Consider the following 52050-nt stretch of genomic DNA (forward strand, 5'->3'; position numbering starts at 1 on the left):
TGGTCGAAGTATTCACCCAGGCCACATAGCCATTTGCAATACGCTTCGACATAGTCGGGGTCCATACCGTAGATTTTCGCGATATAGCGGGCATTTTCCAGGGCAGAGAGTTTTTTTGCCACGCCGCCGGAGAACCCCATCGGGAACGAGATTCGACAGGATTTGCGGATTACGCCCTCGTCGGGTTTTTCCAGCCCGGCCATCATGTTGATCAGCGTGGTCTTGCCGGTGCCATTTGGGGCCAGAATGCCGACGGATCGGCCAAGCTCGATCCGGAACGAGACCCGGTCCAGGATCACCTTGCGGCGCGTCCCGGTCCAGAAGGACTTGCTGACATTCTCGAACTCAAGCATCCAAGACCTGCTGTTCTTGCATTTGTTGCACCGATCCGACCGGTGAGGGAACGGAGAATTTACCGGTCCATATTGGCTACATTATGTCGAAATATGAAACAAATGATCAATGCGCGTGGAAGCGACCATTTGGTACTGTGACTAATGCATCGGTTGGACCGCAGCAACGCGTTGACTATCTTTCACTTCGACCGTCAACCAGTTTGATACAGGAAATCTTGCGATCTGATGAACTCTTTGCAGAAAGAGATTGAAGCCTGCCGCATCTGCGCAGACAGATTTAGGGCCACGCAAACCGCGCATGAACCGCGCCCAGTGGTCTGGTTTCAGAACGGCACACCGCTGCTGATTGCGGGGCAGGCGCCAGGCGCGCGGGTTCATGCCTCGGGCCGTCCGTTCACTGATCCGTCCGGCGACCGCTTGCGAGACTGGCTGGGGATAGATGCGGAGATGTTTTATGACCGCGCTCGCGTGTCGATCGTGCCGATGGCGTTCTGCTTTCCGGGTTACAACGAACGCAAAGCCGACCTGCCGCCTCCGCCGGTCTGCGGTCGAACGTGGCACAACAGAGTGATGGACGAGCTGGGGCAGGTGCCGCTGACTATTCTAGTCGGTGGGCACGCGCACAAGTACCACCTTGGTGCACGCGGTTCGGTTACGGATACGGTGCGGGGCTGGCAAGACCATGCGCCGCAGGTCTTTCCCTTGCCTCATCCGTCCTGGCGGAATACGGCATGGTTGAAGAATAACCCGTGGTTCGAAACCGAACTGCTGCCGGTTCTGCGCGCGCGGGTGCAAGAGGTTCTGAATGACTGACACGACCGCCCTTGATACCGCCCACGCCGCTATGGAGGCCAATCCGCAGGACGACGCAGCGCGGTTGCGCTTCTTCGAAAGGCTCGCCGACGGCGAACTGTTCCTGTTGCTGGCCGAAGAGGCACAGGATGAAAACATTACGCCCGAGCTGTTCGATGTCGCCGATGGCCGGTTCGTATTGGCCTTCGATCGCGAAGACCGACTGGCCCGGTTCGCAGAACGCCCCGTGTCCTACGTGGCGCTTTCGGGGCGGGTTCTGTCCGGGATGCTGGCGGGGCAGGGGATCGGTCTTGGACTGAACCTCGAGGTCGCGCCGTCCTCGATGCTGATCCCGGCTGAGGCGCTGGGCTGGCTGGCTACAACGCTGGAACATGCGCCGGAAGAGGTGCACCAACGTCTGGCCGAGTTTCAACCTCCGGCCGGCTTGCCGGATGTATTGCTGAAGGCGCTGGACGCGAAGCTGGCGACAGCCACTGGCTTGGCCGAAGCCGCATTTCTGGTTGGCACCAAATCAGAAGATGGAGGCGCAGGGCATCTGCTGGGCTTTGTCGGCGCGGTTGAAGGCGCTGAATCTGCGCTGGCCAAAGCGGCATCCGAGGCTCTGACCTTCTCCGGTATCGAAGCCGGGGCGATGGATGTCGGGTTCTTCGGCCCGCATGACCCCGTGGCGGCAGCATTGGCACGTGTTGGTTTGAAATTCGACCTGCCGCAGCCCGAACAAAGGATGGTTCAACAGATCACACCAGGCAGCGACCCGGACAAGCCACCAATTCTGAAATAGGAAAACCCCGCAACCCGTTGGATCGCGGGGCTGTGCGTTGTTATTCCGCTGCGGCTTCGAGTTTATCCTGCGTGCGGGTTTCAAAATCGCTGGCGTCATGGCGCTCGTGCAGCTGGGTGTGCGGCTCACCAAACGCGCGGTTGACCATACGGCCCCGCTGAACCGCGGGGCGCGCATCGACAGCCTTGGCCCAACGCATCACGTTTTTATAGGACGCCACATCCAGGAAGTCGGCCGCGCTGTACAGGCGGCCCAGAACCAGCTGGCCGTACCAGGGCCAGATCGCCATGTCAGCGATGGTATAGTCTTCACCCGCGATATAGGTGTTCTCGGCCAGTTGACGGTCCAGAACGTCCAGTTGGCGCTTGGCTTCCATGGCAAAACGGTTGATCGGGTATTCCCATTTCTCGGGTGCGTAGGCGTAGAAATGGCCGAAGCCCCCGCCCAGATAAGGCGCACTGCCCATCTGCCAGAAGACCCAGTTCATAACTTCGGTCCGTTCGGGGCCCGATTTCGGCAAGAAAGCGTCGAACTTCTCCGCCAGATGAAACAGGATCGAAGCGCTTTCAAAGACACGCATAGGTTCATCGCCAGACCGGTCCCACAGCGCGGGGATTTTCGAGTTCGGGTTCGCCTCGACAAAGCCCGAGCTGAACTGGTCGCCCTCGCCGATATTGATCAGCCACGCGTTGTATTCGGCACCTTCATGACCCAGTGCCAGCAATTCCTCCAGCATGACGGTCACTTTGACACCATTGGGGGTCGCCAGCGAATACAGCTGCAGCGGATGGCGCCCGACCGGCAGGTCCTTGTCATGGGTGGCACCAGCGATGGGGCGGTTGATGTTGGCAAACTGGCCGCCGCTTTCGCTGTCCCAGGTCCAGACTTTGGGGGGCGTGTATGGGGATTGCTCGGTCATCTGTCGTCTTTCTCAGCAAAGTTCGAGTGAATTGTCCGTCCGCCACAACAGCTAATGTTGCAAAGCCCCGAGTCCAACCCCGGATGTCAAAGAGGTTTTGTAACAATCGGGGTCGAACCTCTCACGTTTTTTCATCCGACCTCACAGCGGCGCGAGCAGGACTGCCCATCGGAGCGAAAATACCTATTCTCTCTGCAACGCCAAACCCAAAGGACAAAAGGATTGACCCTATGAAACGCTTTGCCCTGACTTTCGCGACTGCTCTGACCCTTGCCGTTCCGGCTTTTGCCGGGGATCAATATGTGGACGGCACCGGGTTTGCCGTGTCGGGTTATGACGTAGTCGCCTATCGCGGCCTGGATCAGGTGCCAGTTGGCCAGTCCCAGCCCGAAGCGGTACGCGGTAATGCGGATATCACGGCAGAGTACAACGGCGTGACCTGGGCGTTTTCGTCCGAAGAGAATCGCGACAAGTTCCTTGAAAACCCGGCTTATTACGCACCGCAGTACGATGGCCACTGCGCCTATGGTGTCTCTAAAGGCGGAAAGGTTCCGGCGAACCCGAACCTATGGCGGATTGTTGACGACAAGCTGTACCTGAACATCACGGATGTTGTTGTTGGGTTCTGGGAAGAGGATGTCCCTGGGAACATCAATCTTGCTGAAGGAAACTGGCCGGGGATCGAAGCCGATGGCGCATCAACAAGTGTTATTCCGAAATTCACCTCGGAAGGGCCGGTTGCGAACTAAACCACCGCTCGTCAAAGATGAACCCGGTCTTCACCAGGCCGGGTTTTTTCTATTCAGCTGGCTAGCCAAAAGTCATCCCGCATTTGCTGATCCGCATCGAACTTTATGCGTACGCTTTTCGCTCCGGGGAATTTTCGCGCTGTGATCGTTTCCGGAACCACGACCTCACCCGCACCGGAATCATTGGACTGAAAGCTCAGCACCTCGGTTTCCATTCGCCGGGCCGCAGCCAGGAACGAGGTCGGCAGCGCCACACGGTTCGACCCTTCCTGCACCGGGGTCGGAACGAAATAGGTCAGATGACGGCCATAGAAACCGACCGCATCGGGGACATGGTCCGCTTCGGCGATGCCGTGTGGGTCTGGGTTTGGTTCAGCACCGTCCGGGCTGTGCGCCAAAGCGGTGTTCAGCAATATGCGGCAGGCGTCTATGTCGGTGCTTTCAAGTTCGATCACGCGTTTGCGCAGCTTCGGCCGCCGGGGCGCGCCGGTGGTTTTCCCTTTGGTGGTCAGTCCTTCGCGGCGCAAAAAGTCATACGCCTCTTTGGCACGCGCAAAATGGGTGCAGTCGCCGTTTCTATGATCTGGATGAGCACGAAATGCGATGTGGCGCCAGGCATCCCGGATATCGTTGGACTCTGCTGTCTGGTCCAATCCCAGAGCCGCCAATGCGTCAGCGCGCGCATTTATCTTCTCAACTGGCTCCATACCCAAGTAACTCTTTAAACAAACACAACAACCTCAGTTTGAAGAAGTGCAGGGCTTTGTCAAATTTTGCGAATATTTATCGCGGCTCAGGGGACAGTCTGTCCAAGAGCAGATTATTGTTCTTGCATGAGCTGCGGCTGCCAAAAGTGCCGCAACCCCACGAAAAAAGCCCGGAGCCTGAGCGGGATCCGGGCGAAGATGATTAACAGGAAGGTTCAGGCGACGTTCTGCAGTTCGGCCCGCGGTGTAATACCCAGCGCAAAGCACACGTCACGTGTCAGCTCCGGCCGGTTCAGCGTGTAGAAATGCAGCTTGTCCACGCCGCCATCGATCAGGTCGGAACACAGCTCAGTACACAGAGCGGTGGCCAGCAGATCTTCACGATCATCGCGAACTGCCTTTTCAAAGGCGTGTTCGATCCAGTCGGGAATATGTGTTCCACACCGGCGGGCAAAGTTGCGGGCACCTTTCCAGTTCTCGATCGGCAGGATGCCGGGCACGATGGGCTTGTCGATGCCAGCCTTTTCGCAAGCGTCGCGGAACCGGAAAAACGTCTCGGCTTCGAAGAAGAACTGAGTCAGCGCTTCGTCCGCACCGGCGTCCAGCTTGGCCTTGAGCCAGTCAACATCCGCCGCAAAATCACGCGCTTCTGGGTGCTTGTCGGGATATGCCCCAACGCGAATGCTGAACATCTCGGTTTCCGACAGCGCTTCGATCAGTTCAACCGAATTGGCGAATCCTTCTGGGTGTGGCTGGAAGCGATCCTGGCCCTTGGGGGGATCGCCTCGAAGGGCAACAATACTCTGCACTCCGGCTCGTGCGAAGGTATCGGCGATTTCAAGTGTCTCTTGGCGTGACGCGTCAACGCATGTCAGATGTGCGGCTACCTGCAGGCCAGATGACTTGTGCAGCGTTGCCACCGCCTCGCGCGTCAACTCTCGCGTTGTGCCCCCTGCGCCATAGGTGACTGAGACAAAACGCGGCTCCAAAGGTGCCAGAGTCTGAACCGTGTCCCAAAGACGGAACGACGCCTCAAGCGATTGCGGAGGGAAGAACTCGAATGAGATTTCAGGTTTCGTCATAATTGCCTCACACGTCCAAACTGAGACACTTGTGCCAGTTTCTGCATTGTGAGACAAACTCATATTACTCAAGAACAACATGAGCCTTATTGCAATGCACATTGAATTTCGCCACCTGCGTACGATCAAAGCCATTCATGAATGCGGTGGCCTGGCCCGTGCAGCAGACCAGTTGAATATTACGCAATCGGCTTTGAGTCATCAAATCAAGGGGTTGGAGGATCAGGCCGGGGTCGAGCTGTTTCAGCGCCGGTCCAAGCCGATGAAGCTGTCGGCGGCAGGTTTGCGCCTGTTGCGGTTGGCAGAACAGATTCTGCCGCAGGTCGAAGCGACGCAACAGGAGTTTTCGTCGCTGCGTGATGGCCGCACCGGGCGAATGCATATCGCTATCGAATGCCACGCCTGTTTTGAATGGCTGTTTCCGGTGCTTGAGTCCTTCCGTAAGTCCTGGGGCGATGTAGATGTCGATATCCGTCCGGGACTTGCTTTTGACGCATTGCCCGCTTTGCAGAAGGAAGAGGTCGATCTGGTCGTCTCATCCGACCCCGAGGATCTGCCGGGTGTCGAGTTCATCGAACTGTTCGACTATGACGCGGTTTTTGTTGCGGCCTCAACGCACCCATTGGCGCAGAAGGATTTCATCGAGGCCGAGGATTTCCGGGGCCAGACCCTGATCACTTATCCGGTCGAACGCACACGCCTGGATATCTTTAGCCAGTTGCTGATCCCCGCACGCGTCGAACCTGCCGCGATCCGGCAGGTCGAACTGACCGCGGTGATCCTGTTGCTGGTGGCGTCGAACAGGGGTGTTTCAGTGCTGCCCGACTGGGTCGTGCGTGAGGTGAAGTACAATTCCGACTACGTCACCCGTCCACTGACTAAAGACGGGATCACCCGCAGGCTTTACGCTGCGGTGCGCACCGAAGATCTTGAAAAACCCTATGTACAAAAGCTAATCGAACTGGCTGAAACCGAGGCGCGCAAACTGCAGAAGCAATAGGTGCGAAACGCGGATCTGCTATGCGCATCATTCCTCTTGGCAAGGGCGCGTTGCCCCAGTATACGCGCGGTTTGACCGAACAGGAGCCGTTGGACAATGGTAGGCAGTGCAAACCTCAACATCATGATCAAGGCCGCGCGCAAGGCGGGGCGTTCGTTGGTCAAGGATTTTCGCGAAGTCGAGAACCTTCAGGTGTCGATGAAAGGCGCGGGTGACTTTGTCTCCAAGGCTGATATTGCAGCCGAGGAAATCCTGAAAGAGGAACTGCTGGGCGCGCGCCCGACCTATGGCTGGCTAGCCGAAGAGGGCGGTTCCATCGCTGGCGAAGACCCGACCCGCCGCTGGATCGTTGACCCGCTGGACGGCACTACCAACTTTCTGCACGGCCTGCCGCACTGGGCGATCTCAATCGCACTGGAGCACAAGGGTAAGATTGTCGCCGGTGTGATCTATGACGCCGCCAAGGACGAGATGTTCTTTGCCGAAAAAGGCGAAGGCGCATGGATGAACGACACCCGTATCCGTGTTTCGGGCCGGCATCGCATGATCGAGTCGATCTTCTCGACCGGTCTGCCTTTCGGCGGTCGTTCGGACCTGCCTGCAACACTGCAGGACCTGGCTCGTCTGATGCCTGCCTGCGCCGGTGTGCGCCGCTGGGGGTCTGCGGCGCTGGACATGGCCTATGTGGCTGCTGGCCGTTACGAAGGATTCTGGGAACGTCGTCTCAACGCCTGGGATCTGGCCGCGGGGATCATCATCGTGAAAGAAGCCGGTGGTTTCGTGCAAGCCCTGAAGCCCGAAGGCAGCGTGCTTGAGGATGGTGAGGTGATCTGTTCGAACGAACCGATCTTTGACCAGTTCTCCAAGATGATCCGGGGTTGATACACCGACATACCAGTTGATCAAGCGCGCCCCGTTCAAGGCGCGCTTTTTCGTTTCAGAGGTTGGTGCGGCGCGCCAGACCGGTCTCATCCGCCAAATGCGCGACAACAGAGGCGACGGCGAGGTTCTGTAGCCCGACGCCGTTTCCATCAAACAGGGTGATCTCATCCTAGCTTGTCCGTCTAGGATGATTGCGGTCGATCACCGCACCGATGGGGGTGACTTGCGCGGCGTTCAGGTCACAGCTGGCGACGACAAGTTTTTTCTTGCAAATGGAAATCGACTGGCCGACCTCGTCGGCGAATACAGTGACGTATACGACCCAATTGATGCTCACTTGAAGATAACCGAAGATGGCAGCAAAGAGTTCTTTTCGTTCTTAACGTTTGGTCTGCTTGGCGAGCAGACTACGTCGTTCACTTACAAACTAAAAGCCGGGGAAATCAAAGAGGTTAAGTTTGAAGATATCGGTATTGCCAAAGAGCCGAAAGTCATCCGTTTCAACCAAACAACATACTGTCTGATGAAGACAAGCAAGCTCAGATTGCAATTGGTGTAAAGGACAACTTCCTCATTGTTTCAGTGCTTCAATCCAACGAATCCTCAGCCGAAACATTTGGTTCTAGCATAGGTTTGGTAGGCGTTCCGACCCAACCTCCAATGGCAACGGAAACATCGATCAGTGCTATTATTCAAGTAACGGTGAGTTGGTTGCCCCCGGAAGCATCGATGAGTTTTCCCCCTCGGTATCCGCACTGCAAGCCTATTACAGAGATGCACTCCCGGAGGCAGTAATTGCGGCAAGCGCTTCAGTTGAACGTGCGCTCTATAGCACTTGTGATCTCGCACTCCGTGGGGTCGCAGGAAAGGGCAAAAGGGAGAACTTTCTTGAGAACCAATGCAATTTCTCCGGGCAAATTAACATTCTAAGCAAGATCATCTATGATTTGATATTCAACGGAACTCTTCCGAAGAGCTTTACCGTGTTTCTGAACCGTCTGAAAAACTTGCGGAATGACGTAGCTCATTATGGTGCGTTCAAAAAAGATGTAAGCGCTGAAGAGGTTTACCGCCTCATTTGCATCGTTGAATTTGGCGCTCATTTGTTTCGCGCGATGACCTTGGTGCTGCGTGGGAAACCATTGACACCGCATCCTCCAACATCGGCGGCATTCAGCCTTGGAGGTAAGGCTATGTGGCTTAACTGCTAAATCCGTCATCGCTACAACCTCAACTAAGGCGGCAACATTGTACAACATCCATAGCTACTTCTCTCACGGAGTGCTGCTTGGGCTATGGCTACTTCTTCGGTAAAGGGATGAACTCCTGATCATCCCCGGGTGGCAGGTGGAACCGTGGGTTGCTATCCCACGCCTCGGCCCTCCAAGCTTCCTTGGCTTCCTCGATGCGCTCTTTGGACGAAGCCACGAAGTTCCACCAGATATGCCGGGGTCCTTCAAGCGTCTCACCGCCCAAAAGCATCACCCGTGCGCCTCGTTCACCCGCTTTCATCGACACCCGATCACCGGGACGAAAAACCATCATCTGACCCGCATTGAAGGTATCCCCGGAGACGGTCACTGAACCTTCAACGACGTACACACCCCGATCCTCGTGGTCATCTGGTAGTGGCAAGCTTGCTCCTGCTTGAAGGACAGCATCGGCGTAGAACATTTCTGCAGGCGTCTCGACCGGCGCACGTTCCCCGTAGGCGTTACCGAGGATCAGGCGCACCTCTTTGCCTTCACTTTCCAACACCGGCAAAGCATCGGCAGGGGCGTGTTCAAAGGTGGGGTCTAGGTCCTCATGGTCCTTTGGGAGCGCAACCCAAGTTTGAATACCGAAGAACGGCATGGGGTCCACTTGGGTTTCATCGTCGGTTCTCTCCGAGTGTGTGATGCCTCGACCAGCTACCATCCAGTTCACCGCACCCGGCTCGATCCATGAGTCAGTCCCGAGGCTGTCGCGGTGGTGCATACGCCCACGGTGGAGATAGCTGATCGTTGCTAATCCGATGTGAGGGTGGGGGCGTACGTCCATCCCCTTTGAGGGCAGAAACTCAACGGGTCCCATTTGATCGAAAAAGATAAAACTTCCAACCATCTGGCGCTTCGGCGCCGGCAGGGCGCGGCGTACTTCGAAGCCACCCAGATCGCGGGCGCGAGGGACGATTACGGTTTCGATTGCATCCACGGCGTCACCAGTGGGACAATGGGGGTCTAGCGCAGGGTTCCAAGACATGGGGCGTACTCCTTTGGCTCTGCTATTAAGATGGCCCAAAGGAACGGGGAGTGAACCCCAGGGGACGCTCAGGGAGTGCGCGGGTTTGCACACTTAATCACTTAAGATCAGGTGGTGTGCTTTTTGGGTCAAAAACCTGAGTGGGTTACGATTGCTTAATCCTGCCCGCTATCCCCCGTGGCCTCTTGGATTACCCCGGGATAACCTGCGAGATACCCACGGGATGCTCCGGTTGGCCGTGCGCCGCCTAGAAAACCACTGGGTTGGCGCTATTTGATAGGCCCTAAACATATTATCGAATAAAATTCTTCGACCAGATGGGCCCCGCCCAGTTCATCACCGATGGCGGCATCGACGTTCGCCCGCATCCGCATATCGGTCTGGGCACCGTCACTTACCTGTATCAGGGTGAATTCGAACATCGCGACAGTCTTGGCACCCATCAGATGATTTACCCAGGCGAGGTCAACTGGATGGTCGCCGGGCGTGGCGTCACTCATTCGGAGCGCACCAGTGTGGAAACGCGTGCCCAAAAACACAGCCTGTTTGGTATCCAGACCTGAATTGCCTTGCCAGAAGCGCATAAGGATATGGCCCCCGATTTCGAGCATCACAAACAAACCGCCTTGCCGCACATTCAAGACAACGGGGTCAGTGCCCGCCTGATCCTCGGCTCGGCTTTTGGCGAGACCAGCCCGGTCACGATGTTATCCGAGACCTTTTATCTGGACGTACAGCTTGACCCGGATGCCGCGTTCCCCCTGCCGGACGATCACGAGGACCGGGGCGTCTACGTCACGCAGGGCTCGGTCGAGATTGCCGGTGACAGGTTCGAGGAAGGCCGCATGATGGTGTTCCGCCCGGGTGACCGCCTTTCGGTCCAAGCCGGACCTCTGGGCGCGCGGCTCATGCTATTGGGTGGTGCGACGCTGAACGAGGATCGTTATATCTGGTGGAATTTCGTGTCATCGTCGAAGGAAAAGATCGAGGCCGCCACCCGTGAATGGAAAATCGCCGATTGGGCGAATGGCGCGTTCCACCTGCCTCCGGGGGATGATCGGGAGTTCATTCCGATCTCGGAAGAACTGGAGCGCACTCGGCCACGATTGGCGCGCTGACCAAGCGTCATGGGGCCTTGCCTGAGGCGCTGATCCCGGCGATCCTTCGCGCCGGGGAGGGGCTTCATGAAGATCGTGATCGCAGGCGCAGGTAGTATCGGGTGCTTTTGTGGGGCCTTACTGGCCAATGCGGGCCATGGCGTAACCCTGCTGGGCCGGTCGCGCATTTTGGACCCGATCCGCGACAAGGGGCTAACGGTCACGGACTACTCGGGCCTGAACCGTCACGTGCCCGCGCGGTTGTTGACCTTAACCGAGGACCCAAGCTGTCTGACCAACGCAGAAGCCGCGATTGTGACAGTCAAGACTGGCGCGACGGCTGAAATTGCCGCCCGGATTGCCCAATATACACCGTTAGACACCCCGGTCCTGTCTTGGCAGAACGGGATGGACAACGCCCGTATTCTGCGTGCGGCCCTACCGGAACACGACGTTAGGGCCGGGATGGTGCCATTTAACGTAGTGCCGACCGACCCGTCTTGTTTTCACCGTGCGACCTCGGGCGAGATTGTCATTCAAAGCGGTCCCGCTGCGCTGGGCAAAAGGCTCGGAAACCCCGATCTGCCGGTCGTCGAGAGCGACAGCATCGACGCGGTACAATGGGGCAAGCTGGTGATCAATCTCAACAATGCGTTGAACGCGCTGTCGGGCCTGACGTTGAAAGAGCAACTATTGGACCGCAACTGGCGGCGGCTGATGGCGGATCAGATGGTCGAAGCTCTGGCGGTTCTCAAGGCAGCAGATCACCCGGTGGCTTCGACCACACCGCTGCCTGCGTGGGTAACACCGCATATCCTGCGGCTGCCGACGCCGGTTTTCTCGCGGATAGCGGCGCGGATGCTGACCATCGATCCCAGCGCGCGAACCTCGATGTCATATGACCTGATGGCAAGGCGCTCGACTGAGATTGACAGCCTGCAAGGTGAGATCATTCGCCTTGGCGCGCAGTTTGGTGTGGCGACCCCGATCTGTGCCAAAGTGCGGGCGTTGATCGAACAGGCGCCCGAAACCGCACTGTTGCCGGGCCAGATCTCGCTCTAGCCGGGTCAGGTAAAGGCCGTCAGAAACACGAATGTCGCCGCTGACATCGTCGCAGCCGCGGGTACGGTAATGACCCAGGCCGCCACAATCGTCATGAAATGCGAGCGACGCACAAGCTTGCGGCGCTGACGCTCTTCGCGGGCCAGACGCTGTTCGGCGGGGCGCTGGCGGTTCGTTTGCTTCCAGCGGCGATCCGAGTGCCATTCGCGGTAGAATCCAACTCCGAACACCGCACCCACGGCGATGTGGGTGGAACTGACCGGCAGTCCCAGCCAACTGGCCACGATCACCGTGATTGCAGCCGACAGCGCCACACAGAAGGCGCGCATCGGGTTCAGTTTGGTGATCTGGCTGCCCACCATCCGGATCAGTTTGGGGCCGAACAGGAACAGACCGAACGAAATCCCAAAGGCACCGATCACCATGACCCAGCTTGGGATTGCCACTTTCGAGGCGAAATCGCCAAACTCAGCCGCGTGTACGATGGCCGCCAGAGGGCCAACAGCATTGGCAACGTCATTGGCGCCATGCGCGAAGCTGAGGAATGCGGCCGAGATCACTAGCGGCAGGCCAAACAGTGTTTTCAGAGACTTGGTGCGGTTTTCCATCCCTTCGGACTTGCGCCGTACCCATGGCACCGTAACCGACCAGGCCAGCAGGCCCGAGGCCAGACCAATCAGCAGGGCCATCTCCAGCTCGATCTTCACGATCCGCTTCAGCCCTTTGACGGCCAGATAGGTGGCAAATGCTGCCGCCATGACGGCGACAAGGATTGGAACCCATCGCCGAGCGGCGGCAATCTTGTCGTCTTGATATTGGATCTTGGTCTTGATCAACGCCAGAAAGCACGCTGCAATCACCCCGCCCAGAACCGGTGAGATCACCCAGCTTGCGGCGATGGCGCTCATCGTGCCCCAGCTGACAGCGCTCAGACCTGCTGCAGCAATGCCTGCGCCCATCACGCCCCCAACGACCGAATGCGTGGTCGAAACCGGTGCACCGACCCAGGTGGCAAGATTGACCCACATTGCCGAAGATATCAGCGCGGCCATCATTGCCCAGATGAATACACTGCTGTTCTGGACCGAGGCCGGGTCGATGATTCCCTTTGAAATGGTCGAAACCACATCTCCGCCAGCCAGTAACGCGCCCGCGCTTTCCGCGATGGCCGCGATAACGATCGCACCGCCCATGGTCAGAGCATTTGCGCCAACCGCAGGCCCCATGTTGTTGGCCACATCGTTGGCACCGATATTGACCGCCATGTAAGCCCCGAAAACCGCTGCGGCGACTACGATCAAACCGCCATCGGCCTGTCCGAAAAACACTGCAGCCGACAGACCGGCCAATGCGATAAAGGCCAGTGCGATGCCGGGTGCCATCATCGGGCGCGCAACATGGACACTCGCACTTTCGACACGCGAGATGCGGTGCAGGTCGCTGTCCAGCGCCTGCCAACGGGGTTTTGTAGTCATGTTCGACATGGGATTTCGCGGCTTATTTGCGTTGCCGAACGCGGCTAGACGGTTTCACGAGCGTGAGCAACCGCTTTGTCTTCAATTTTTTGCGAAACTGTTACAGTTGGAGCAGTATGTCGCGCAGTTCCGGCTCATTTACACGCTCAGCCGCTGTCGCAGGAGCAACCCAAGCCCGCTTGCGTTCATCTGCTTCTGGAAACGCATTCGCAAGATTCAGAACCTCGATCCGGTAGACACTGGTCAACACTGGAAGGGCCGACCCATCTTTCAGGATTTTCTCGTAGGTAAAATGGCCTATCGGCTCTTTGGCAGGGATGAGCGCGCGCACGCCAGCCTCTTCCCAGGCTTCCTGCAGGGCGGTTTCCGCACCATCCTTGCCATCAATCGGCCAGCCCTTGGGGATGATCCAGCGTCCGGTATCTCGGCTGGTGATCAGCAAAACCTCTGGCCCGGCCTCGCGTTCCCGGGTGCACAGCGCAGCAACCTGCACCCGCTTGGGGCGCAAGAATATGGGTCGTGCGACCTCATCCCAGATGTTTCGCAACCATTTTGTCATAAACTGATCAATTGCACGCGCGTTACCGTTAAGCCGCAGAGATATAGCAACACAAAGCTGCATCTTCAATGAGCCTTTTTTGTAAGTTAGTGCGCCTTCGTTGCCTGCCCAGATATCTCGTTGAAAACCTGAACAAAAGGTCAATCGCGGTTTTGTCTCCTTCGGTTGGCGCGCAGGGTGGGGTCGGCTTGGGTTGGGTCTTCGGGCCAGGGATGTTTGGGGTATTGCGCGCGCATATCCTTGCGAACGTCCGCATATGACCCGGCCCAGAAACCCGGCAGGTCCCGAGTGATCTGGATCGGGCGTTGCGCCGGAGACAGCAGGGTGATCTTCAGCGCCTCGCCGCCCACTACGGGATGGCGGGTTACACCGAACAATTCTTGCAGGCGGACCGAAATCTCGGGCACCGCGCCCCCGTAATCAATCGGTACCTTACGCCCCAGTGGTGTTTCAAACGAGCCCGGCGCGCGGCGGTCCAGCTCTTGCGTCTGGTTCCAGTCCAGTCGGGTGCACAGGGCGGGCAGCAGGTCAAACCGTTTCCACTCGTCGACGTTGCGCACACCCGAGAGCATCGGCAACAGCCAGTCTTCAAGGGTATCGGTAAGTCCCTCGACGGTGAAATCGGGCAGGTCCGCACCCTCAGCCCGCACCAGTTCCACCCGTGCAGCGAGCCGCGCCGCGGCGCCGTCAAGTCGCAGGCCAAGATCGCGCACACCGTTCAGCATTGCATGTGCCACCACATCGTCAGGCACGTCCTTCCAGATGCGGTCGTTCAGAGTGATTGCGCCGAATCGCTCTTGTTGGCGCGCCACTACCCGACGGTGGCGCTTTGACCATTCGCAGCTGTCGATCCATTCGATCTGATCCGCAAACATATCGCGGATTTCCCGTTCCGAGATCTGGGCCGCCATGCGCACGCGTGCCTCACGCGGGTTGCCGCCGGTATCCGTGACCACGAGATAGGGCGCGGCGGCTAGTGTGTCGCTACTGTCCAGCACAACCCCTTTTCCGCCCGACAGGACATAGCGCGGCACATCGCCCTTGCGGCGTTGTCCGATTCGGTCGGGATAGGCCAGCGCGGCCATGGATGCGGGACTCAGGTCGGAGGAGTTGCCTTGTTTGCGCAGCCGTTTGGCTTCGGCCTTGATCCGATCCACTGCACCCGGGTTCACCGTCCAGACACGGTTACGTTGAAACGCGCGTATGTCGCGCAATGCTTCCAACCGCAGCAGCATATCCGCCGGGGCACCTTTGAGTGGATCGCGGTCTGCCATCAGCGCGGCCAAAGGTGCGGCGCCTGATCCAGCCCGAACCAGCATATGTCCCAAACGCGGGTGCAGAGGCAACGTGGCCAGTGCGCGCCCGTGATCGGTGATCCGCCCCTTGGCATCCAGCGCGCCCAGCATGTTCAGCAGGGCCTCGGCCTCGGCCATGGCGCCTTCAGGCGGCGACGTCAGGAAGGCCAGGTCGCCCGGCCCCGCGCCCCATAGCGCCAGTTCCAAGGCCAGCCCGGTCAGGTCGGCCGCCTCGATTTCGGCCGGGGGATAGGCGGCCAGAGCGCCTTCTTCTCCTTTGGACCACAACCGATAGCAGACCCCTTCGGCCACGCGCCCGGCGCGGCCTGCGCGCTGGGTGGCCTCGGCTCGCGTCACGCGCTCGGTCACCAGCCGTGACATGCCCGAGCCCGGATCGAAACGCGCCCGCCGCGCTTGGCCCATGTCGACTACCACACGGATGTCGGGAATGGTCAGCGAGGTTTCGGCGATCGACGTGGCCAGCACCACTTTGCGCCCCTCGTCAACTGGCGCAATCGCGGTTCGTTGGGCGGAAAAGGGCATCGCTCCGAACAAGAGACGTACCACGCAATCGCCAGGCAAACGTCCGGACAAGGCGGTCTCGGCGCGCCGGATTTCGCCCTCGCCGGGTAGGAAGACAAGAACACCGCCGCCGGCTTTGCGCGTGTCCCTTTCAGCCTGAATCACAAGATCGACCAGAGCGTCCAATCGCCTTGCCTGCGGAGCCAAAGGCCGGTCCAGCCAGCGGGATTCGACCGTATAGCTGCGCCCCTCGGAGGTGACCAGAGGGGCCTCCATCAGCCGCCCTACGGGCTCAGCATCCAGTGTCGCCGACATGGCCAACAGGATCAGGTCGTCCCGCAGCGCGCCGGTAACCTCAAGGCACAAGGCCAGCCCCAGATCGGCGTTCAGAGAGCGTTCATGGAATTCGTCAAAGATCACCGCACTAACGCCGGGCAGGTCGGGATCGGATTGCAGCATTCGGGTCAGGATACCCTCGGTGACCACCTCGATCCGCGTTGATTTCGACACCTTGGCGTCACCACGCACGCGGTAGCCGACAGTTTCACCCGCGCGCTGGCCCAGCGTTTCAGCCATACGTTCGGCGGCTGCGCGCGCGGCCAGCCTGCGTGGTTCCAGCATCACGATCTTGTCGTCGCACAAACCCGCCTCGAGCATCGCCAAGGGTACCCGCGTCGTTTTGCCCGCACCCGGAGGGGCCTGCAGAACGGCGCGGCCCGAGGCCTTGAGAGCCGCAAGCAGGTCGGGGATGGCATCGTCGATGGGCAGGCGTGTCATGTGGGCTTTATCCGCCAACCGCCCGGCAAGGTCCAGTTCCGACGCACTGCGTCAATTCTCATGGTTCTTGGCACTGGACAAACCCCGTTCTGCTACGCCATCAAGGCGAAAATCGGGTAGAGGGACGCGCATGAATACTGTTGAGCTGGGCGACAAGATTTTGAACGGTGAACGACGCGCGCTGGCCCGGGCGATCACTCTGGTCGAAAGCGGTCGCGATGACCACCGGGCACAGGCGACCGAGTTGCTGGCCCATGTAGCCAAGCTCCAACGGCAATCTTTGCGCATTGGTCTGTCGGGTACGCCAGGGGTGGGTAAATCCACCTTTATCGAAAGTTTCGGTATGATGCTGATCGGGCAGGGCCTACGCGTTGCGGTTTTGGCGGTCGATCCCAGCTCGGCCCGGTCGGGTGGCTCGATTTTGGGTGATAAAACCCGGATGGAACGTCTGAGCCGTGAAAAAAACGCCTTTATCCGCCCGTCGCCCAGCCAGTCGCATCTGGGCGGTGTTGCGCGCCGCACGCGTGAGGCGATTGCCCTGTGCGAAGCGGCTGACTTCGATGTCGTACTGATTGAAACCGTGGGCGTGGGCCAATCGGAAACCGTGGTGTCGGAAATGTCGGACCTGTTCCTGTTGCTGTTGGCGCCTGCAGGCGGGGACGAACTGCAGGGCGTCAAGCGCGGCATCATGGAGATGGCAGACATGATCTTGGTCAACAAGGCGGATGGAGACCTGAAGGCCACCGCCACCCGAACCTGCGCCGACTATGCTGGGGCTCTTCGCCTGCTGCGCAAACGCCCGCAGGACCCAGAAGGGTTCCCCAAGGCGATGACGGTCTCGGCGGTCGAAGAACACGGGTTGGAGGATGCGTGGTCCGAGATGCAATCCCTCGCCGAGTCGCGCCGGGAAAGTGGCCACTGGGACGCGAACAGGGCGGCGCAGGCGCAGTATTGGTTCGAGCAGGAGGTGCGCGCTGCGCTTCTGGCGCAGCTGTCTACCGCGCAGGCGCGAGCTGATATGGAAAACTTGGGCGCGCAGGTGCGGGCGGGCGGGCTGAGCCCCTCAGCTGCTGCGGAAACCATGCTGATGTCACTGATTTCGCGTTAGCAACTGTTCCGGACCGGGGCGCGGCGGACCTTCCATCCAGAGTTGTGTTGTTACCTGACGGTGGCGCAGAATAGTGTTATTCTGACACTCCCGAAGTACTGGACTGGTCCGAATGCCCCGCATAAATGGGACAAATAGCGACGACGATATCGACGTCACAAACAATAGCGGTACCCTGAACGGGAACCCGCAGGGGTCTCCTATTGACAATATCCGGGGGCGGGGTGGTGACGACGACATTAACGTCACCAACAGCGTCATCGCCGACAACGTGATCGGCAATGCCGGAAGCGACACCATAATCGTTACCAACAGCACCGTTGGCGGCCGCGTTGCATCGGGGTCGGATGCCGACACCGTTGACATCACCGGCTCGACCGTTGGTTCCATTCGCCTGGGGGGCGGTGACGATACCCTGAATTTCAGCAGCACATCCGTCGACGGCGATATCCGCGGTGGCAACGGAACGGATACACTGAACCTGCCCGTAGGGACGGTGATCAATGACAGCGTTTTCGGCACCATCACGGTTGAGGATGGTGTCGGCTATTCGTTGTCCAGTGGCACATTTACCCTGCCGTCCGGGATCGCGGTCACGTATTCGACGTTCGAAAACGGCTCGGGGGTTCCCTGCTTTACCCGCGACACCGCTGTACTGACGCAGACCGGAGAGCGCCCGATTCAAAATCTGCGGATCGGGGATATGATCCCCACCATGGAGCACGGGCTGCAAAGCATCCGGTGGATTGGCCGTCGTGGGTTTGACCGGGCTGCATTGCTGAACAATCCGCGCCTTTGGCCGGTTCGCATCTTGGCCGGGGCGCTGGGCAACGGGCTGCCCCGGCGCGACCTGCTGGTTTCGCGTCAGCACAGGATGCTGGTGCAGTCAAAGATCGCAGAACGCATGTTTGGCACATCCGAAGTGCTGATCCCGGCGATCAAGTTAACCGTTTTGCCGGGGATTTTCGTCGATGAAACCGTTGCGGTAGTAGAGTATTATCATCTTTTATTTGACTGCCATCAGGTGATCTTCGCCGAAAACGCCCCGACCGAAAGCCTGTTCACCGGGGCTGAGGCCCTGAAATCGATTGGTGCGGACGCAAGGCGTGAGATTCTTGAGGTTTTTCCTGAACTGATCGAAAGGCGACTAACGCCACGGCCCGCGCGGTTTATTCCGCGTGGAAGGCAGCAGGCGCGCCTGCTGGAACGGCACCGAAAAAACAACAAACCGCTGTTGCGGGCACAAACCTACCCGGGCAGTGACGTCGGCTTAAAGAATTCGCGTGATCCGTCTTGACCCTTCCCGCGATTCCCACTACACGCATCCAACCAGTTTTCGGGCGCGACTTCGGGTTGCGCCCCTTGTGATTTGGCCGAGGGTGTAGTGCCCGGCCTCCAGAAACAAAGGAAGAAACCATGTCGCGCCGTTGCGAACTGACCGGAAAAGGCCCGATGACTGGCAACAATGTCAGCCACGCCAAAAACAGAACTCGTCGTCGTTTTCTGCCCAACCTGAACGACGTTACCCTGCAGTCCGAATCCCTGGGTCGTGGCGTCAAGCTGCGCATCTCGGCTGCCGCTCTGCGTTCGGTTGACCACCGCGGTGGTCTGGACGCGTTCCTGGCCAAAGCCAAGGACGAAGAACTGTCGGCAAACGCGCTGAAAGTGAAAAAGGAAATCGCCAAGGCACAAGCCTCGGCCTAAGCCCTTTTTTCTTGCGAAGAATTCGGCCCTGTACCGCAAGGTGCAGGGTCTTTTCTTTCTCGGGCCGTTCCTAAATTGGAACTAAAATTCCTCCCTTGGTGATATTGTTCACATACACATTGCTCTACCCGTCTTATGGTTAGTCATATTCATCTGGCGGAGTTCAGTCTCATGTCTTTTAAATTATCTGATTATTTCTCCCTGTTGGCGGCCTTTTTAGGCAAAACGTTTGGGACATGCTTTCGGATGCAACGACAGGTGAACAGGTTGCATACGAGCCTGACCAAAGGGTCTGTCAAACGTCCCGGCGTGGATAGCTGAAACGTAATCTGAATTAGAGGGCTTCAGGCGCATCCGTTTGCGCTTGAAGCCCGCTTTGCGTCGGGCTTATATCGGGCGCAGAATGAAACATCTTCTGAACAGATTCCTGCCTTTGGCACTGTCACTGCTCGTTATTCTTACGGGGCAGGGGGTGTCCGCATCGCGCGGAATGGATAGAGTGGTGGGGCAGGTGGTGCTGTGCACTGGCTCGGGTCCGGTGGTGGTCTATGTGGACGCCGAGGGCCAGCCGACGCAGCCTCCGCATTTCTGCCCCGATTATGCACTGACCCTTTTGGGTGCGATTGCGGTCGCGGCGCCCGAATTACCTGTGGCACCGGTGGCAGCACTGCCCGCGCCCTTGCACAAGACAGATAACCTGATTGCACTACCGGTACCGTACAGACCGGCGCGTGCGCCGCCGGTTCCGTTCTAGAAATTTTTCCATTCCTATCAAATATCTACGTAAGGAGAGACGCGATGTCCCTCAAATCCAAACTGTTCGCCACTTTGGCTGCTGCAACCTTGGCCACAACGGCTTTTGCGCAAGATACAATTTCGGTCGATGACGCCTATGCCCGGTCGTCAGGTAAATCGGCCAAGGCTGGCGCGGCCTTCATGATGATCCAGAACACCGGTGAAGCCGACGACCGGTTGATCGGCGCGGAATCCGATGTGGCGGCGCGGGTCGAACTGCATACCCATCAGGTTGATGACAGCGGTGTGGCCAAGATGGTGCACGTCGAAGAAGGTTTTGCCATTCCTGCGGGCGAAACCCAGATGCTGAAACGTGGCGGCGACCATGTGATGTTTATGGGACTGACCGCTCCGTTCGAGCAGGGCGCGACGATTCCCGTAACCCTGATCTTTGAAAAAGCAGGCGAGGTTGAGATCGAAGTTCCCGTCGATCTGGAACGTCAGGACGAGGGCGGTCACGGGTCGCACTCGAACTGAGGTTACGCCTGTCTTCGAGCCGCGTTGCAGCCGTCATCCATACGTCAGGCCGGGCTTTGCCCGGCCTGTATGCGTTGTGGCGATTAGTTCAGCGATTGACCACCCGCATCGCCACGCGATCATGGGCGCGTTTGAAACGGGCGGTCAGCCAGAACATCACGGCCGAAACGGCCAGTGCCCCGAACGCGATAGCCCAGCCCAGCGCCACCATGCCGCTTCCGGGCCAGAAGATCAGCACCAGCCCGATCACCAGCGCCACGATTCCCGAGTTGCGGACCGAAGCGGCATCGGGGTGTTGATCCGACATCTGTCGCCAGGCCATCAGAGAACCAACGCCCATGATCAGCGCCCATGCGCCCAGCAGGAAGAAGGTCAGCCGGGCCACGCCCTCGGGCCAGATCAGTAAGACCAACCCGATCAACAGGGCGCCGATGCCAGCGCCTCCGATCAGGCCGCGCCGTCCGAATCCCAGCAGGGTCAGACCGCCGTCGAACACCAGCAACAGGCCGACCAGCCGCAGCAAAAGCGAGATGCTGCCCGTCGGCCAGAACAGGGCCGCGATGCCCAGCGCTCCGGCCAAAACCCCACGCAGCAGGAATGTCCACCACAGCCCCGCTAACTGGTCTCCCAGCGCATCACGCCCGTCCAGGCTGCTGTCGTCCAGGATCTCTTCGCGTGGAGATCGGGGGTCTGTCATGATGTTCTCCCGGCTTGTTAGACCTTCACTATAAACAATAATATCAGCTTGTGTCTGTGGGAAATGCGATCAGGGCCGCGCAAGTAGCGCGTCCACCCAGTGCGGAACTGTTTCCGACGCCGGGCCGAGGATGACTTCATCAAAACTGGATGCCCCATCTGAGGGGGCGAGGTTCAATTCGATTGTTCGCGCGCCGGACATGCGGGCCTCGTGCACAAAGGCGGCCGCGGGGTAGACCTGACCCGAGGTGCCGATCGCCGCGAACAAGGTTGCGTTGGCCAGATGGTCGTAGATTGCGTCCATGTGGTACGGCATCTCGCCAAACCAGACCACATCCGGTCGCGCCGAGGGGGAGTTGCAGGCTGGGCAGGGCTCCCCTACAGACATCTCGGGCGGGGCGGACCATCGGTGATTACAGGCTGCACACAGCGCCCCGGCCAGCGTGCCATGCATGTGGATCACGTTTCGGGCGCCGCCGGCCTCGTGTAGGCTATCGACGTTCTGAGTGACGATCACCACGTCGCCGGGAAAGCCCTGTTGCAGGCGGGCCAACGCCTGATGCGCTGCGTTAGGCACGGCCTTGGCCGCCTGCACCCGGCGGGCGTTGTAGAAGCCGTGAACCAGGGCGGGATCGCGGGCAAAGCCCTCGGGTGTGGCGACATCCTCGATCCGGTGCTTTGCCCACAGGCCGCCTTCGTCGCGGAACGTGCCCAACCCGCTTTCGGCGGAGATTCCGGCCCCTGTCAGAATGACGATCTTTTCCATCTTTGCCTCACGCGCTACACCTTGGCCCATGACCCACCGTATCCTCTTTGTCTGTCTCGGCAATATCTGCCGTCCTCCCGCTGCCGAAGGTGCGTTTCGCGCCCGTGCTCCCCAATACATGACTGACAGTGCCGGGACTTCGGGCTGGCATATCGGCGACCCGCCCTATGGGCCGATGCAGACGGCGGCGCGAGCGCGGGGTATTGAACTGAGCGACTTGCGGGCGCGGCAATTCGGGATCGAGGATTTTGATTGGTTCGATCTGGTCATCGGTATGGACGCTGAGAATATCAGGAACATCGAGTCTTTGCGGCCTGCGGGGAATGAGACCCCGGTCCACTTGCTAACCGATTTCGCGCCACATACGGGAGCTGACCACGTGCCCGACCCGTACTATACGCGGGATTTTGAAGAGGCGCTGGACCTGATCGAGACCGCCGTGGCGGGGCTCGACGCGTATCTGCAGACCTAGCCCATCACCTTCAGGCGGTCGGCAAGCCACGGCAATTGCGCCAGCGCCGGATCGACGATCTGGTTGCGCATCAGACGACGCATCATGCCTGCAACCTCTTGTGGAACCTGATCGGACCAGCCGGTACGGGTGAACAGGGAAATCGTGCGTGCAAAATCCCCAAACGGGGCGGGATGCGCTTCGAGTGCATCGTGAAACCGGGTTGCCCGCATGTAGCCCAGAGGCGTGGTGATAGCCCATCCCAACCCACGCGCAACCATCGCCATCAGTGCCAGATGTGAGCCGATTTCGAACCGCTCTTCATAGTCCAGCCGCTGCCGGGCCAGATGTGCCTCGATCTGACGGCTGATCAATTGATCGCGGGCATAGCGCAAGAAGGGAAGTTCCTGAATGGCATTCTCAACCCCTTTGGGCGTCACCAGGATGAACGGGTCCTGCACCAAGGGGTATTCGACCACGCCCTCCAGCACCTCGCCGGAATGGGCCGATACCATAAGATGCAGGCGTTGGGCTTCTAGCTCTTCGAACAAATCCAGACTGGGCAGGGTGAGCAGCTTGAAGTTCGAACGGGTCAGGCTGTCGGCAAGCAGGGTCGCAAGCCGAGGTGTCAGGTCATTGTCGAAATCGTCGATCAGCCCAATGGACAGGGTGGTTAGATGGCCCAGATCCATCACGGTCAATTCGCTTTGGGCCATCTGCAACTCGGCCAGCACTGCCTCGGTCCGGGCCAGAAAGCTACGCCCCGCCTGCGTCAACCGCATCGGGCGGCGCCCGTGATCGACCAGCTCGGTCCCCAGGGCGTTTTCCAGATTGCGCAACTGTTGCGATACCGAGGGTTGACTGAGTCCCGTGATCTCGGCGGCCTGCGCCACCGAGCCCGTACGCGCCAGGGCCTCGAACACTTCGAGCCCGCGCAGGGTCAGCCCTTTCATAACCATCAGATATACCTTTCGCTGCGCCTTTTCTGGGGCGCAGTGCGGATCAGGTCAAGGATTGATCAGCTTAGTTGCAGACGGCTTGTGCCATCTGGCCGAAGCTCCGATAGCGATCCCACAGCGCATCATCACGCGCGGTTTTTGACATCTTCAGCTCTTGCGCCTGATGGGGATCGTTGAACCACTTGGCGACGGTCTTCTGGTCGCTGCGGGTAAGCGCCTGATCCGCGACGCGCTGGATGCAGTTGCACCGGTCCCGCGTTGCGGCCGTTCGGTCGGACGCCAGACACGCCCGTTTGATCTGCGCCGCCTCAGCGGTTTGCGGGGCCGCCGCTGAGATTGACGTGGCACAAAGTGCGATTAAGAGGAACTGTTTCATGCTCGAGCCTCGTTTTTGCCTGCCCGGAGGGATCTGTCGCCCCTCTCGATCTGGGCGGGATTATGAATCAAACGTCCCCTTGGATCAATGGACAAGATTTTCTGGATCAAAAACGCGGCATCGCGGCGCCTCAGAGCTAACCTTGCGGTTTGCGTTGCGTCTGAGTTTTGCTCGGCGAGATCGGAAAAGAACAGGGCGTCGGGGTCATCCGATGCGCCCTTTGATGCAACAAGCAGGCTTTCAGAAGCCGTGCCATTGGCATTGATTACCGAATGCTGATCCAGCAGAAGGTGATGATAGCAGGCCGTTTTTTCGGCTGATAGCTCGGCGAGACCGACGTCCACAAGGCAGACGGCCGGGACAAAAACCTCGGAAACACCGAAATGTAGCTCGGCAATAGGGTGCGTAACCAGAAGCCGATGTTGTTGCGACACGAAAAGCGAGGCAAAGTTGGACAGTACGCCAGCGGGAATTTCGACCATCCTGAAGCGCCCGGTTGCGATCACATTCCGCGACCCGACCCAGCGCACGGGGGTATACCCGTCATCCAGCGTCCAGACTAGGTCGCCGGGTTTCACCGTCTCGATAGGAGTATTTCCTTGGTCGGTGCGTATCAATGTCCCGCGGCGGTAGCAGATCGGCGTGACATAATCGACCGCGGCAAAACTGGGCCCCTCCTGCGTACTGACAACCTGCAGCTCAACCCCGGCTGGGGGAAACTCTCCCGGGCCGCCGATAAAGGCAATGCCTTCAACCGTCGCATAGGACGGGGAAGAGTTGTTCACGTTGAAGGCAACGGCCTGATAGGTGTTTACCCCGTCCGTCAGCGTTATGCCGTATTCGGCCTCAACCCGCGTACCGTCGGTAAACAGTGTCCCGTCAATCGTCTGATCGCCATCCAGTCGCTGATTGCCGTCATTGTCGGCAAAATCGGCATCGTTGCCTCCATCGCGGATGAGCACCTCGGTGGCCGAGCGGGAGTCGATCGTAATGGTCTGGCCAATCAGGTGACTGCCGTCACCCTGATTGAGGCCGTCCAGGCCCTGCGCCAAGGAAATTGTCAGCTGGCTTTCACCCAGAACAAATATGGAATAATCAGCCATGTATTAAACTGCTTTCTCACCGGCGCTTTAATCCGTTGCTACCAAAATCACCGGCGGACCTCAATTTACAGTAAACGCGGCCAGTCAATATCGCGCTCTGAGTGTCTTTTCAGGGCGCTTCCCGGCTTGACGAAGGGCCAATCTACGGACATATCCCCAACCCATGACAGACCTCGCTCATATCCGCAATTTCTCCATCGTCGCGCATATCGACCATGGCAAATCCACCCTTGCTGACCGGCTCATCCAAGAGACCGGAACAGTCAAGGATCGCGACATGAAGGAACAGCTGCTCGACAGCATGGATATCGAGCGGGAACGCGGCATCACCATCAAGGCCAACACGGTTCGCATCGACTATACCGCCGACAATGGCGAAGCATACGTGCTGAACCTGATCGACACCCCCGGCCACGTGGACTTTGCCTATGAGGTCAGCCGGTCGATGCGCGCGGTCGAAGGCTCGCTGCTGGTCGTGGACTCGACCCAAGGTGTTGAAGCGCAGACGTTGGCGAATGTCTATCAGGCCATCGACGCCGATCACGAGATCGTGCCGGTGCTGAACAAGATCGACCTGCCCGCGTCCGACTGTGACCGCGTGGCCGAACAGATCGAGGATGTGATTGGCATCGACGCGACCGACGCCATTCAGGTCAGCGCCAAGACCGGGCAGGGCATCCACGAAACGCTTGAGGCCATCGTTCAGCAACTGCCCGCGCCGCAGGGCAATCTGGACGCGCCGCTTAAGGCGATGCTGGTGGATTCCTGGTACGACGCCTATCTCGGCGTCATCGTTCTGGTCCGCATCATGGACGGCACGCTGAAAAAGGGCATGCGGGTCAAGTTTATGTCGAACAACACCCTGCACCATGTCGACCGCGTCGGCGTCTTCCGGCCTGAGATGGAAATGGTTAACTCCTTAGGCCCCGGTGAGATCGGCTTCCTGACCGCTTCGATCAAGCAGGTCCGCGACACCCGTGTCGGCGACACCATCACCAATGACCGCAACGGCACTGAAATCGCGCTGGACGGCTTCAAACCCGCGCAGCCGGTGGTGTTCTGTGGCCTCTTCCCCGTCGACAGTTCCGAATTCGAAGACCTGCGTGATGCGATCGACAAGCTGGCCCTGAACGACGCCTCGTTCTCGTTCGAAATGGAAACCTCGGCAGCGCTTGGCTTTGGCTTCCGCTGCGGCTTCCTGGGCCTTCTGCACCTTGAGGTCATCCGCGACCGTATCGAACGCGAATATGATATCGAGCTCATCACCACCGCGCCGTCGGTGATCTATCACGTCTTCATGAAAGACGGTGAGATGATCGAGCTGCACAACCCCGCCGACATGCCCGACCCGTCCAAGGTCGACCATATCGAGGAACCGCGCATCAAGGCGACCATTCTGGTGCCCGACGAATTCCTCGGCGACGTGCTGAAACTGTGTCAGGACCGCCGCGGCATCCAAATGGACCTGACCTATGCGGGCAGCCGCGCCATGGTCGTCTATGACCTGCCGCTGAACGAGGTCGTCTTTGACTTCTACGACCGCCTGAAATCGGTGACCAAGGGCTATGCCTCGTTCGACTACCAGATGACCGGCTATACCGAGGATAATCTGGTCAAGATGTCGGTGCTGGTGAATGACGAACCGGTTGATGCACTGTCGACCATGGTTCACCGCGACCGGGCCGAGATGCGGGGCCGGGCGATGTGCGAAAAGCTGAAAGATTTGATCCCGCGCCACATGTTCAAAATCCCGATCCAGGCCGCCATCGGAGGCAAGGTCATCGCCCGCGAGACCCTCTCGGCGCTGCGCAAGGACGTGACCGCGAAGTGCTACGGAGGCGACGCCACGCGGAAACGCAAACTGCTGGACAAGCAGAAGGCGGGGAAAAAGAAGATGCGCCAGTTCGGGAAGGTGGATATCCCGCAAGAGGCGTTTATTTCTGCTTTGAAGATGGACAGCTAAGTTTGCTACCAGTTCGAACGAAGGATTTGCTTGGAAATTGGAACCAGATTTTCTGAAACCAGTTTCTCGATTGATGCAAGGTAACTGTATATAGATGTCTGAATTCGTAGTGGATTGCCCACGATGTGGCGCTGTTCGTTCAACGCACGATGTTTTTTCAAGTGTTGTGATTGGAATTCGATATAATTGGAAGCAATTTGCCGAAATCTCAGGAATTTGTAGATCCTGTCACAAAATGAGCGTGAAAATCGTCTCAAGATTGAGCTCTGACCGGTCGTTGAACAGCTACTTTGGGGACGTTGGATCTCTAAACACGCTGAGCAGCTACAATGGGTCTCTGAATGATATTGTCGAATTTGAGCGGAATGTGACGCTTCGCGACCGAATTCAAGCCGCTCCACCCGACCACGTTCCGGAAAAAATTGAAAACGTTATTCGTGAAGGCAATGCTTGTCTTGCAACTGAATGTTGGAATGCGGCCGCAGCCATGTATCGCTTGGCCCTAGACATGGCAACGAAGGGATTATTGCCAGACAATGGGGAGCCTCCGGCGAAAGTTAGGCGCAGTCTGGGTTTGAGAATCCAATGGTTATTCGACAACCAACAATTACCTCCCGACCTGCAGGGATTAGCGGACTGTCTCCAGCAGGATGGAAACGACGGAGCGCATGATGGAACACTTGAGAAGGAAGATGCAGACGATCTCCACGATTTCTGTTTTGAATTGATGCGTAGACTGTACACGGAGCCAAAAAGAGTGGAGCTCGCTGAAGCCCGGCGGGCTGCAAGACGACAGGGGTAAACCCATCGTTCGACACTGTCTGCATTGTCTTTTGATCCGTGACTAAACCCGCTCGCCCGGCGGCACCGCCGGGCCGCGCCGACCCGCCCCCATGGGGCGGCGCTGCCCTCCGTTCTGCAATTCAACCGTTACAAGCGTGTTTGCGCCCCAGGGCTCCGCCCGTTCGGCCCTGAAGCGGTCCACTGGACCGATCCCAAGACGGGCCTCACCCCACTGTGACCCACCTCACAGCCCCAACTGAACCCTCCTGCTACACTTGACCCAACGGAACCCTCTGCAGGAGGCCCAAATGTCCACATCCATGATTCCCCTTATCGCCCTCGGGTCGGCGGGTCTCTATTCCGTGGCCATGATCGCGATGAAGTTCTGGTGGAAACTTCCCGGCGTAGGACTTGGCCTGCTGATCGTCGCAACGCTGCTGGCTGGGGCCACGCTGGAACTCGCCGCGTTGCGCGAGGAACGGCTGGGGATCATCTATACCGGCATTCTGGGGGCCGAAGTCATTCTGATCGCCATCGCCTCATTCTTTCTGTTCGGCGAAAACTTCTCTTATCGTGAAGCCGCAGGGATTGGGCTTGTTCTGGTTGGCACGGCATTGGCATGGGCCTGATCGCGCCGCGCTAATTGGGCCGCGCGATTGCATTTCATCCGGGGTCGGTCGCTGCCCCCATTTTCGCTAATCATTGGCCGCTAATATGCCTTGGTGCGCTGCGTATTCTGACCCAGATCAAGGACCGTTCCTGGCCCTGATTCTAGGGTCCGCAGAAACGCACTGGTAAAAAAATGAGGCCCCTATGTCGCCCCTGACGCTGATCCTTCACATCTTCCTTGGTTCCACCCTTGCCGGGTCCGCTGTGATTGCGGTTCTGGTTATGGGCCACGCATCGTGGACAACCCTGCTGATCGCTGCGGTCATTGGTTTTGTGGCGGCGTTTCCGGTCTCGTTTCTGGTGGCCCGCAAGCTCGAAAGCTGAACGCCCGGTTTAGACGCAAAGATCGGAATGTGTTATCCTCCGCGCGGGGGGCCGCGTTCAGGCGGTTTTTTCTTTACATGCTTGCAACGCCTGACCCTCAGAAATGAGAGGTTATTATGCACAAGTTCTTAATTGCGACCGCAACCACAGCTCTGACCCTCGTCCTGTCTGCAGGTCTGGCCATGGCCGAGACCTATGACGCCACCAGCAAAGGCATGGGGACGAATGCGAACCAGGTCTATGGCATCTCGGACGGCCACGCGGTGGTGAAAACGCAGACCGATTATGACAGTTTCGAGGTCGTCGCCGGGCACCCTTTGGAAGGGGCGAGTGGATCGTGCTTTGGCGCGGTGCTGATCAATGGGGCCGGGGTCTCGGGCACCGGGAATTGCGTGTTTGATACTGCCGCAGGGGAAAAGGCGGTTATGACTTGGACGGCCACGGGGATCGGTGAGGACGGCGCCTTGACCGGTGAATGGACGGTTTCGGGCGGTTCGGGCAACTGGGCCAGCGCAACCGGAGGTGGAAGCTTTTCCTCTTTGACCGACCCCGATACCAAGAAATTCGTGAATACGATCAATGGCAGTATCACGGTTGAATAAGTTAACTCTTACAATGAATTAAGACGGGGGCCATGCCTCCGTCCACTGGAAACATCTGAGGGATCAATGAACCACAGATGAAGTTTCCCTTAGGTAAGTTGTAACCGGGTCTCTCGCTTCCAATGTGTTCAGCAGGCCAGGGACGGCCACCGTTTTGGAGGAGAGAGCCAATGACCAGATATATGACTGCCGGAGCAGCCGCTCTGGCCGCGACCCTCACCCTTGGAACGGCCGCTTTGGCCGATGCGCCGGACCTGCGCGGTACATGGCTGGGGTCGTATACGACTGTCTCGCCGTCTCATACACATCGCGGCGAAGAACCCAGGTTCAATCAAGCCGAGTGGATGCTGGATATCCAGATCCAGGAGGAAAACGTCTTCTGGGGCCCCAGCAAGTGGCGGCGCGAAGGTGACACCGAATGGAATGTGAATGAGGCCACCGGCACTATCAGCCTCGATGGGTCCGGCAGCATCGGGATCACCGAAACCTCACCTCTGATCATCGGCGCGAATGCGCTGATTGATGCCCGGTACGAATACGGAAAGATTTTTGCGGATTTCCGTAGCCTGCGTAACGGAACGACCTACAGCACCGTTCTGGAACGTCAGGTGAACTGAAGCGTCTCTGGCCCGAGCGGTCTGTAGGGGGTACTGGCTGCTATTTGTTGCAGCGCATAATGGTAAACCCGGTCGGGCCGGAGCGCTTCGCAGGAAACGGAACCAAAGCCTCCGACGGAAAGAGGCGGGTCGGACGGCCACTGCGCTGCCTGCGACAGGGTTTGGATCGCTACGTGCCGGATTGCGGCGTAGGCCGACATGGGTAGTCCGGACCTCGTGAACCTTCAGCACGGTGTCGCAGGAGGGGCAGGGCGCGTCCAGCCCTGGTTCCGTTTCCATGTCTATTGGCCGTATGAGTCTCGGGCCGTGACACGAATCGCGGAATCGGAAATTGGCACAAGACGCCCAGGTTTCACGCCGAGGTGTCCGTTTAATCCCTTTGCAGTCGCAGAAACGCAGTCTGATTAGTCGTTTTGGCATTGCTCAAAGTTTTCCTTCCTCAAACCGGCCCTGCCGCGCGACTTCCGGAGTTATCCCCAAAACGCTCCCAATGGATATCAACACGTTATCCCCGACTAAATTTCATGCTGCAGTGCTATTCTCTTGCCGGACCCCGGCCCCGGTGCAACGATCACCCTACCACAACGGTTCCTAGGAACTTGGGTGGGGCGCAAAGGCCAGGGGGTCGGCACAGTGAGGGCGGATTTTAGGATCTGACTTGTTGCGCAGAGACTTACCGGTGGATGGACAGTTGATCGGGATTTCGAATCCGGATCAGTTGACCAACCTCTCAGAAGGCCGGCGCGGGCTGTGATGTGCCTGTCGGCACGGCACGGCGGCCGTGGTTCTTATCAGGGCCATGGTAACTGGCTCGGGACGTCCCCCGGACGTGTCGACCCGGCAAGGCGTCAGGAGTGTCCGCAAGGATACGTGCACGGACCGCGTCTGCGCACCTGACGCCTTTTCCTTTTGTCGTATTTCGGCTTGAAACAGGCTGCCACTTTACTCTTGCTCGAAAAAAAACAGCGGGGTCTTGAGCGTTCGCAAGACCCCGCTGCCTTGTCAGAAATGCAATACCGCGCCTATGCACCAGTAGGCTGAATCCTGCGGCAGGTCGGCTGAATCATCAACTGTACGTTGGGTTTGCGCTTTGCGACCTAACGATATCTGGGGCGTCAAAGGTTCTCCTGAACGTCCGTGGCTGCGTTCTGAATCGCGTCACCCGCTTTCTCAATGTCTTTGCCAGCGCCCTTTGTGGTTTCGCAGGCGGTGAGGGTGAACAGGGCAAGCCCAATCAGAATTGCACGGATCATCAGTATCTCCATTCGTGTCAGTTTTTTGTTGCGTAGCAGCTTTTCTTGAATTGAACCAGTGCCTTGAAGCCTGTTCGGTCTTTAAGGATCGCCGAACAAAGCACGGCGAACAGAACGTGTCAGGACTGTGCAATCAGCCTTTGTCTTCGCCGCAGAACATATCGTAGATCAGTTCGATCAAGCGACGGGGGCGGTCATCCGCCAGGCGATAGTAGATCGCCTTGCCGTCGCGGCGGGGCGTTACCAGCCCTTCGAGGCGCAAACGGGACAGCTGCTGGGACACGGCCGCCTGGCGGGCGGACAATAACCCTTCCAACTCGGTTACTGATTTTTCACCTGACACCAGATGGCACAGGATCATCAAGCGACCTTCGTGGCTGATGGCTTTCAGGAAATTCGACGCGCGCGTTGCGTTTTCAACCATCTTGTCGAACGACTCGGGAGGTATATCTTGCGAAAGCTGGGGAAGGGCCATCGTGTTTTCCTTGTCTACTCATAAAACGTGTGAGCGTTGAGTGAGGGTTCTCTGAGTGAGAGCCTTGGTTACATATTTTGCGCATGTATTTCCATATGCATGAATCAAAATGATGTGATGTGAGGGCGTCAATATGTGATTACGCTGTCCGAACTGATAACAAAAGAGCAGGTTCAACACTCAAATCCCGGCTGCAGGGCCTGAAGTCTTCGGTCCCCCTTGCAGCCCCCCTGTGGCGACACTAAGACTCGGGTAACGTTTCTTCGGGTAATGTCCCGATCCATAGCAAAGCAGGCAGGTTCAGAATGTTCGATCCAGTTGATACCTATATGAATACGCTCGTCCCGATGGTGGTCGAACAGACCAGCCGGGGTGAACGCGCCTACGATATTTTCTCACGCCTTCTGAAAGAGCGGATCATCTTCATCAACGGCCCGATCCATGATGGCATGAGTCATCTGGTCGTTGCCCAATTGCTGCATCTCGAGGCGGAAAATCCCAGCAAAGAAATCTCGATTTACATCAACTCGCCCGGCGGTGTTGTGACCAGCGGTTTGTCGATTTACGACACAATGCAGTATATCAAGCCGAAATGTTCGACATTGGTCATCGGTCAGGCGGCCTCGATGGGGTCAGTTTTGCTGGCCGGTGGCGAGAAGGGAATGCGGTTCTCGCTGCCCAACAGCCGCATCATGGTGCACCAGCCCAGCGGCGGCTATCAGGGTCAGGCCAGCGACATCATGATTCATGCGGCCGAGACGCAGAAACTGAAAGATCGCCTGTATGACATCTACGTGCGTCATACCGGGCAGACCAAAAAGGCGGTTGAAAAGGCGCTGGATCGTGACAATTTCATGAGCCCGGAAGAGGCGAAAGATTGGGGTCACATCGACGAAATCGTCGAAAACCGCGCAAAAATGGACGGTGACGAAGCCTAAGGTTTAGCCTCTGCGCGCGTTGCGCGGAGGCGCATTTTGAGATTGTAGCCGTCTCGGTGCTAGCCTAAGCTGCACCAATAGGTGGCAAGCGGTCCTAGAGGGACCGCAGGGACGAAGCCCGAAAGGTAGAACATGGCGACGAATTCAGGCGGCGACGGCAAGAACACGCTCTACTGTAGCTTCTGCGGCAAAAGCCAGCATGAGGTACGCAAGCTGATTGCCGGACCGACCGTGTTTATCTGCGATGAATGCGTCGAACTGTGCATGGACATCATCCGCGAGGAAACCAAAGCCAGCGGGCTGAAATCCTCGGACGGTGTTCCGACACCCAAGGACATTTGCGAGGTTCTGGACGATTACGTGATCGGTCAGGCCACGGCCAAGCGGGTTTTGTCGGTCGCTGTGCACAATCATTACAAGCGGCTGAACCATGCCCAGAAAGCGGGCAGCGATATTGAGTTGGCCAAGTCCAACATCCTGCTGATCGGGCCGACCGGTTGCGGTAAGACCCTGCTGGCGCAGACACTGGCACGAATTCTGGATGTGCCGTTCACCATGGCGGATGCGACCACGCTGACCGAAGCCGGTTATGTGGGTGAAGATGTCGAGAACATCATCCTGAAACTGCTGCAGGCCAGCGAGTATAACGTCGAGCGTGCGCAGCGCGGCATCGTCTATATCGATGAGGTCGACAAAATCACGCGCAAGTCCGAAAACCCCTCGATTACCCGCGATGTGTCGGGTGAGGGCGTGCAGCAGGCTCTGTTGAAGCTGATGGAAGGTACTGTGGCCAGTGTGCCGCCGCAAGGTGGCCGCAAGCATCCGCAACAGGAATTTCTTCAGGTGGATACCACGAACATCTTGTTCATCTGCGGTGGTGCGTTTGCCGGTCTGGACAAGATCATCGCGCAGCGCGGCAAGGGGTCGGCCATGGGATTTGGCGCCGATGTGCGCGACAATGACGAGCGTGGTGTCGGTGAAATCTTTAAGGATCTCGAACCGGAAGACCTGCTGAAGTTCGGCCTCATCCCGGAATTCGTCGGCCGTCTACCGGTTCTGGCGACGCTGGAAGATCTGGACGAAGATGCGCTGGTCACCATCCTGACCAAGCCAAAAAACGCTCTGGTCAAGCAGTATCAGCGCCTGTTCGAACTGGAAGATGCCGAATTGGCCTTTACCGACGATGCGCTGAAGTCGATTGCCAAAAAAGCCATTGAACGGAAAACCGGTGCGCGTGGTCTGCGTTCGATCCTTGAAGACATCCTGCTGGACACGATGTTCGAACTGCCCGGCATGAAGAACGTGACCGAGGTTGTGGTCAACGAAGAGGCGGTGTCGTCCGACAAGCAGCCTTTGATCATCTACGCGGATGCAGCGGAATCGGCCTCGGCCGGGTAAGTTCAAATCGAATTACCAGTCACGGCGCGGCACTGACCGCGCCGTTTTCTTGTGAGGGGTACCATGACGATCAAACGTATTTCCTCAGGCGGAGAATTCGAGGCCAAAATCGGCTATTGCCGCGCGGTGGTCGCCGGTGATTGGGTTCATGTCGCCGGAACGGTCGGGCAGGGCGATGACGTGACCGCTCAGTGCCAGTCGGCACTCGAAACGATCGGCAAGGCTCTGACCGAAGCCGGGGCCAGTTTTGCCGATGTCGTGCGCGTGACCTACATGCTTCCGGACCGGTCAGAGTTCGAACCCTGTTGGCCGATTCTGAGGGAATACTTCGGCGACAATCCACCGGTCGCAACGATGATCGAATGCGGTTTGATCGACCCGAAATACCGGATCGAAATTGAAGTAACGGCATATTTGCCGGAATAGCAGGTGCGGCCCTGGTGGCACTGGACCTTAGCGAGCCTTTGGTCCATATCTGCAGGAACAGAAATGTCGGAGGCAGCCGATGGGTATCCTGAACAGTCTTTTGCGGGCCGTAACCTGGTGGAACGGGGCCACCTTGAACACGCAGATCTATACTGCGCGGAAAGGTGAGAAAGTCGGCGAAGACAACGAAGGCAACGTCTTCTACCGCAATGCCGACGACAGCAAGCGCTGGGTGATTTTCAACGGTGAAGCCGAGGCCAGCCGGATCGACCCCGATTGGCACGGATGGCTACACCGCACTTGGGATGAGCCGCCGACCGATAAGCCGCTGCAGCACAAACCCTGGGAAAAACCGCATCAGGAGAACCTGACGGGAACAGCTTTAGCCTATACCCCTGCGGGGTCTCTGCGTCGGCAAGACCCGGTCAAGCGCACGGATTACGAGGCCTGGAGCCCGGAGTAAACGAGGCGAGCAATGTCGACCTACAACGTTACCGAAGTTCTTGTCGGTGGGGCCGTTCTGGCCTGCGCCGTTGCCTTTGGCGTCTATGCCAGCCAGTCCACCGGCCTGTCGCAGGGTGGTACTGGATATCAGCTTGAGGCATCTTTCCGCTCGCTCGAAGGTGTGGGTGTGGGCACCGATGTGCGTCTGGCCGGGGTCAAGATCGGCACTGTAACGGGCGTAACTCTGAACCCGGACACTTATCGTGCGGACACGACATTCTCGATTGCGGACGGCATCTTGGTGCCGGACGACAGTGCCATCATCATTTCGTCCGAAGGTTTGCTTGGCGGCAATTTCGTTGAGGTGATGCCGGGCGGTTCTCCGTTCTATTTTGAACCCGGCGATCAGGTCGAAGATACGCAAGGCGCGGTCAGCCTGATCTCGCTGCTGGTCAAGTTCGTGGCCGGGGACGGCGGCGAATGAAGCGTTTTGCCTTGATCGCGGCACTTCTGGCTGCCACGGGCGCAATGGCGCAGCAAAAGGCGCAGTCAGGCCCCGGGGCGATCCTGCGGGGCTTGGACAAGGTCAATGGCCAGACCGTTGATGTGGAAATGCAGAGCGGTGAGACCACGGCGGTTTTTGGTCTGGATGTGGCACTTGGGGAATGCAGGTACCCGGCCGAGAACCCGACCGGTGATGCCTTTGCCTATCTGACGATCTGGGAAAAAGGCAAATCGGATCAATTGTTTGATGGTTGGATGATTGCCACATCTCCGGCGCTGAACGCGCTGGATCACGCGCGTTACGACGTCTGGGTGATCCGCTGTATAACCCCTTCGGGTGACTGATCCAGCGGCGCGGTAAAATCCGCGCTGGCGTTGATCGCCTCTTCCAGGTCCCGCCGGTACTGCGTTCGGGGAATTTCAATCGCGCCCAATGACGCCAGATGCGCAGTCAGAAACTGCGTATCGAACAGCTGAAACCCGGTTTGCCGCAGGCGATCCACCAGGTAGGCCAGAGCGATTTTTGACGCGTCCTTTCGGCGCGAGAACATGCTTTCCCCAAAAAACGCAGCCCCCAGTGCAACACCGAAGACACCGCCAACCAGATGGTCGGCCTCCCACACCTCGAGCGAGTGCGCGTGACCCAAGTGGTGAATTTGTAGATAAAGGTCCCGCAACTCGGTGTTGATCCAAGTGTCCGCGCGATCCGCGCAGCCATCGACAACCTTTGCAAAGTCCTGATTGATCGTTACCGAATACCCGCAATTGCGGATACGGCGTGCAAGGCTGCGCGAAATATGGAAGCCGTCGAGGGGAAAGACACCGCGAAACTTGGGGTCAACCCAGAACAACTCTGCGGCGTCACGGTTTTCGGCCATCGGAAAAATGCCGATGGAATATCCGTGCAACAAGAGTTCCGGAGAAAGGCTCATGCAGAATGCCCGAAGGTCGAAGGGTTGGCACCCTTCGACCCTGCTGAATTAATCGGCCATGTTCTCCGCAAGCCAGCGCTCCAGCCAGTGGATGTTGTAGTTGCCGCTGAGGATGTCGGACTCCTGCAACAGGGCGTGGAACAGCGGTACGGTGGTGTCGATGCCGTCCACGATCAGTTCACCCAAAGCCCGTTCCAGACGCGCGAGCGCCTCGGCCCGGTCACGCCCCTGAACAATCAGTTTAGCAATCAGCGAGTCGTAATAGGGTGGAATCGAATACCCATCATACAGAGCCGAATCCATCCGCACACCCAGTCCGCCCGGCGCGTGATAGGCTGAGATTTTGCCTGGGCAGGGCGAGAAGTTCGGCAGTTTTTCGGCGTTGATCCGAACCTCGATGGCGTGGCCGTTGATCACCAGATCATCCTGACCAAAAGACATGTCCTCACCAGCGGCGACAAGGATTTGTTCGCGCACCAGATCGACGCCAAAAATCCCCTCGGTTACCGGGTGTTCCACCTGCAGGCGGGTGTTCATCTCGATGAAGTAGAACTCGCCGTTTTCATACAGGAACTCGATCGTACCCGCGCCGATATAGTTGATCTTGGCCACGGCGTCGGCGCAGATCTTACCGATCTTGGCGCGCTCTTCCGGGCTGATGGCAGGGCCGGGGGCTTCTTCGAATACCTTCTGGTGGCGGCGCTGCAGCGAGCAGTCGCGCTCACCCAGGTGGACCGCCTTGCCCTTACCGTCGCCAAAGACCTGAATCTCGATATGGCGTGGCGTGGTCAGGTATTTCTCGATATAGACCTCGTCGTTGCCAAAGGCGGCTTTGCCCTCGGCACGGGCGGTCATGAAGGCGCTTTCCATCTCACCCGCACTCTGCGCGACTTTCATGCCGCGCCCGCCGCCGCCGGCGGTGGCTTTAATGATAACGGGATAGCCGAATTTTTCACCGATCTTTTTGGCGGTGGCCAGATCGGGCACGCCGCCGTCCGAGCCCGGAACGCAAGGCACACCCAGCGCCTTCATGGTATCCTTGGCGGTGATCTTGTCGCCCATTACGCGGATATGCTCCGCGGTGGGGCCAATGAAGGTGATGCCGTGGTCTTCGACGATCTGCACGAACTCGGCGTTCTCGGACAGGAAGCCATAGCCGGGGTGGATCGCCTGTGCGCCGGTGATTTCACAGGCCGAGATGATCGCGGGCACGGACAGATAGCTTTGCGGGCTGGGCGGAGGGCCGATGCACACCGATTCGTCCGCCATGCGCACATGCATTGCGTCGCTGTCGGCGGTAGAGTGGACGGCGACCGTCTTAATCCCCATCTCGCGTGCGGCGCGGATGACGCGCAAGGCGATCTCGCCTCGGTTGGCAATCAGGATCTTGTCGAACATAGGACCGCCTTACTCAACGATGACCAGAGGGGTGCCGAATTCTACAGCGTCGCCGTCACCCACCAGAATACGCTTAATGGTGCCAGACTTGGGCGCGTGGATGTGGTTCATGGTTTTCATTGCTTCGACGATCAGCAGCGTATCGCCTTCGGATACCGACGCGCCGACCGAGATGAACGAGGGCGCACCCGGCTCGGGTTGCATATACACGGTGCCGACCATGGGCGAGGTCACAGCCCCGGGGTGGCTGGCCGGATCTTCCTGCGCTGCGGGTGCCTCAGCGACAGCAGGTGCCGGTGCGGCAGCCGGTGCGACCGGTGCGGCGGCCGGAACCGCGACTTGAACCGGAGCAGCGGCGACCTGGTTCATGCGGCTGACGCGTACGTTCAGGCTGTCTTCCTCGCCATATTCGCGTTTGACCTGCAACTCGGTCAGGTCGTTTTCGCGCAGCAATTCGGCCAGTGCCTTGATGAATGCCACATCCGCTTCGTGTTTGGTGTCTGTCATGAGTGTCCTCGACGGTTCCCCTTTGGCCCGTCTGTTCCATGCGGGCTTTGGTCTGATTACGCAGCGTTATAAGCCATGCGTCCGGCCATGAAAAGCGCGTCTGGCCCTGTCAGATGGCGGTTTTAACGAAGATTTCGAGGGGAAAGGGGATTACAGCGGCATTCCCGATAGTTTCGCCACCAGTTCGGGCAGTTTGCGGGCCCCGAATTTCTCCAGAAGGCGGGCACGGTAGGCCTCGATCGTGCGATAGCTGAGGTCCAGTTCGGCCCCGATTTCCTTGGCGGACAGGCCGCGACAGGACAAGATCGCGACCTCGCGTTCGCGCGCGGTCAGCTCGACCAGGGGGCGTTCTTCCGAGATGTCTGAAAAGCTCCAGATTCCGTGGCGAAACGGGTCGTCGGGGGTCAGTGAGCGTCCGCGCGCGCGGCACCAGAACAGGTCGCTGTTGCGTCGCCGCATGACGCGTTCGTCCGTGTAATACCCGGTGTCGCGCATCACCTGCAGGCTGCGCGCGCCGATGCGTTCCCAGTCCGCTACGGACGGATAAAGGTGCAACAGGGGCATGTTGCGGTAGTCCGCGGCCTCGCCACCAAAGGTGCGAGCGAACTGCAGATTGCAGCGCCGGATGATCCGGTTCTCCAATTCGACAAGCCCGATTGGTGCATATTCAAAGGCGGGATCGCTCATGCGGCTATCGTGCAGGGATTTCAGGGGAATTAGAAGGGGGCCAGCGCAGATTCTGCGTGGGCATAGCCCGCATCTGGCGAGTGTGTTTTGTCAAGTTTGTAAATGATCTATGAAAACTCCGGCATAACTACTAGAAATACATCAAGAGTTCTGAAAACAAATTGGGGTCAAAATCGGATGGTTTCGCTTTGGAAGGGGTGAGAACATGCGCGATACGCTGACAGGCAGTCGTATCCGGGAAAGGCGTCAGATTGCCGGTCTCCGGCAGGCGGAACTCGCGCGTCAGGTCGGGATTTCAGCGTCATATCTGAACCTTATCGAACATAATCGCCGCCGGATTGGCGGCAAGTTGCTGGTCGATATCGCGGCGACGCTGGCCGTGGAGCCGTCGGTTCTGACGCAGGGGGTCGAGGCCACGTTGATCGCGGCGCTGCGCGAGGCCGCGGCCGACGCCGTAGGCCAGCAGGCGGAACTGGACGGGCTCGAGGAGTTTGCCGGGCGGTTTCCCGGATGGGCGGGGGTGTTGGCGCAGATGCACCGCCGGGTCGTGTCGTTGGAGCGCACCGTGGAAACGTTGTCGGACCGTCTGACGCACGATCCGCACCTGGCGGCCTCGATGCACGAGGTTCTGTCGACCGCTGCCGCGATTCGGTCAACCGCTGCAATCCTGGCGGACACGCAGGACATCGAACCCGAATGGCAGGACCGTTTTCACAGCAACCTGCATCAGGATGCCGAGCGTTTGGCTGAAAGCTCCAAGTCGCTGGTCGCTTATCTAGATGAAAGCGATTCTGACGGCGATCATCGCGGCGTACCGTTGGAAGATGTCGAAGCGTTTTTTGAGGCGCACGAGCACCATTTTCCCGAGATCGAAAGGGGCGGAGGGGACGCTGATATTGACCTAAGTGATCTGGACTCGAGTGCGGCAAGAACCTTGACCAGCGACTTTCTCAAAGTCTACGCCGCGGATGCCCGGGTAATGCCGCTGGACCAACTGCAGGCCGCGCTGGCTGAGGCCCCTATGGACCCGCTGCAACTGGCGGCGCGGTTTTCAGTCAACGTTGCAACGGTGCTGAGGCGGCTGGCGACTCTGCCGGGCGGGTATCTTGGGCGGCCGACGGGGCTCGTGGTGTGCGATGCCTCCGGCAGTATACTGTTCAGCAAGTCCGTGACTGGTTTTGCAATGCCGCGCTTTGGTGAGGCCTGCCCCCTGTGGCCGCTGTTTCAGGCGTTGAACCGGCCGTTGGTCCCCATCCGCAAACGCATCGTGCAACTTGGGCGAACTGCGGCGGTGTTCGATTGCTATGCCTATGCGTGGCCGCAGCACATATCCGGCTTTGATGACGGACCGGTCTACCGTTCAGTGATGCTGGTGCGGTCGGTCGAAGAAGTTGCGCAAGATGAACAAGCGGTTGCCCGGGTTGGTCCCAGCTGCAGGGTCTGCCCCAACAGCGATTGCGTATCCCGTCGTGAACCGTCGATTCTGAGCGAAGGTTTTTGACAGATTCCTGACAGAACGCGTAAGCTGGCAGAGACGGGTCGATCAGTTTTTGACCCGTCACGGGGAGGACAGATAATCATGAGCCGAAAGGTTCTGCTAATTGAGGATGAGCCGAACATCGCCGAGGCCATTCGGTTCCTGCTGACACGTGAGGGTTGGCAGGTTCAAACGCACGCCGAAGGCAGCGACGCATTACAGGTTATTCAGGGCGCAAGTCCGGATCTCGTAATTCTTGATGTGATGCTGCCGGGCAAAAACGGGATGGAGATTTTAAGAGACCTGCGCGAAGTGGACGGTATGCAGAGCTTGCCGGTTCTGATGCTGACCGCGCGAGGGCAGTCTCGGGATCGGGAGATGGCCGAAAACGCCGGTGTCAGTCGTTTCATGACCAAGCCGTTTTCCAATACCGAGATGCTGACTGCAGTGCGGGACCTGCACGCGCAGGCAACACAGTCATGAGTTCGGACGAAGACCGTCAGCCTTCGGGCGTCCGGCCTTCGCTGTTTCTCGAGCGGCAGAGCTATCGCCGCCGCAGGTTGTCTGATGCCGCACGACTGTTGCCCTTTTTGGGCGCGGCCTTGTTAGCCATCCCGTTGTTATGGCCCGACGGTCAAGGCACGCAGGAGGGCGTGCCCCTGTCTTCTGCGATCTTTTACATCTTCACCTGCTGGGCAGCGATGATCCTGGCCGGTCTGGTGTTTGGATTTGCCGCCAGGCGCATGGGGCGCCATGATGAATCCGAACCCGAGACGGATCGATGGCAACGCTGAACATTCTGATTCTGGTTTGCCTGGGCTACGTGGTGCTGTTGTTCGGCGTCGCCTTTGCAGCTGACAGGTTGGCGGCCGCCGGGCGGGGTGCATGGCTGCGCTCGCCGCTGGTTTATACACTTTCTTTGTCGATTTACTGCACCGCCTGGACGTTTTACGGAGCGGTGGGCAACGCCGCGCGGTCGGGGCTGGAGTTCGTCACGATCTACCTGGGTCCAACGCTGGTCATGGTCAGCTGGTGGTGGGGGTTGCGCAAGTTGGTGCGCGTCGGGCGCAGCCAAAGGGTGACCTCAATTGCTGACCTGATTTCTTCGCGTTATGGCAAGTCCAATACGCTGGCGATCTGCGTGACTATTCTGGCCGTATTGGGCGGCACCCCCTATATCGCATTGCAACTACAATCCATTACCCTGTCATTCTCGATTTTTGCCGAGGCTGACCCCTCGGGCCTTTATCGCGAAGGTTCCAGTGTGTTCTGGGTGGCTGCGGGTTTGGCGGTGTTTGCCATCCTGTTCGGTACGCGCAATCTGGACGTCAATGAACGCCACCACGGTATCGTTACGGCAATTGCGCTGGAATCGGTGGTTAAGCTGTTTGCCCTGCTTGCGGTGGGCGCGTTTGTGGTCTGGGGCATCGCGGGCGGCGTTGGGCCGATGATGGACCGCATTGACGCGTCCGAGATCGGCCAATGGAACGTGGATGCTGGGCGCTGGACCACCTTTATATTTCTGTCTGCAGCAGCCTTTGTCTGCCTGCCGCGCATGTTTCAGGTCATGGTGGTCGAGAACGCGGATGAAGGCCACCTGAGAACCGCTGCGTGGGCTTTCCCACTGTACCTGTTGCTGATGAGCCTCTTTGTGGTGCCGATCGCAGTTGTTGGTCTGGACCTGCTGCCCGAAGGCTCGAACCCTGATCTGTTCGTGCTGACCGTGCCGCTGTCTCAGGGCAATGACTGGCTGGCGATGCTGTCCTTTATCGGTGGTTTCTCTTCGGCCACGTCCATGGTCATCGTCACGGCCATGGCGCTGTCGACGATGGTGTCGAACCACGTGGTCATGCCAATCTGGTTGAGCACACAGGAAGGGTCTGGCTCCGTGTCCGGCGACGTCAGGAACGTCGTGCTGGTGGCGCGGCGGGTGTCGATCGCGGTTATCATGGCACTGGGCTACTATTACTATCGCCTGTCAGGGGGCGGGGCGGCACTGGCCTCGATCGGATTGATTGCCTTTGCCGGGATTTCCCAGATTCTACCCGCTTTGGTTGGTGGTCTGTTCTGGCGCGGCGCGACACGGACCGGTGCCTTGGTGGGTCTGACCGTGGGGTTCCTGCTGTGGGTCTACACGCTTTTGCTGCCGGGGATGGGTGGTGCGCTGATGCCCGACACGGTGCTGCAAAACGGCCCGTTCGGCTTGGGTTGGATGCGCCCGCAGGCCCTGTTCGGGATCGAGGGTATGGACCCGATGGTACATACTGTAATGTGGTCGCTGTCCCTGAACGCCATCGCGTTCTGCGTTGCATCACTGCTCAGCTTCCCCAGCCCGCTGGAACGACTGCAGGGGGCGCAGTTTGTAAACGTCTTCGATCACTCGGTCGCACCGCGTGGCTGGTCCGGGTCGGTTGCGCAAAGCGAAGACCTGATGATCATGACCCAGCGTATACTGGGTGCAGGTCCCGCACAGGAGTTTTTTCAAGCTGAGGCGGACCTGCAGGGAGGGCGCTCCGGCCTGCCGGAACCAACCCCTGCATTTCTGGAACGGCTGGAACGCGAGCTGAGCGGCTCCGTCGGTGCCGCCACAGCGCATGCGATGATTGGTCAGATCGTCGGCGGCTCGCACGTGTCGGTCGAGGATCTACTGGCCGTGGCTGACGAATCCGCGCAGCTGCTGGAGTATTCCAGCCAGTTGGAGGTGAAATCTGCAGAACTAAGCCGAACCGCGCGGCAATTGCGTGAGGCAAACACCAAGCTGACGCAAATCTCGGAACAGAAGGACAGCTTCCTCAGCCAGGTCAGTCACGAACTGCGCACCCCCATGACCTCGATCCGCGCGTTTTCCGAGATCATGCGCGATACCGAGGGGCTGAGTGGGGAAGAGCAAACGCGTTATGCCGCCATCATTCACGACGAAGCCTTGCGCCTGACCCGGTTGCTTGACGACCTTCTGGACCTGAGCGTGTTGGAAAGCGGGCGGGTTAATTTGAATGTAGGTGACGACACGCTGCGCTCAGTGCTGGATCGGGCCGTGTCCAGCGCGCTGGCCGGATCGAACCGGAAGCTAACGGTGCGGCGCTCGAAAACTGCTGAACGTATCCCGTTGCAGACCGATCTGGACCGGCTGGGGCAGGTCTTTATCAACCTGATTTCCAATGCGCAGAAATACTGTGATGCCGAAGAACCGGTGCTGACGATCTCGGCCCATGACGTCGGTGAGCAGGTGGTAATAGACTTTGCCGACAATGGCAGCGGCATCCCGCCCGAGGCACGCTCCATGGTGTTCGAGAAATTCGCCCGCGTGGGCGTCGACAAGGCTGGCGGGGCCGGGCTGGGCCTGGCGATCTGCCGTGAAATCATGCAGCGTTTGGGCGGAGAAATCACTTATCTGCCGGGGCAGGGCGGGGCGGCGTTTCGTGTCAGGCTGCCAATGGCGCACCGACAGGCAGCGCAGTGACGCGGTTGTAAAGACATTCGTAACCTGAACCGGGTTAGACCGAGTATCAGATACAGCAATCAACAGCGGTTTCGGGCATGACGCAGTCGGTCAGCGCAGCTTTGGCGCGCAAGCTTTCAGTGGGGCAGGAAGAACAGGGTGACAAGCCGCGTTCGATCCTGCGGGCGCTGCGGCTGGCCTTTGCCCGGGCCGCCGGGGATCGGTTGCAGCTGTCCATGGTCGTAATCGGCGCCAGACAATCCCACCGAACGTCGGATGTGTTGGCGGAACAGGTCGCGGAAGACTGGCTGCTGTTGCAGTTTGTCGACGCTGACGGAATGTCTGCGGCCATCTGCATGGATCTGGGTGCGGTTTCGGCCGTCGTTCAGGTGCAAACCATTGGCGAGGTGATGGCGGACGCGCCTTCGCCCCGCGCGTTTACACATACGGATGGGGCAATGGTGGCGCCTTTTATCGAAGATGCCTTGGCGCGCGCGGTCGATCTGGTGGAGGCGCCGTTGGATCAATCCAGCTTGTCGGGGTTTGAATTTGCCGCCCGTTTTACTGATTTGCGCACGTTGTCGCTGGCCATGGCCGAAGACGCGTATCGGGTGTTTGACCTGACCGTGGAACTGGGTGGCGGTTTGCGTCAAGGGCAGATTTCCGTGTTCCTGCCGGACCGAACCGCAGAAGACTCCGACGAAGTCACGCAAGGGAACACGGGTCCAAATCTTGAACAGGCTTCGGGGGTGTTGCGGGCCGAACTGAATACGGTGATCTGCCGCATGTCGCTGCCTCTGGCAACTCTATCGCAACTCAAGGTGGGCGACGTTCTACCGCTGACGGTGGCAAGGCTGGATCGTGCGGAAGTCCTGACAATTGATTGCAGCCTTGCCGCAATTGGCCGGTTGGGGCAATGCGGAGGGATGCGCGCGGTGCGTCTGAACGAATACGCGCCGCTGGCGGCGTTAACCCAATCTGAGGCTGAGGAGTTTCTTGAGGCTCGCTCGACCACAACGCTGCGACCTGATCCGGACCTGCCCGCGCCAACGGAACTGTCGCAAATGCCGGCCACGCTCGATCCGGGCGTAACAGGCGATTTCAAATCCAACCTAGACTTCACCGATTCAGACCAGATGGTGGCCGAGATATCGCAACTTGCCGGCCTGAAGCTATCGGACACAGATCCAGACGGTCTAAGTTAAATTAATCGGTAACGCCGCGAATTTGGTCAAGGGTCGGGCGCAGGTTTTCCAGCGCGTAACCCGCTTTGGTGGTGGCATCCAGAATGGCGTCGGTGCTCATCCGATCACACTGACCCAGCGCCCAAACCACAGAACACCGTGTGCCCGAGGCGCAATAGGCCAGAACCGGCCCGTTGCAGCTTTCGGCCAGCTCGCGTTGCAGGGCTACATTCGCGGGTGTCATGGTCTGGTGCGTCAGCTCCAGAACTTCGTACTCCAGTCCCGCCGCACGTACTGCTTCACCGATCGCATCCGATTGCATATTCGCCGGAACTTCGACATTGGGCCGGTTGCAAATCACTTTGACAAAGCCAGCTTCAGCTATGGCTGGAACGTCCTCGACCGTGATTTGCGGCGAGACGGCGTAGCGGGGGGTAATCGGGCGAATCTCCATGGCAATTGATTAGGCTGCGTTTGCGACTCTGTCCAGTTGCGCGCTCAGAGTAGGTGCCGCGTACATTCCCGCGAGCATGGCAACCAGAAAGACGGCACCACCAACGCCACCATAGCTGAGCGAGGCAATGGCAGGCCCGGGGCATAATCCCGCCAGCGCCCAGCCCATCCCGAACAGCATTGAACCCAGTATTAGGCGGCGGTCCAGTTCGGGTGTGGCCGGTTGCGGAAATTGTCCACCGGTTAGGGGGCGTCGATGGGTCGTCAATCGCCAGGCAATCAGCATTGGCAGGATCGCTCCGCCCATCACGAAGGCAAGCGTTGGGTCCCAGTGCCCGAAAAAATCCAGCCAGCCCTGTACTTTGGTCGTGTCGGTCATACCGGACAGCAGCAGACCTGCGCCGAAAAGTGATCCTGAAAAAAGGGAAATCAGCGCGCGCATCAGATCACCCCCCAAACATTACGGAACAAGGTGATCGTCACAACTCCGGCCCCGATATAGATCAGGGTGGCGACGATGCCGCGCAGCGAGAAGCGTGATATCCCGCAGACGCCGTGACCGGACGTGCACCCGTTGGCGATGCGCGTTCCGGCCCCCACAAGCAAACCGGCGATAATCACCACGGTGATATTGCTGGTCAGATGTGTCTCGGGTGCCGGAGAGAGCATGAGTCGCAGCAACAAGGGCATTCCGACCACGCCTGCCAGAAAACTCAGCCTTTCCAGTGACCGGTCGCTGTTGTCGACCAACCCGCCCAGTATTCCGCTGGCCCCCATGATGCGCCCGTTGCCCAGCAGGTAAACGACGGCGCCAAGCCCAATAAGAAGGCCTCCGCCAAGGCCCCATATCCAATCTGTATGCATATCGTGTCCTTTGCCGTGCTGCGGCCAGTAACTCAGAGTTTGTTCAGGGGAAGCTTCAGAAACACGTCGCCGTGTTCATCTGCCGGAGGCATTTGCCCTGCGCGCATGTTGACTTGCAGGGATGGCAGGATCAGGCGCGGCATGGCCAGCGTCGCATCCCGGGCGTCGCGCATCTCGACAAATTCCTCGATCGAGCGGCCTTGGCCAATGTGAACGTTCAGCGCCTTCTGCTCGCCAACCGTCGTTTCCCAGGCATATTCATCACGCCCGGGTGCTTTGTAATCATGGCCGACAAAAATCCGCGTCTCATCCGGCAGCGCCAGGATTTTCTGGATCGAGTCATACAGCATTGCAGAGGACCCACCGGGAAAGTCGCAGCGCGCTGTGCCGAAGTCCGGCATAAAAAGGGTGTCACCGACAAAAGCCGCATCGCCGATCACATAGGTCAGACATGCGGGTGTATGCCCGGGCGTATGCAGCACGTCGCCGCGCATCTGACCGACGTGAAAACTATCGCCTTCGCGGAAGAGGGCGTCGAACTGACTGCCGTCGCGCTGAAACTCGGTGCCTTCGTTGAAAATTTTGCCAAAGGTTTCCTGAATCGTGACGATCTGGTCACCGATACCGATTTTACCACCCAACTCCTGCTGTAAATAGGGGGCCGCTGACAGGTGATCGGCGTGGACGTGGCTTTCCAGTATCCAGTCGACCCGCAGATCATTCTTCCGTACATGGTCAATGATCTGATCGGCCGAGCGCGTGCCGGTACGGCCCGAGGCGTGGTCGAAATCCAGAACACTGTCGATTACCGCGCAGGAAAGGCCTTCGGGCTCCTGCGCGACGTAGGAAACCGTAAAGGTCTCAGGATCGAAAAACGCTTTCACAATGGGTGTCATGTGGCCCTCCACCGGTTTAGTTATTTCACATATTAATTATGGAATATATTATAATCAACATGCGTAATTTGATGCTGGTCAAGGCAAGGAAGTCTCATTATGAGTAAAATCTAGTCAATTCGCTTTTGGACAACCGGAGCGGCACGGTTTGTCGGCGGATTCCCGCGCTATTTTTGGGTAATCTGGGCGGGTCTTAAAGTGGTCACAAAAATCGGCGTAAATGAAGACATTTGGGAGGATGGAGATGTCATCAATCAATTTATACTCAGAAGCCGAACAACTTGAAAAAAAACTTAACGGCGCGTGCCTGGATACGCGACTTGCCCTTCAGCCAAGTGTAACCAAGGTGATCGAACGGATGCGTCAGGAAGGTATGCACATACCATCGCGCTTGCGGCAACTGGATGCAGCCCTGTGTGAAGATGCCATGGAGGCGCGCTTTGATAATCTGCCAATCTAGGCTGGTAGGCTAGCCAAAGGAAATCCCTAGGATTACCACCATCAAGCCAATCATTGACAGAAATAACGAAGCCAGATTCCACGGCAGAACACCCTGAACAACAGCGCGCAATTCTTCGTCCGAGAGGCCGGATTTGCGCGCTTTCATCACGTGTGCAATACACCAGACTAGGCCCGCAAGCCCGGCAAGCGACAGGGCGGCGCCGCCCCAGGTGATGAATTCGAACATGGTTCCCCACATTTGCTTGTCACGTTCACTTGCGCTTAGCCGAGAACCCCCGCTCACACAAGCCCGCCTGCGATTGGGCGCTTGCGGCGCGGGCGGCAGCGATGTATCCGGCATATTGCCCGCTGCCACAGCAACAGAAATCTACCTCTGGGAGAGACGTAAATGGATGACATGACCGAAGATCAGGCCTCTGCCAACTATCGCGTAACCGCAGGCGAGCTGCGCCAGTTCATCGAACGGTTCGAGCGACTGGATGCGGAAAAGAAGGATCTGGCGGAACAGCAAAAAGAGGTGATGGCCGAGGCCAAAGCCCGTGGCTACGATACCAAGGTCATGCGCAAGGTGATCGCTCTGCGTAAACGCGACAAAGACGATATCGCCGAGGAAGAAGCCGTGCTGGAAATGTACAAGGAAGCGCTTGGCATGAGTTGAAGCTCGCCTGACGGGAACCTTCAGACGTGCGAAACATGTGTGCCCCGCAGGGATTGCGTTGATCCGGGGCACGCGCCACAGGATTTCTTCTTCGGGCCGCGGCGGCCTTGAAGTAAGCGTGAATTGATTCGAGATTTCTGTCGGTCGTACGTGATACAGTTATGGCCTCAAACCGGATGTCCGCGCAGTGCCGGTTTCAGCAAGCCGATGCCCCAAAAGCGGGCTCAGGGTTTCAGAACCCGAACTCCGGGAATCGTGCCAAGCCGTTCGAGATCCTGCTCATATAATTCCGAAAACGCGTCTACGATTTCGGTGCTCCACCCGGGCAGGTCCAGTTCTTCTTCGATTTCTTCCGGTTGCGCGTGATTGTCGAATATTCGAGCCATGTTTTCGTGCAGGCTCTCCTTGCTCTGCCCCGCATCCTGATCAGCCAGCGTCAGGACTTCGTTCTGGCCTGCTTCATCCAGCAAAGACAGCAACAATTCGTGCTCATCCTGCAAGGGCGTTTCTTCGTCCAGGTCAGCCAGAGCGCGAATGATGTCCCCCCAGATGAAGGGGGTGTCTTCGTTGCCCCACAACGTAATCTGGACACTGGGTGCAAGATCCCGAATGTCTTCAATCATGCCAATCCAACTCAGGCAACTCAGATCAGTATCCCGAATTGCGTCGATGCGTGCTTCCTCTGGCAGTGACATCAGCAGTTTTGGGACGAAGCTTCCCGGATTTCTAAGCCCCATGAAGAGCTCAACCTCGTGGTCGTGGAAACCCTGTTCCAGCAAGGCCATCCTGCGGCCTGCGAAAGGGTACAACTGCCCATCCCGCAGCGCCGATTTCGGTTCACCTGCAAAACTGGCGCTGGTGTAGATTGCACGCCGGGTGCCCTCACCACTGGGCAGAATGCCATTGATTTTCTGCTGGATCGGAAACTCGGCTGGAGCGGCTTCGAACCCGTCAAACGCTGGCTTGAATACGCGTTTGTATCGCCGCGGACCAAAAAAGGCGACGCCATGTGTTGCCAAAGCGGATGCGTTTTTATTCAACGAGGCTAACACCCGACCCTCGTCAGTAAGCGCTACGCCTGCGTGGATAGCAATCTGCATTTTCGGTTCTTGTCCTTGCTTTTTGCCCCGCTTGCCGGGTTACCGTCTGGGACCAGAACAGTCAAACCCAAGCCAGTTTGCGCAGAAGGATCTTCGCGCAGTCAGAAAAACTGCCAATCCCTAAGTTAAGATAAAAATATGGGCTTGCAGTCCTCAACAAGAGAAAGTAATCGACACGAAGTGCCCCTATAGCTCAGCTGGTAGAGCAACTGATTTGTAATCAGTAGGTCCGCGGTTCGAGTCCGTGTGGGGGCACCACTATCATCACCTTAGAGCCTTTATTCCCTTGTTTCATTGGGCTAACAGCCTGGAAATTAGGACACAAATGAGGGCACCTTTACTACACGGAGGTGAAAATATGGTGAGCTACAAGCTTCAACATCTGGACGAAATGCGCGGTGGAAAGACCGTTCGGTATCGGCGGCGCTGGCCTAAAGACATCGCTGATCGAATAGATAGCGCCGTTCTGATTGTGTACCTGAAGTACAAATCTGGTCCTAAATTGGTCCGCGAGCATGCAGCCATTGAAGCCATGTTTGAGAAGACGGTTCAGACTATGCGTGAGCGGCAGGCCGGAATAGACGCCAGATCGCCCAGCCAGAAGTTTCACGAAGCTGCCTTGAAAGCGGCGGGTATGCTGGAGGGGGTTAAAGGTCTGGATGAAGATGACCCTTGGTTGCGTGGCCACCTTGCGGAAGTCACCCCTGACCCGATGGTCAAGGAAATCCTCCTCAATCCCAAGGCCGAACCTCCAGCCCCCACGGTGGCCGATGGTATCGCTATGTATCGACGCCTTCGCTGCGTAGATAGCAAGGCCAAGCGTACTCGTTTAGACCGCCTAGCAGGGACCCTCAGAACTGTTTGGGGTTCGCTTGATAAGTTGCCCTTGGAAAAGCTTAAGCGCGCTCATGGTCGTGATCTGGTCGACCACTACAAGTCCCATAGGAAGGGCAACGGAGACCCTCTGAGCGCCGACACCATCAAGCGAGAGGTTGGTCAAGCCTCGGCCCTGATCACCTTGGCTCTGCGTGAGAATGATCTGGCGGGCAAAGTGGCGAACCCTTTGGACGGCATTGAGTTGCCGAAGGCATCCACCCGAAAGGCAGACAAAAGAAAGCCGCTAAGTGACGACGAGTTTGCAAAGGTCTCAGACCGCCTCAATGCTTGCAACATTTACGGCGTGTTTGGGATGACACCATAAGAAACGCATCGTTTCGGTAGTTTTCAGCACCGACACACCCATGTTGAAAAGAAAGCAATGGCTCTTCGCTCGAAAAAATCACGAAGCGTTCTCTGATGGAGCAATGTGAAAGCGTTAGCCAACCACCCTCGAAACCGTGCTTGTCGCGCAGCCTCTCGAAAACCCGCTTTGCCGTGTGCTGCTATTCGCGGCGCCAGTTCAAGTCCTCCGACAACCATTGATCAATGATCCCGGTGCAACCGTCCGGCATCGGGCGCCAGACTGGCTAATGCCGCCGGCAACCGGTGGAACCGGGAACGCCAACATCTTCCGAACGCTGCCCCGAGATATCCCGAATTGACGCTCTGCCTCGCCCTGGCTCACGCCTTCAGAACACGCCAAACGAACCTTGCATTACAAGTCCACGGTGAAGATCCGCCCCCTGCCTCCGTTCACACAGTGGGCAAAGATGGACGACTTTTACGCCCCCTGCGCAGCAGGCTTATTCCGCCGTTAACGTGGAAAACTATCTCATCACCGCCCCCCAAAGACGGATCCGAAGAAGCGCGTGCTCATCCGTTCCAGTTGCAAGAAGAGCGTTCGACAGGTTCTCCTCATAAAGGGCAACTAAGCGGCTTTTCAATCAGTTTGGATGGCGGTATGAGTTCCAGACGTCACCATCCGTGAAATCTCGGTGACGCGCGGATGTGGCGAAACTGGTAAACGCAAGGGACTTAAAATCCCTCGCCCTAGGGCTTGCGGGTTCGATCCCCGCCATCCGCACCACTTTTAAAAACAATAAGTTAGCTAGTTTTTTCCTGCCAGTTCCAAGACGGTGATTTTCTTTACTCACAGTGCTAACTCACACTTTCCCGTTCTGGTCTTGTTCTGTTCTCGTTTCAGAATCGACGGGTTTGGGCGGCCTTGGATAGCCTGCGGCGGTCAGCCCGTTTGCGATAGTAAGCGACCATCTCGGCGCTTTGGTTGGTAACCGCCTGTATCTCAGCGTCTGAACATCCGGCCTCGGCCAAACGGACAATCGCCAGCTTTCGCAGCCCGTGCAGAACGTAGGGCTTTGCATTGGCGCCTAGATCCTTGCGCCAGGCACGAAACGCTTTTTCTACCGCGTGGTATCCCAACGGTTCGGTCAAGCTCTTAGCCAGCACATGTTTGCCCTTCTTGGGCAGACTGGCGAGGTAGTCGCGCAGATCGGCCGGGCAGTAGGTTTCGAATAGTTCGTCGGACTTTTCGTCCAGAACGCCCATCCACTCGCCGCGAAACTGTTTGTGTTCCATTTGAATGGCAGCGTTAGGACGTTGGCCAGTGCCAAGGATCAGTTCAGCCGCAGTGCGGACGACCGCCGGGGCGTCTGGCAGTTTTTCGACCATCCATTCCGGCCACGGTTCAAATTCGCGCTGCTTACCGAAATGGTCGATTCCTTTGGCTGGGTTCGGACCCAAGGGCCAATCCAGTTTGTTTGCCGCATAGTTCCACAGCAGACTGACGGTTTGCAGACGCTTATCTGCCTGCCGTGGAGTCGCTGACATTAGGTCGTGCACATTGCGCAATCCTTGACGGGTCGTGCGTCGAACATCCTTTCCAGAGTTCTTCTCTAATAGAGATTCCATTGCCCGCCGGTATGATTGTTTTGTGCTGTCGCTCAGC

General features: G+C 58.3%; 61 protein-coding genes, 2 tRNA genes and 1 pseudogene (2 of these 64 running past the window's edge). 37 read left to right on the plus strand and 27 right to left on the minus strand.

Translation table 11 applies throughout. The features are described from left to right. Positions 1-353, minus strand: partial view of an ABC transporter ATP-binding protein gene (locus AC2FEE_RS11440; RefSeq protein WP_496865295.1) — the 5' portion only. 307 nt of this gene lie to the left of the window's left edge; only the first 353 of its 660 coding nucleotides appear in the window; it begins with the start codon at positions 351-353; its stop codon lies off the left edge, out of view. Between the two features lie 228 nt (positions 354-581). Here AC2FEE_RS11440 and AC2FEE_RS11445 point away from each other — a divergent pair, with 228 nt between their 5' ends. Together AC2FEE_RS11445 and AC2FEE_RS11450 are read left to right on the plus strand one after the other, a co-directional pair. Then, on the plus strand, positions 582-1169 hold the full coding sequence (locus tag AC2FEE_RS11445) for a uracil-DNA glycosylase family protein (RefSeq protein WP_496865297.1): 588 nt from the start codon (positions 582-584) through the stop codon (positions 1167-1169). Beyond that, on the plus strand, positions 1162-1950 hold the full coding sequence (locus AC2FEE_RS11450; RefSeq protein ID WP_496865298.1) for an SseB family protein: 789 nt from the start codon (positions 1162-1164) through the stop codon (positions 1948-1950). Before AC2FEE_RS11445 ends, AC2FEE_RS11450 begins: the two co-directional genes overlap by 8 nt. Positions 1951-1990: 40 nt before the next feature. Here the strand turns inward: AC2FEE_RS11450 and yghU are convergent, their stop codons facing one another. Continuing rightward, entirely contained in the window at positions 1991-2869 is an 879-nt protein-coding gene (gene yghU, locus AC2FEE_RS11455; protein ID WP_496865300.1) for a glutathione-dependent disulfide-bond oxidoreductase, read from the minus strand. A 230-nt stretch (positions 2870-3099) separates the two neighbouring features. Between yghU and AC2FEE_RS11460 the strand changes: the two genes are divergently transcribed. Beyond that, positions 3100-3618, plus strand: a complete 519-nt coding sequence (locus tag AC2FEE_RS11460) for a YHS domain-containing (seleno)protein (RefSeq protein ID WP_496865301.1) — start codon at positions 3100-3102, stop codon at positions 3616-3618. A 53-nt stretch (positions 3619-3671) separates the two neighbouring features. Here the strand turns inward: AC2FEE_RS11460 and AC2FEE_RS11465 are convergent, their stop codons facing one another. Together AC2FEE_RS11465 and metF are read right to left on the minus strand one after the other, a co-directional pair. Beyond that, positions 3672-4325, minus strand: coding sequence for a DnaJ domain-containing protein (locus AC2FEE_RS11465; protein ID WP_496865302.1), 654 nt, complete (start codon positions 4323-4325; stop codon positions 3672-3674). A gap of 215 nt (positions 4326-4540) precedes the next feature. Next, complete coding sequence (metF, locus tag AC2FEE_RS11470; RefSeq protein ID WP_496865304.1) at positions 4541-5407, minus strand: methylenetetrahydrofolate reductase [NAD(P)H]; 867 nt, start codon at positions 5405-5407, stop codon at positions 4541-4543. Positions 5408-5501: 94 nt separating this feature from the next. On the opposite strand from metF, the gene AC2FEE_RS11475 reads away from it, so the two are divergent. The 4 genes from AC2FEE_RS11475 to AC2FEE_RS11490 all read left to right on the plus strand — a co-directional run bounded on the left by AC2FEE_RS11475 (position 5502) and on the right by AC2FEE_RS11490 (position 8500). Continuing rightward, the gene (locus tag AC2FEE_RS11475) at positions 5502-6407 is read left to right on the plus strand and encodes a LysR family transcriptional regulator (RefSeq protein WP_496865499.1); all 906 of its coding nucleotides are present in this window, start codon (positions 5502-5504) and stop codon (positions 6405-6407) included. A gap of 96 nt (positions 6408-6503) precedes the next feature. Continuing rightward, the gene (locus AC2FEE_RS11480; protein ID WP_496865306.1) at positions 6504-7289 is read left to right on the plus strand and encodes an inositol monophosphatase family protein; all 786 of its coding nucleotides are present in this window, start codon (positions 6504-6506) and stop codon (positions 7287-7289) included. Positions 7290-7476: 187 nt separating this feature from the next. Beyond that, on the plus strand, positions 7477-7848 hold the full coding sequence (locus AC2FEE_RS11485) for a hypothetical protein (protein WP_496865308.1): 372 nt from the start codon (positions 7477-7479) through the stop codon (positions 7846-7848). A 148-nt stretch (positions 7849-7996) separates the two neighbouring features. Next, positions 7997-8500: a hypothetical protein gene (locus AC2FEE_RS11490; RefSeq protein ID WP_496865309.1), complete on the plus strand. Its 504-nt coding sequence runs from the start codon at positions 7997-7999 to the stop codon at positions 8498-8500. An 88-nt stretch (positions 8501-8588) separates the two neighbouring features. Here the strand turns inward: AC2FEE_RS11490 and AC2FEE_RS11495 are convergent, their stop codons facing one another. Continuing rightward, positions 8589-9530 carry a pirin family protein gene (locus AC2FEE_RS11495; protein ID WP_496865310.1) on the minus strand — a complete coding sequence of 314 codons (942 nt, stop codon included), beginning with the start codon at positions 9528-9530 and terminating at the stop codon, positions 8589-8591. Positions 9531-9835: 305 nt separating this feature from the next. On the opposite strand from AC2FEE_RS11495, the pseudogene AC2FEE_RS11500 reads away from it, so the two are divergent. Both AC2FEE_RS11500 and AC2FEE_RS11505 read left to right on the plus strand, forming a co-directional pair. Next, positions 9836-10648 (plus strand): annotated as a pseudogene (locus AC2FEE_RS11500) (pirin family protein); the annotation flags it as partial. A 66-nt stretch (positions 10649-10714) separates the two neighbouring features. Then, positions 10715-11689 (plus strand): 2-dehydropantoate 2-reductase, encoded by a 975-nt coding sequence (locus tag AC2FEE_RS11505; protein ID WP_496865311.1) that lies wholly within the window; start codon positions 10715-10717, stop codon positions 11687-11689. A 5-nt stretch (positions 11690-11694) separates the two neighbouring features. Here AC2FEE_RS11505 and AC2FEE_RS11510 read toward each other — a convergent pair whose 3' ends face one another. The 3 genes from AC2FEE_RS11510 to hrpB form a co-directional block, all read right to left on the minus strand. Then, a complete protein-coding gene (locus AC2FEE_RS11510; RefSeq protein ID WP_496865313.1) occupies positions 11695-13173 on the minus strand; it encodes an inorganic phosphate transporter in 1479 nt (492 codons plus the stop codon). Between the two features lie 91 nt (positions 13174-13264). Further along, positions 13265-13723, minus strand: a complete 459-nt coding sequence (locus tag AC2FEE_RS11515) for an NUDIX hydrolase (RefSeq protein ID WP_496865314.1) — start codon at positions 13721-13723, stop codon at positions 13265-13267. 140 nt (positions 13724-13863) lie between these two features. Further along, positions 13864-16317 (minus strand): ATP-dependent helicase HrpB, encoded by a 2454-nt coding sequence (gene hrpB / locus AC2FEE_RS11520; RefSeq protein WP_496865316.1) that lies wholly within the window; start codon positions 16315-16317, stop codon positions 13864-13866. 130 nt (positions 16318-16447) lie between these two features. Between hrpB and meaB the strand changes: the two genes are divergently transcribed. From meaB to AC2FEE_RS11545, 5 genes are all read left to right on the plus strand, one after another. Next, a complete protein-coding gene (gene meaB, locus AC2FEE_RS11525; protein WP_496865318.1) occupies positions 16448-17425 on the plus strand; it encodes a methylmalonyl Co-A mutase-associated GTPase MeaB in 978 nt (325 codons plus the stop codon). A 112-nt stretch (positions 17426-17537) separates the two neighbouring features. Continuing rightward, positions 17538-18722, plus strand: coding sequence for a Hint domain-containing protein (locus AC2FEE_RS11530; protein ID WP_496865320.1), 1185 nt, complete (start codon positions 17538-17540; stop codon positions 18720-18722). Between the two features lie 119 nt (positions 18723-18841). Next, complete coding sequence (gene rpmB / locus AC2FEE_RS11535) at positions 18842-19129, plus strand: 50S ribosomal protein L28 (protein WP_496865322.1); 288 nt, start codon at positions 18842-18844, stop codon at positions 19127-19129. Positions 19130-19532: 403 nt separating this feature from the next. Then, entirely contained in the window at positions 19533-19883 is a 351-nt protein-coding gene (locus tag AC2FEE_RS11540; protein WP_496865324.1) for a hypothetical protein, read from the plus strand. Between the two features lie 44 nt (positions 19884-19927). After that, complete coding sequence (locus AC2FEE_RS11545) at positions 19928-20401, plus strand: copper chaperone PCu(A)C (protein ID WP_496865326.1); 474 nt, start codon at positions 19928-19930, stop codon at positions 20399-20401. An 88-nt stretch (positions 20402-20489) separates the two neighbouring features. Here the strand turns inward: AC2FEE_RS11545 and AC2FEE_RS11550 are convergent, their stop codons facing one another. Together AC2FEE_RS11550 and AC2FEE_RS11555 are read right to left on the minus strand one after the other, a co-directional pair. Further along, positions 20490-21098: an HdeD family acid-resistance protein gene (locus AC2FEE_RS11550; RefSeq protein WP_496865328.1), complete on the minus strand. Its 609-nt coding sequence runs from the start codon at positions 21096-21098 to the stop codon at positions 20490-20492. Positions 21099-21167: 69 nt separating this feature from the next. Continuing rightward, positions 21168-21863, minus strand: coding sequence for an NAD-dependent deacylase (locus AC2FEE_RS11555; RefSeq protein ID WP_496865501.1), 696 nt, complete (start codon positions 21861-21863; stop codon positions 21168-21170). A gap of 28 nt (positions 21864-21891) precedes the next feature. Here AC2FEE_RS11555 and AC2FEE_RS11560 point away from each other — a divergent pair, with 28 nt between their 5' ends. Beyond that, positions 21892-22335 (plus strand): low molecular weight protein-tyrosine-phosphatase, encoded by a 444-nt coding sequence (locus tag AC2FEE_RS11560; RefSeq protein WP_496865330.1) that lies wholly within the window; start codon positions 21892-21894, stop codon positions 22333-22335. On the opposite strand, the gene AC2FEE_RS11565 is transcribed toward AC2FEE_RS11560, so the two are convergent. The 3 genes from AC2FEE_RS11565 to AC2FEE_RS11575 all read right to left on the minus strand — a co-directional run bounded on the left by AC2FEE_RS11565 (position 22332) and on the right by AC2FEE_RS11575 (position 24752). Further along, positions 22332-23273 (minus strand): LysR family transcriptional regulator, encoded by a 942-nt coding sequence (locus tag AC2FEE_RS11565; RefSeq protein WP_496865332.1) that lies wholly within the window; start codon positions 23271-23273, stop codon positions 22332-22334. The two genes, AC2FEE_RS11560 and AC2FEE_RS11565, sit on opposite strands and share 4 nt — an antisense overlap. Before the next feature lie 64 nt (positions 23274-23337). Beyond that, positions 23338-23649, minus strand: a complete 312-nt coding sequence (locus AC2FEE_RS11570; RefSeq protein WP_496865334.1) for a hypothetical protein — start codon at positions 23647-23649, stop codon at positions 23338-23340. Continuing rightward, a complete protein-coding gene (locus AC2FEE_RS11575) occupies positions 23646-24752 on the minus strand; it encodes a Hint domain-containing protein (RefSeq protein WP_496865336.1) in 1107 nt (368 codons plus the stop codon). Before AC2FEE_RS11575 ends, AC2FEE_RS11570 begins: the two co-directional genes overlap by 4 nt. 163 nt (positions 24753-24915) lie before the next feature. Here AC2FEE_RS11575 and lepA point away from each other — a divergent pair, with 163 nt between their 5' ends. After that, entirely contained in the window at positions 24916-26715 is a 1800-nt protein-coding gene (gene lepA / locus AC2FEE_RS11580; RefSeq protein WP_496865338.1) for a translation elongation factor 4, read from the plus strand. A 235-nt stretch (positions 26716-26950) separates the two neighbouring features. Next, the gene (locus AC2FEE_RS11585) at positions 26951-27517 is read left to right on the plus strand and encodes a DUF4145 domain-containing protein (RefSeq protein ID WP_496865340.1); all 567 of its coding nucleotides are present in this window, start codon (positions 26951-26953) and stop codon (positions 27515-27517) included. Positions 27518-27559: 42 nt separating this feature from the next. On the opposite strand, the gene AC2FEE_RS11590 is transcribed toward AC2FEE_RS11585, so the two are convergent. Continuing rightward, positions 27560-27700, minus strand: a complete 141-nt coding sequence (locus AC2FEE_RS11590; protein ID WP_496865342.1) for a hypothetical protein — start codon at positions 27698-27700, stop codon at positions 27560-27562. A 106-nt stretch (positions 27701-27806) separates the two neighbouring features. Here AC2FEE_RS11590 and AC2FEE_RS11595 point away from each other — a divergent pair, with 106 nt between their 5' ends. From AC2FEE_RS11595 to AC2FEE_RS11610, 4 genes are all read left to right on the plus strand, one after another. Further along, on the plus strand, positions 27807-28127 hold the full coding sequence (locus AC2FEE_RS11595) for a hypothetical protein (protein WP_496865344.1): 321 nt from the start codon (positions 27807-27809) through the stop codon (positions 28125-28127). A 184-nt stretch (positions 28128-28311) separates the two neighbouring features. After that, positions 28312-28491, plus strand: a complete 180-nt coding sequence (locus AC2FEE_RS11600) for a CTP synthetase (RefSeq protein WP_496865346.1) — start codon at positions 28312-28314, stop codon at positions 28489-28491. A 116-nt stretch (positions 28492-28607) separates the two neighbouring features. After that, complete coding sequence (locus AC2FEE_RS11605; RefSeq protein WP_496865347.1) at positions 28608-29093, plus strand: hypothetical protein; 486 nt, start codon at positions 28608-28610, stop codon at positions 29091-29093. Positions 29094-29263: 170 nt separating this feature from the next. Next, on the plus strand, positions 29264-29710 hold the full coding sequence (locus AC2FEE_RS11610) for a hypothetical protein (RefSeq protein WP_496865349.1): 447 nt from the start codon (positions 29264-29266) through the stop codon (positions 29708-29710). 1115 nt (positions 29711-30825) lie between these two features. On the opposite strand, the gene AC2FEE_RS11615 is transcribed toward AC2FEE_RS11610, so the two are convergent. Beyond that, a complete protein-coding gene (locus AC2FEE_RS11615; protein WP_496865350.1) occupies positions 30826-30963 on the minus strand; it encodes an entericidin A/B family lipoprotein in 138 nt (45 codons plus the stop codon). A 133-nt stretch (positions 30964-31096) separates the two neighbouring features. Next, positions 31097-31438: an ArsR/SmtB family transcription factor gene (locus tag AC2FEE_RS11620; RefSeq protein ID WP_496865352.1), complete on the minus strand. Its 342-nt coding sequence runs from the start codon at positions 31436-31438 to the stop codon at positions 31097-31099. A 305-nt stretch (positions 31439-31743) separates the two neighbouring features. Here AC2FEE_RS11620 and AC2FEE_RS11625 point away from each other — a divergent pair, with 305 nt between their 5' ends. The 6 genes from AC2FEE_RS11625 (at position 31744) to AC2FEE_RS11650 (ending at position 35493) form a co-directional block, all read left to right on the plus strand. Then, positions 31744-32376, plus strand: a complete 633-nt coding sequence (locus tag AC2FEE_RS11625) for an ATP-dependent Clp protease proteolytic subunit (protein ID WP_058282412.1) — start codon at positions 31744-31746, stop codon at positions 32374-32376. A gap of 132 nt (positions 32377-32508) precedes the next feature. After that, positions 32509-33774: an ATP-dependent Clp protease ATP-binding subunit ClpX gene (clpX, locus tag AC2FEE_RS11630; protein ID WP_058282413.1), complete on the plus strand. Its 1266-nt coding sequence runs from the start codon at positions 32509-32511 to the stop codon at positions 33772-33774. A 63-nt stretch (positions 33775-33837) separates the two neighbouring features. Next, complete coding sequence (locus AC2FEE_RS11635) at positions 33838-34200, plus strand: RidA family protein (protein WP_496865354.1); 363 nt, start codon at positions 33838-33840, stop codon at positions 34198-34200. Positions 34201-34279: 79 nt separating this feature from the next. Continuing rightward, positions 34280-34663: an NADH:ubiquinone oxidoreductase subunit NDUFA12 gene (locus tag AC2FEE_RS11640; RefSeq protein WP_496865355.1), complete on the plus strand. Its 384-nt coding sequence runs from the start codon at positions 34280-34282 to the stop codon at positions 34661-34663. A 12-nt stretch (positions 34664-34675) separates the two neighbouring features. Further along, positions 34676-35128 carry an outer membrane lipid asymmetry maintenance protein MlaD gene (gene mlaD / locus AC2FEE_RS11645; RefSeq protein WP_421597501.1) on the plus strand — a complete coding sequence of 151 codons (453 nt, stop codon included), beginning with the start codon at positions 34676-34678 and terminating at the stop codon, positions 35126-35128. Continuing rightward, positions 35125-35493: a DUF2155 domain-containing protein gene (locus AC2FEE_RS11650; RefSeq protein WP_496865357.1), complete on the plus strand. Its 369-nt coding sequence runs from the start codon at positions 35125-35127 to the stop codon at positions 35491-35493. The genes mlaD and AC2FEE_RS11650 overlap by 4 nt, the downstream gene beginning before the upstream one ends. Here the strand turns inward: AC2FEE_RS11650 and aat are convergent. The 4 genes from aat to AC2FEE_RS11670 form a co-directional block, all read right to left on the minus strand. Then, on the minus strand, positions 35448-36080 hold the full coding sequence (gene aat, locus AC2FEE_RS11655) for a leucyl/phenylalanyl-tRNA--protein transferase (protein WP_496865358.1): 633 nt from the start codon (positions 36078-36080) through the stop codon (positions 35448-35450). The two genes, AC2FEE_RS11650 and aat, sit on opposite strands and share 46 nt — an antisense overlap. 48 nt (positions 36081-36128) lie before the next feature. After that, positions 36129-37478 carry an acetyl-CoA carboxylase biotin carboxylase subunit gene (accC, locus tag AC2FEE_RS11660; RefSeq protein WP_496865359.1) on the minus strand — a complete coding sequence of 450 codons (1350 nt, stop codon included), beginning with the start codon at positions 37476-37478 and terminating at the stop codon, positions 36129-36131. 9 nt (positions 37479-37487) lie between these two features. Beyond that, positions 37488-37985, minus strand: a complete 498-nt coding sequence (accB, locus tag AC2FEE_RS11665; protein WP_496865360.1) for an acetyl-CoA carboxylase biotin carboxyl carrier protein — start codon at positions 37983-37985, stop codon at positions 37488-37490. A gap of 150 nt (positions 37986-38135) precedes the next feature. Further along, a complete protein-coding gene (locus tag AC2FEE_RS11670; protein WP_170326802.1) occupies positions 38136-38672 on the minus strand; it encodes a LuxR C-terminal-related transcriptional regulator in 537 nt (178 codons plus the stop codon). Positions 38673-38877: 205 nt separating this feature from the next. On the opposite strand from AC2FEE_RS11670, the gene AC2FEE_RS11675 reads away from it, so the two are divergent. The 5 genes from AC2FEE_RS11675 to AC2FEE_RS11695 all read left to right on the plus strand — a co-directional run bounded on the left by AC2FEE_RS11675 (position 38878) and on the right by AC2FEE_RS11695 (position 44793). Then, a complete protein-coding gene (locus tag AC2FEE_RS11675) occupies positions 38878-40173 on the plus strand; it encodes a short-chain fatty acyl-CoA regulator family protein (RefSeq protein ID WP_496865362.1) in 1296 nt (431 codons plus the stop codon). A gap of 78 nt (positions 40174-40251) precedes the next feature. Further along, positions 40252-40632 (plus strand): response regulator transcription factor, encoded by a 381-nt coding sequence (locus AC2FEE_RS11680; protein ID WP_496865364.1) that lies wholly within the window; start codon positions 40252-40254, stop codon positions 40630-40632. Beyond that, positions 40629-40943 carry a hypothetical protein gene (locus AC2FEE_RS11685; RefSeq protein WP_496865366.1) on the plus strand — a complete coding sequence of 105 codons (315 nt, stop codon included), beginning with the start codon at positions 40629-40631 and terminating at the stop codon, positions 40941-40943. The genes AC2FEE_RS11680 and AC2FEE_RS11685 overlap by 4 nt, the downstream gene beginning before the upstream one ends. Then, entirely contained in the window at positions 40931-43609 is a 2679-nt protein-coding gene (locus AC2FEE_RS11690; RefSeq protein ID WP_496865368.1) for an ATP-binding protein, read from the plus strand. The genes AC2FEE_RS11685 and AC2FEE_RS11690 overlap by 13 nt, the downstream gene beginning before the upstream one ends. Before the next feature lie 77 nt (positions 43610-43686). Continuing rightward, the gene (locus tag AC2FEE_RS11695) at positions 43687-44793 is read left to right on the plus strand and encodes a FliM/FliN family flagellar motor C-terminal domain-containing protein (RefSeq protein WP_496865370.1); all 1107 of its coding nucleotides are present in this window, start codon (positions 43687-43689) and stop codon (positions 44791-44793) included. A 1-nt stretch (position 44794) separates the two neighbouring features. Here AC2FEE_RS11695 and AC2FEE_RS11700 read toward each other — a convergent pair whose 3' ends face one another. Genes AC2FEE_RS11700 through AC2FEE_RS11715 form a run of 4 tightly spaced genes read right to left on the minus strand, consistent with a single transcriptional unit; the run spans position 44795 to position 46985 of the window. Next, positions 44795-45226, minus strand: coding sequence for a protein tyrosine phosphatase family protein (locus AC2FEE_RS11700; RefSeq protein ID WP_496865372.1), 432 nt, complete (start codon positions 45224-45226; stop codon positions 44795-44797). A 9-nt stretch (positions 45227-45235) separates the two neighbouring features. Continuing rightward, a complete protein-coding gene (locus AC2FEE_RS11705) occupies positions 45236-45667 on the minus strand; it encodes a DUF6691 family protein (protein ID WP_496865373.1) in 432 nt (143 codons plus the stop codon). Continuing rightward, the gene (locus AC2FEE_RS11710; protein WP_496865375.1) at positions 45667-46089 is read right to left on the minus strand and encodes a YeeE/YedE family protein; all 423 of its coding nucleotides are present in this window, start codon (positions 46087-46089) and stop codon (positions 45667-45669) included. The genes AC2FEE_RS11705 and AC2FEE_RS11710 overlap by 1 nt, the downstream gene beginning before the upstream one ends. 32 nt (positions 46090-46121) lie before the next feature. Then, entirely contained in the window at positions 46122-46985 is an 864-nt protein-coding gene (locus tag AC2FEE_RS11715) for an MBL fold metallo-hydrolase (protein WP_496865377.1), read from the minus strand. Between the two features lie 244 nt (positions 46986-47229). Between AC2FEE_RS11715 and AC2FEE_RS11720 the strand changes: the two genes are divergently transcribed. Continuing rightward, a complete protein-coding gene (locus AC2FEE_RS11720; protein ID WP_496865379.1) occupies positions 47230-47445 on the plus strand; it encodes a hypothetical protein in 216 nt (71 codons plus the stop codon). A 9-nt stretch (positions 47446-47454) separates the two neighbouring features. Here AC2FEE_RS11720 and AC2FEE_RS11725 read toward each other — a convergent pair whose 3' ends face one another. Further along, positions 47455-47673, minus strand: a complete 219-nt coding sequence (locus AC2FEE_RS11725) for a hypothetical protein (RefSeq protein WP_496865381.1) — start codon at positions 47671-47673, stop codon at positions 47455-47457. A gap of 162 nt (positions 47674-47835) precedes the next feature. Between AC2FEE_RS11725 and AC2FEE_RS11730 the strand changes: the two genes are divergently transcribed. After that, entirely contained in the window at positions 47836-48105 is a 270-nt protein-coding gene (locus tag AC2FEE_RS11730; protein ID WP_170445087.1) for a DUF2312 domain-containing protein, read from the plus strand. 224 nt (positions 48106-48329) lie between these two features. Here the strand turns inward: AC2FEE_RS11730 and AC2FEE_RS11735 are convergent, their stop codons facing one another. Then, positions 48330-49205 (minus strand): hypothetical protein, encoded by an 876-nt coding sequence (locus tag AC2FEE_RS11735; RefSeq protein WP_496865383.1) that lies wholly within the window; start codon positions 49203-49205, stop codon positions 48330-48332. Between the two features lie 182 nt (positions 49206-49387). Here AC2FEE_RS11735 and AC2FEE_RS11740 point away from each other — a divergent pair. From AC2FEE_RS11740 to AC2FEE_RS11750, 3 genes are all read left to right on the plus strand, one after another. Next, a tRNA-Thr gene (locus AC2FEE_RS11740) sits at positions 49388-49463 on the plus strand. A gap of 103 nt (positions 49464-49566) precedes the next feature. Then, positions 49567-50406: a hypothetical protein gene (locus AC2FEE_RS11745; RefSeq protein WP_496865385.1), complete on the plus strand. Its 840-nt coding sequence runs from the start codon at positions 49567-49569 to the stop codon at positions 50404-50406. A 680-nt stretch (positions 50407-51086) separates the two neighbouring features. Continuing rightward, positions 51087-51171: transfer RNA gene (locus tag AC2FEE_RS11750), tRNA-Leu, on the plus strand. Between the two features lie 113 nt (positions 51172-51284). Here the strand turns inward: AC2FEE_RS11750 and AC2FEE_RS11755 are convergent. Further along, a protein-coding gene (locus AC2FEE_RS11755; protein ID WP_496865387.1) for a tyrosine-type recombinase/integrase crosses the window boundary here: on the minus strand, positions 51285-52050 show its 3' portion. It continues 281 nt past the right edge of the window; only the last 766 of its 1047 coding nucleotides appear in the window; its start codon lies beyond the right edge, outside the window; its stop codon occupies positions 51285-51287.

The organism is Ruegeria sp. YTSC199, assembly GCF_059609725.1.

Excerpts from the sequence above, each read along its gene's own strand:
- AC2FEE_RS11445 (WP_496865297.1), top strand. The coding sequence starts at position 582 with ATGAACTCTTTGCAGAAAGAGATTGAAGCCTGCCGCATCTGCGCAGAC.
- AC2FEE_RS11450 (WP_496865298.1), top strand. The coding sequence starts at position 1,162 with ATGACTGACACGACCGCCCTTGATACCGCCCACGCCGCTATGGAGGCC.
- yghU (WP_496865300.1), bottom strand. The coding sequence starts at position 2,869 with ATGACCGAGCAATCCCCATACACGCCCCCCAAAGTCTGGACCTGGGAC.
- AC2FEE_RS11460 (WP_496865301.1), top strand. The coding sequence starts at position 3,100 with ATGAAACGCTTTGCCCTGACTTTCGCGACTGCTCTGACCCTTGCCGTT.
- AC2FEE_RS11465 (WP_496865302.1), bottom strand. The coding sequence starts at position 4,325 with ATGGAGCCAGTTGAGAAGATAAATGCGCGCGCTGACGCATTGGCGGCT.
- metF (WP_496865304.1), bottom strand. The coding sequence starts at position 5,407 with ATGACGAAACCTGAAATCTCATTCGAGTTCTTCCCTCCGCAATCGCTT.
- AC2FEE_RS11475 (WP_496865499.1), top strand. The coding sequence starts at position 5,502 with ATGCACATTGAATTTCGCCACCTGCGTACGATCAAAGCCATTCATGAA.
- AC2FEE_RS11480 (WP_496865306.1), top strand. The coding sequence starts at position 6,504 with ATGGTAGGCAGTGCAAACCTCAACATCATGATCAAGGCCGCGCGCAAG.
- AC2FEE_RS11485 (WP_496865308.1), top strand. The coding sequence starts at position 7,477 with ATGATTGCGGTCGATCACCGCACCGATGGGGGTGACTTGCGCGGCGTT.
- AC2FEE_RS11495 (WP_496865310.1), bottom strand. The coding sequence starts at position 9,530 with ATGTCTTGGAACCCTGCGCTAGACCCCCATTGTCCCACTGGTGACGCC.
- AC2FEE_RS11505 (WP_496865311.1), top strand. The coding sequence starts at position 10,715 with ATGAAGATCGTGATCGCAGGCGCAGGTAGTATCGGGTGCTTTTGTGGG.
- AC2FEE_RS11510 (WP_496865313.1), bottom strand. The coding sequence starts at position 13,173 with ATGTCGAACATGACTACAAAACCCCGTTGGCAGGCGCTGGACAGCGAC.
- AC2FEE_RS11515 (WP_496865314.1), bottom strand. The coding sequence starts at position 13,723 with ATGACAAAATGGTTGCGAAACATCTGGGATGAGGTCGCACGACCCATA.
- hrpB (WP_496865316.1), bottom strand. The coding sequence starts at position 16,317 with ATGACACGCCTGCCCATCGACGATGCCATCCCCGACCTGCTTGCGGCT.
- meaB (WP_496865318.1), top strand. The coding sequence starts at position 16,448 with ATGAATACTGTTGAGCTGGGCGACAAGATTTTGAACGGTGAACGACGC.
- AC2FEE_RS11530 (WP_496865320.1), top strand. The coding sequence starts at position 17,538 with ATGCCCCGCATAAATGGGACAAATAGCGACGACGATATCGACGTCACA.
- rpmB (WP_496865322.1), top strand. The coding sequence starts at position 18,842 with ATGTCGCGCCGTTGCGAACTGACCGGAAAAGGCCCGATGACTGGCAAC.
- AC2FEE_RS11540 (WP_496865324.1), top strand. The coding sequence starts at position 19,533 with ATGAAACATCTTCTGAACAGATTCCTGCCTTTGGCACTGTCACTGCTC.
- AC2FEE_RS11545 (WP_496865326.1), top strand. The coding sequence starts at position 19,928 with ATGTCCCTCAAATCCAAACTGTTCGCCACTTTGGCTGCTGCAACCTTG.
- AC2FEE_RS11550 (WP_496865328.1), bottom strand. The coding sequence starts at position 21,098 with ATGACAGACCCCCGATCTCCACGCGAAGAGATCCTGGACGACAGCAGC.
- AC2FEE_RS11555 (WP_496865501.1), bottom strand. The coding sequence starts at position 21,863 with ATGGAAAAGATCGTCATTCTGACAGGGGCCGGAATCTCCGCCGAAAGC.
- AC2FEE_RS11560 (WP_496865330.1), top strand. The coding sequence starts at position 21,892 with ATGACCCACCGTATCCTCTTTGTCTGTCTCGGCAATATCTGCCGTCCT.
- AC2FEE_RS11565 (WP_496865332.1), bottom strand. The coding sequence starts at position 23,273 with ATGGTTATGAAAGGGCTGACCCTGCGCGGGCTCGAAGTGTTCGAGGCC.
- AC2FEE_RS11570 (WP_496865334.1), bottom strand. The coding sequence starts at position 23,649 with ATGAAACAGTTCCTCTTAATCGCACTTTGTGCCACGTCAATCTCAGCG.
- AC2FEE_RS11575 (WP_496865336.1), bottom strand. The coding sequence starts at position 24,752 with ATGGCTGATTATTCCATATTTGTTCTGGGTGAAAGCCAGCTGACAATT.
- lepA (WP_496865338.1), top strand. The coding sequence starts at position 24,916 with ATGACAGACCTCGCTCATATCCGCAATTTCTCCATCGTCGCGCATATC.
- AC2FEE_RS11585 (WP_496865340.1), top strand. The coding sequence starts at position 26,951 with ATGAGCGTGAAAATCGTCTCAAGATTGAGCTCTGACCGGTCGTTGAAC.
- AC2FEE_RS11595 (WP_496865344.1), top strand. The coding sequence starts at position 27,807 with ATGTCCACATCCATGATTCCCCTTATCGCCCTCGGGTCGGCGGGTCTC.
- AC2FEE_RS11600 (WP_496865346.1), top strand. The coding sequence starts at position 28,312 with ATGTCGCCCCTGACGCTGATCCTTCACATCTTCCTTGGTTCCACCCTT.
- AC2FEE_RS11605 (WP_496865347.1), top strand. The coding sequence starts at position 28,608 with ATGCACAAGTTCTTAATTGCGACCGCAACCACAGCTCTGACCCTCGTC.
- AC2FEE_RS11610 (WP_496865349.1), top strand. The coding sequence starts at position 29,264 with ATGACCAGATATATGACTGCCGGAGCAGCCGCTCTGGCCGCGACCCTC.
- AC2FEE_RS11615 (WP_496865350.1), bottom strand. The coding sequence starts at position 30,963 with ATGATCCGTGCAATTCTGATTGGGCTTGCCCTGTTCACCCTCACCGCC.
- AC2FEE_RS11620 (WP_496865352.1), bottom strand. The coding sequence starts at position 31,438 with ATGGCCCTTCCCCAGCTTTCGCAAGATATACCTCCCGAGTCGTTCGAC.
- AC2FEE_RS11625 (WP_058282412.1), top strand. The coding sequence starts at position 31,744 with ATGTTCGATCCAGTTGATACCTATATGAATACGCTCGTCCCGATGGTG.
- clpX (WP_058282413.1), top strand. The coding sequence starts at position 32,509 with ATGGCGACGAATTCAGGCGGCGACGGCAAGAACACGCTCTACTGTAGC.
- AC2FEE_RS11635 (WP_496865354.1), top strand. The coding sequence starts at position 33,838 with ATGACGATCAAACGTATTTCCTCAGGCGGAGAATTCGAGGCCAAAATC.
- AC2FEE_RS11640 (WP_496865355.1), top strand. The coding sequence starts at position 34,280 with ATGGGTATCCTGAACAGTCTTTTGCGGGCCGTAACCTGGTGGAACGGG.
- mlaD (WP_421597501.1), top strand. The coding sequence starts at position 34,676 with ATGTCGACCTACAACGTTACCGAAGTTCTTGTCGGTGGGGCCGTTCTG.
- AC2FEE_RS11650 (WP_496865357.1), top strand. The coding sequence starts at position 35,125 with ATGAAGCGTTTTGCCTTGATCGCGGCACTTCTGGCTGCCACGGGCGCA.
- aat (WP_496865358.1), bottom strand. The coding sequence starts at position 36,080 with ATGAGCCTTTCTCCGGAACTCTTGTTGCACGGATATTCCATCGGCATT.
- accC (WP_496865359.1), bottom strand. The coding sequence starts at position 37,478 with ATGTTCGACAAGATCCTGATTGCCAACCGAGGCGAGATCGCCTTGCGC.
- accB (WP_496865360.1), bottom strand. The coding sequence starts at position 37,985 with ATGACAGACACCAAACACGAAGCGGATGTGGCATTCATCAAGGCACTG.
- AC2FEE_RS11670 (WP_170326802.1), bottom strand. The coding sequence starts at position 38,672 with ATGAGCGATCCCGCCTTTGAATATGCACCAATCGGGCTTGTCGAATTG.
- AC2FEE_RS11675 (WP_496865362.1), top strand. The coding sequence starts at position 38,878 with ATGCGCGATACGCTGACAGGCAGTCGTATCCGGGAAAGGCGTCAGATT.
- AC2FEE_RS11680 (WP_496865364.1), top strand. The coding sequence starts at position 40,252 with ATGAGCCGAAAGGTTCTGCTAATTGAGGATGAGCCGAACATCGCCGAG.
- AC2FEE_RS11685 (WP_496865366.1), top strand. The coding sequence starts at position 40,629 with ATGAGTTCGGACGAAGACCGTCAGCCTTCGGGCGTCCGGCCTTCGCTG.
- AC2FEE_RS11690 (WP_496865368.1), top strand. The coding sequence starts at position 40,931 with ATGGCAACGCTGAACATTCTGATTCTGGTTTGCCTGGGCTACGTGGTG.
- AC2FEE_RS11695 (WP_496865370.1), top strand. The coding sequence starts at position 43,687 with ATGACGCAGTCGGTCAGCGCAGCTTTGGCGCGCAAGCTTTCAGTGGGG.
- AC2FEE_RS11700 (WP_496865372.1), bottom strand. The coding sequence starts at position 45,226 with ATGGAGATTCGCCCGATTACCCCCCGCTACGCCGTCTCGCCGCAAATC.
- AC2FEE_RS11705 (WP_496865373.1), bottom strand. The coding sequence starts at position 45,667 with ATGCGCGCGCTGATTTCCCTTTTTTCAGGATCACTTTTCGGCGCAGGT.
- AC2FEE_RS11710 (WP_496865375.1), bottom strand. The coding sequence starts at position 46,089 with ATGCATACAGATTGGATATGGGGCCTTGGCGGAGGCCTTCTTATTGGG.
- AC2FEE_RS11715 (WP_496865377.1), bottom strand. The coding sequence starts at position 46,985 with ATGACACCCATTGTGAAAGCGTTTTTCGATCCTGAGACCTTTACGGTT.
- AC2FEE_RS11720 (WP_496865379.1), top strand. The coding sequence starts at position 47,230 with ATGTCATCAATCAATTTATACTCAGAAGCCGAACAACTTGAAAAAAAA.
- AC2FEE_RS11725 (WP_496865381.1), bottom strand. The coding sequence starts at position 47,673 with ATGTTCGAATTCATCACCTGGGGCGGCGCCGCCCTGTCGCTTGCCGGG.
- AC2FEE_RS11730 (WP_170445087.1), top strand. The coding sequence starts at position 47,836 with ATGGATGACATGACCGAAGATCAGGCCTCTGCCAACTATCGCGTAACC.
- AC2FEE_RS11735 (WP_496865383.1), bottom strand. The coding sequence starts at position 49,205 with ATGCAGATTGCTATCCACGCAGGCGTAGCGCTTACTGACGAGGGTCGG.